At 65.1% G+C, this 55,138-nt stretch carries 57 protein-coding genes (2 of these 57 running past the window's edge); 26 read left to right on the forward strand and 31 right to left on the reverse strand.

The window, feature by feature from the left end; translation table 11 throughout:
* A protein-coding gene (locus YQ44_RS20365) for an MFS transporter (protein WP_071324933.1) crosses the window boundary here: on the forward strand, positions 1–721 show its 3' portion. Its footprint begins 470 nt before the window's first position; 721 of the gene's 1,191 nt are visible here — the last part of the coding sequence; the start codon falls outside the window, past its left edge; it ends in the stop codon at positions 719–721.
* Here YQ44_RS20365 and YQ44_RS20370 read toward each other — a convergent pair.
* The 4 genes from YQ44_RS20370 to YQ44_RS20385 all read right to left on the reverse strand — a co-directional run bounded on the left by YQ44_RS20370 (position 718) and on the right by YQ44_RS20385 (position 4,259).
* Positions 718–1,413: a Crp/Fnr family transcriptional regulator gene (locus YQ44_RS20370; RefSeq protein ID WP_071324934.1), complete on the reverse strand. Its 696-nt coding sequence runs from the start codon at positions 1,411–1,413 to the stop codon at positions 718–720. The two genes, YQ44_RS20365 and YQ44_RS20370, sit on opposite strands and share 4 nt — an antisense overlap.
* 280 nt (positions 1,414–1,693) lie before the next feature.
* Positions 1,694–2,341 carry a response regulator gene (locus YQ44_RS20375; RefSeq protein ID WP_071324935.1) on the reverse strand — a complete coding sequence of 216 codons (648 nt, stop codon included), beginning with the start codon at positions 2,339–2,341 and terminating at the stop codon, positions 1,694–1,696.
* Between the two features lie 38 nt (positions 2,342–2,379).
* A complete protein-coding gene (locus YQ44_RS20380; protein ID WP_071324936.1) occupies positions 2,380–3,612 on the reverse strand; it encodes a GAF domain-containing sensor histidine kinase in 1,233 nt (410 codons plus the stop codon).
* Positions 3,613–3,677: 65 nt separating this feature from the next.
* A complete protein-coding gene (locus YQ44_RS20385) occupies positions 3,678–4,259 on the reverse strand; it encodes a DJ-1/PfpI family protein (protein ID WP_071324937.1) in 582 nt (193 codons plus the stop codon).
* Positions 4,260–4,482: 223 nt separating this feature from the next.
* Between YQ44_RS20385 and YQ44_RS20390 the strand changes: the two genes are divergently transcribed.
* Positions 4,483–4,818: a hypothetical protein gene (locus tag YQ44_RS20390; protein WP_071324938.1), complete on the forward strand. Its 336-nt coding sequence runs from the start codon at positions 4,483–4,485 to the stop codon at positions 4,816–4,818.
* A gap of 140 nt (positions 4,819–4,958) precedes the next feature.
* Entirely contained in the window at positions 4,959–5,258 is a 300-nt protein-coding gene (locus YQ44_RS20395; RefSeq protein WP_071324939.1) for an antibiotic biosynthesis monooxygenase family protein, read from the forward strand.
* Between the two features lie 158 nt (positions 5,259–5,416).
* Here YQ44_RS20395 and pncB read toward each other — a convergent pair whose 3' ends face one another.
* The 3 genes from pncB to YQ44_RS20410 form a co-directional block, all read right to left on the reverse strand.
* Positions 5,417–6,607, reverse strand: a complete 1,191-nt coding sequence (pncB, locus tag YQ44_RS20400; protein ID WP_071324940.1) for a nicotinate phosphoribosyltransferase — start codon at positions 6,605–6,607, stop codon at positions 5,417–5,419.
* Between the two features lie 91 nt (positions 6,608–6,698).
* Positions 6,699–7,562, reverse strand: coding sequence for a cysteine hydrolase (locus tag YQ44_RS20405; RefSeq protein WP_071324941.1), 864 nt, complete (start codon positions 7,560–7,562; stop codon positions 6,699–6,701).
* 126 nt (positions 7,563–7,688) lie between these two features.
* Positions 7,689–7,943, reverse strand: coding sequence for a hypothetical protein (locus YQ44_RS20410; RefSeq protein ID WP_071324942.1), 255 nt, complete (start codon positions 7,941–7,943; stop codon positions 7,689–7,691).
* Between the two features lie 142 nt (positions 7,944–8,085).
* Between YQ44_RS20410 and YQ44_RS20415 the strand changes: the two genes are divergently transcribed.
* Positions 8,086–8,385, forward strand: coding sequence for a hypothetical protein (locus tag YQ44_RS20415; RefSeq protein ID WP_071324943.1), 300 nt, complete (start codon positions 8,086–8,088; stop codon positions 8,383–8,385).
* Between the two features lie 16 nt (positions 8,386–8,401).
* Here YQ44_RS20415 and YQ44_RS20420 read toward each other — a convergent pair whose 3' ends face one another.
* On the reverse strand, positions 8,402–8,950 hold the full coding sequence (locus YQ44_RS20420; RefSeq protein ID WP_071324944.1) for a nuclear transport factor 2 family protein: 549 nt from the start codon (positions 8,948–8,950) through the stop codon (positions 8,402–8,404).
* Between the two features lie 116 nt (positions 8,951–9,066).
* Positions 9,067–9,672, reverse strand: coding sequence for an FMN-dependent NADH-azoreductase (locus tag YQ44_RS20425; RefSeq protein WP_071324945.1), 606 nt, complete (start codon positions 9,670–9,672; stop codon positions 9,067–9,069).
* A gap of 131 nt (positions 9,673–9,803) precedes the next feature.
* Here YQ44_RS20425 and YQ44_RS20430 point away from each other — a divergent pair, with 131 nt between their 5' ends.
* A complete protein-coding gene (locus YQ44_RS20430) occupies positions 9,804–10,718 on the forward strand; it encodes a LysR family transcriptional regulator (protein ID WP_071324946.1) in 915 nt (304 codons plus the stop codon).
* A 50-nt stretch (positions 10,719–10,768) separates the two neighbouring features.
* On the forward strand, positions 10,769–10,996 hold the full coding sequence (locus YQ44_RS20435; protein ID WP_071324947.1) for a hypothetical protein: 228 nt from the start codon (positions 10,769–10,771) through the stop codon (positions 10,994–10,996).
* Between the two features lie 19 nt (positions 10,997–11,015).
* Here the strand turns inward: YQ44_RS20435 and YQ44_RS20440 are convergent, their stop codons facing one another.
* The 6 genes from YQ44_RS20440 to YQ44_RS20465 form a co-directional block, all read right to left on the reverse strand.
* The gene (locus YQ44_RS20440; RefSeq protein ID WP_071324948.1) at positions 11,016–11,333 is read right to left on the reverse strand and encodes a MerR family transcriptional regulator; all 318 of its coding nucleotides are present in this window, start codon (positions 11,331–11,333) and stop codon (positions 11,016–11,018) included.
* Between the two features lie 3 nt (positions 11,334–11,336).
* The gene (locus tag YQ44_RS20445; RefSeq protein ID WP_071324949.1) at positions 11,337–12,257 is read right to left on the reverse strand and encodes a DnaJ C-terminal domain-containing protein; all 921 of its coding nucleotides are present in this window, start codon (positions 12,255–12,257) and stop codon (positions 11,337–11,339) included.
* Between the two features lie 132 nt (positions 12,258–12,389).
* A complete protein-coding gene (locus YQ44_RS20450) occupies positions 12,390–13,073 on the reverse strand; it encodes a beta/gamma crystallin-related protein (RefSeq protein WP_071324950.1) in 684 nt (227 codons plus the stop codon).
* A gap of 160 nt (positions 13,074–13,233) precedes the next feature.
* Positions 13,234–14,232 (reverse strand): beta/gamma crystallin-related protein, encoded by a 999-nt coding sequence (locus YQ44_RS20455; RefSeq protein ID WP_071324951.1) that lies wholly within the window; start codon positions 14,230–14,232, stop codon positions 13,234–13,236.
* A 90-nt stretch (positions 14,233–14,322) separates the two neighbouring features.
* The gene (locus YQ44_RS20460; protein ID WP_071324952.1) at positions 14,323–14,640 is read right to left on the reverse strand and encodes a beta/gamma crystallin-related protein; all 318 of its coding nucleotides are present in this window, start codon (positions 14,638–14,640) and stop codon (positions 14,323–14,325) included.
* Between the two features lie 176 nt (positions 14,641–14,816).
* Positions 14,817–15,488: a beta/gamma crystallin family protein gene (locus YQ44_RS20465; protein ID WP_071324953.1), complete on the reverse strand. Its 672-nt coding sequence runs from the start codon at positions 15,486–15,488 to the stop codon at positions 14,817–14,819.
* Positions 15,489–15,689: 201 nt separating this feature from the next.
* Here YQ44_RS20465 and YQ44_RS20470 point away from each other — a divergent pair, with 201 nt between their 5' ends.
* The 3 genes from YQ44_RS20470 to YQ44_RS20480 all read left to right on the forward strand — a co-directional run bounded on the left by YQ44_RS20470 (position 15,690) and on the right by YQ44_RS20480 (position 20,346).
* Positions 15,690–17,081: an MATE family efflux transporter gene (locus tag YQ44_RS20470; protein ID WP_071324954.1), complete on the forward strand. Its 1,392-nt coding sequence runs from the start codon at positions 15,690–15,692 to the stop codon at positions 17,079–17,081.
* Positions 17,082–17,102: 21 nt separating this feature from the next.
* Entirely contained in the window at positions 17,103–17,942 is an 840-nt protein-coding gene (locus tag YQ44_RS20475) for a PhzF family phenazine biosynthesis protein (RefSeq protein WP_071324955.1), read from the forward strand.
* 193 nt (positions 17,943–18,135) lie between these two features.
* Positions 18,136–20,346 (forward strand): S9 family peptidase, encoded by a 2,211-nt coding sequence (locus tag YQ44_RS20480; RefSeq protein WP_071324956.1) that lies wholly within the window; start codon positions 18,136–18,138, stop codon positions 20,344–20,346.
* 73 nt (positions 20,347–20,419) lie between these two features.
* On the opposite strand, the gene YQ44_RS20485 is transcribed toward YQ44_RS20480, so the two are convergent.
* The 3 genes from YQ44_RS20485 to YQ44_RS20495 form a co-directional block, all read right to left on the reverse strand.
* The gene (locus YQ44_RS20485; RefSeq protein ID WP_071324957.1) at positions 20,420–20,605 is read right to left on the reverse strand and encodes a CsbD family protein; all 186 of its coding nucleotides are present in this window, start codon (positions 20,603–20,605) and stop codon (positions 20,420–20,422) included.
* A gap of 185 nt (positions 20,606–20,790) precedes the next feature.
* Positions 20,791–21,432: a class I SAM-dependent methyltransferase gene (locus YQ44_RS20490; protein WP_071324958.1), complete on the reverse strand. Its 642-nt coding sequence runs from the start codon at positions 21,430–21,432 to the stop codon at positions 20,791–20,793.
* Positions 21,433–21,501: 69 nt separating this feature from the next.
* Positions 21,502–23,586, reverse strand: coding sequence for a M13 family metallopeptidase (locus YQ44_RS20495; RefSeq protein WP_232250952.1), 2,085 nt, complete (start codon positions 23,584–23,586; stop codon positions 21,502–21,504).
* 243 nt (positions 23,587–23,829) lie between these two features.
* On the opposite strand from YQ44_RS20495, the gene YQ44_RS20500 reads away from it, so the two are divergent.
* Positions 23,830–24,126: a flagellar protein FliT gene (locus YQ44_RS20500; protein WP_071324959.1), complete on the forward strand. Its 297-nt coding sequence runs from the start codon at positions 23,830–23,832 to the stop codon at positions 24,124–24,126.
* Positions 24,127–24,589: 463 nt separating this feature from the next.
* Here the strand turns inward: YQ44_RS20500 and YQ44_RS20505 are convergent, their stop codons facing one another.
* Positions 24,590–25,717 carry a type IV pilus assembly protein FimV gene (locus tag YQ44_RS20505; protein ID WP_071324960.1) on the reverse strand — a complete coding sequence of 376 codons (1,128 nt, stop codon included), beginning with the start codon at positions 25,715–25,717 and terminating at the stop codon, positions 24,590–24,592.
* Positions 25,718–25,888: 171 nt separating this feature from the next.
* On the opposite strand from YQ44_RS20505, the gene fumC reads away from it, so the two are divergent.
* From fumC to YQ44_RS20520, 3 genes are all read left to right on the forward strand, one after another.
* Positions 25,889–27,283 carry a class II fumarate hydratase gene (gene fumC / locus YQ44_RS20510; protein ID WP_071324961.1) on the forward strand — a complete coding sequence of 465 codons (1,395 nt, stop codon included), beginning with the start codon at positions 25,889–25,891 and terminating at the stop codon, positions 27,281–27,283.
* Positions 27,284–27,379: 96 nt separating this feature from the next.
* Entirely contained in the window at positions 27,380–27,601 is a 222-nt protein-coding gene (locus tag YQ44_RS20515) for an RNA-binding S4 domain-containing protein (RefSeq protein WP_071324962.1), read from the forward strand.
* A gap of 116 nt (positions 27,602–27,717) precedes the next feature.
* A complete protein-coding gene (locus YQ44_RS20520; RefSeq protein WP_071324963.1) occupies positions 27,718–28,002 on the forward strand; it encodes a hypothetical protein in 285 nt (94 codons plus the stop codon).
* On the opposite strand, the gene bufB is transcribed toward YQ44_RS20520, so the two are convergent.
* The 8 genes from bufB to YQ44_RS20560 all read right to left on the reverse strand — a co-directional run bounded on the left by bufB (position 28,003) and on the right by YQ44_RS20560 (position 35,858).
* Positions 28,003–29,658: an MNIO family bufferin maturase gene (gene bufB, locus YQ44_RS20525; RefSeq protein ID WP_071324964.1), complete on the reverse strand. Its 1,656-nt coding sequence runs from the start codon at positions 29,656–29,658 to the stop codon at positions 28,003–28,005.
* A gap of 20 nt (positions 29,659–29,678) precedes the next feature.
* Positions 29,679–29,984, reverse strand: coding sequence for a BufA1 family periplasmic bufferin-type metallophore (locus YQ44_RS20530; RefSeq protein ID WP_071324965.1), 306 nt, complete (start codon positions 29,982–29,984; stop codon positions 29,679–29,681).
* Positions 29,985–30,258: 274 nt separating this feature from the next.
* The gene (locus tag YQ44_RS20535) at positions 30,259–30,459 is read right to left on the reverse strand and encodes a YjfB family protein (RefSeq protein ID WP_071324966.1); all 201 of its coding nucleotides are present in this window, start codon (positions 30,457–30,459) and stop codon (positions 30,259–30,261) included.
* Positions 30,460–30,528: 69 nt separating this feature from the next.
* A complete protein-coding gene (gene mobB, locus YQ44_RS20540) occupies positions 30,529–31,053 on the reverse strand; it encodes a molybdopterin-guanine dinucleotide biosynthesis protein B (RefSeq protein WP_071324967.1) in 525 nt (174 codons plus the stop codon).
* Positions 31,054–31,259: 206 nt separating this feature from the next.
* Positions 31,260–32,747: a phospholipase C gene (locus YQ44_RS20545; protein WP_071324968.1), complete on the reverse strand. Its 1,488-nt coding sequence runs from the start codon at positions 32,745–32,747 to the stop codon at positions 31,260–31,262.
* 122 nt (positions 32,748–32,869) lie between these two features.
* Positions 32,870–33,604: a general secretion pathway protein GspB gene (locus tag YQ44_RS20550; protein WP_071324969.1), complete on the reverse strand. Its 735-nt coding sequence runs from the start codon at positions 33,602–33,604 to the stop codon at positions 32,870–32,872.
* A 1-nt stretch (position 33,605) separates the two neighbouring features.
* On the reverse strand, positions 33,606–35,270 hold the full coding sequence (locus tag YQ44_RS20555; RefSeq protein WP_071324970.1) for an ExeA family protein: 1,665 nt from the start codon (positions 35,268–35,270) through the stop codon (positions 33,606–33,608).
* Between the two features lie 63 nt (positions 35,271–35,333).
* A complete protein-coding gene (locus tag YQ44_RS20560) occupies positions 35,334–35,858 on the reverse strand; it encodes a hypothetical protein (protein ID WP_071324971.1) in 525 nt (174 codons plus the stop codon).
* Positions 35,859–36,272: 414 nt separating this feature from the next.
* On the opposite strand from YQ44_RS20560, the gene YQ44_RS20565 reads away from it, so the two are divergent.
* On the forward strand, positions 36,273–36,548 hold the full coding sequence (locus tag YQ44_RS20565) for a hypothetical protein (protein ID WP_156894926.1): 276 nt from the start codon (positions 36,273–36,275) through the stop codon (positions 36,546–36,548).
* A gap of 52 nt (positions 36,549–36,600) precedes the next feature.
* On the opposite strand, the gene YQ44_RS20570 is transcribed toward YQ44_RS20565, so the two are convergent.
* On the reverse strand, positions 36,601–36,888 hold the full coding sequence (locus YQ44_RS20570) for a hypothetical protein (protein ID WP_071324973.1): 288 nt from the start codon (positions 36,886–36,888) through the stop codon (positions 36,601–36,603).
* 348 nt (positions 36,889–37,236) lie between these two features.
* On the opposite strand from YQ44_RS20570, the gene YQ44_RS20575 reads away from it, so the two are divergent.
* From YQ44_RS20575 to YQ44_RS20630, 12 genes are all read left to right on the forward strand, one after another.
* Positions 37,237–38,109 carry a BadF/BadG/BcrA/BcrD ATPase family protein gene (locus YQ44_RS20575; protein ID WP_071324974.1) on the forward strand — a complete coding sequence of 291 codons (873 nt, stop codon included), beginning with the start codon at positions 37,237–37,239 and terminating at the stop codon, positions 38,107–38,109.
* Position 38,110: 1 nt separating this feature from the next.
* The gene (locus YQ44_RS20580) at positions 38,111–38,845 is read left to right on the forward strand and encodes a GntR family transcriptional regulator (protein ID WP_070282815.1); all 735 of its coding nucleotides are present in this window, start codon (positions 38,111–38,113) and stop codon (positions 38,843–38,845) included.
* On the forward strand, positions 38,842–39,954 hold the full coding sequence (gene nagA, locus YQ44_RS20585; RefSeq protein WP_071324975.1) for an N-acetylglucosamine-6-phosphate deacetylase: 1,113 nt from the start codon (positions 38,842–38,844) through the stop codon (positions 39,952–39,954). Before YQ44_RS20580 ends, nagA begins: the two co-directional genes overlap by 4 nt.
* Positions 39,944–40,957, forward strand: a complete 1,014-nt coding sequence (locus tag YQ44_RS20590; protein WP_035825448.1) for an SIS domain-containing protein — start codon at positions 39,944–39,946, stop codon at positions 40,955–40,957. Before nagA ends, YQ44_RS20590 begins: the two co-directional genes overlap by 11 nt.
* A gap of 129 nt (positions 40,958–41,086) precedes the next feature.
* A complete protein-coding gene (locus tag YQ44_RS20595) occupies positions 41,087–42,346 on the forward strand; it encodes an ABC transporter substrate-binding protein (RefSeq protein WP_071324976.1) in 1,260 nt (419 codons plus the stop codon).
* Positions 42,347–42,353: 7 nt separating this feature from the next.
* Positions 42,354–43,223: a carbohydrate ABC transporter permease gene (locus YQ44_RS20600; RefSeq protein ID WP_071324977.1), complete on the forward strand. Its 870-nt coding sequence runs from the start codon at positions 42,354–42,356 to the stop codon at positions 43,221–43,223.
* Between the two features lie 13 nt (positions 43,224–43,236).
* On the forward strand, positions 43,237–44,073 hold the full coding sequence (locus YQ44_RS20605; RefSeq protein ID WP_071324978.1) for a carbohydrate ABC transporter permease: 837 nt from the start codon (positions 43,237–43,239) through the stop codon (positions 44,071–44,073).
* On the forward strand, positions 44,070–45,110 hold the full coding sequence (locus YQ44_RS20610; protein WP_071324979.1) for a glycoside hydrolase family 3 N-terminal domain-containing protein: 1,041 nt from the start codon (positions 44,070–44,072) through the stop codon (positions 45,108–45,110). Before YQ44_RS20605 ends, YQ44_RS20610 begins: the two co-directional genes overlap by 4 nt.
* Before the next feature lie 33 nt (positions 45,111–45,143).
* Positions 45,144–46,487, forward strand: coding sequence for an MFS transporter (locus YQ44_RS20615; RefSeq protein ID WP_071324980.1), 1,344 nt, complete (start codon positions 45,144–45,146; stop codon positions 46,485–46,487).
* 14 nt (positions 46,488–46,501) lie between these two features.
* A complete protein-coding gene (locus YQ44_RS20620; RefSeq protein WP_071324981.1) occupies positions 46,502–47,635 on the forward strand; it encodes an ABC transporter ATP-binding protein in 1,134 nt (377 codons plus the stop codon).
* Positions 47,636–47,794: 159 nt separating this feature from the next.
* The gene (locus YQ44_RS20625) at positions 47,795–49,099 is read left to right on the forward strand and encodes a hypothetical protein (RefSeq protein WP_071324982.1); all 1,305 of its coding nucleotides are present in this window, start codon (positions 47,795–47,797) and stop codon (positions 49,097–49,099) included.
* 60 nt (positions 49,100–49,159) lie between these two features.
* Positions 49,160–50,377, forward strand: coding sequence for a DUF5009 domain-containing protein (locus YQ44_RS20630; RefSeq protein WP_198043778.1), 1,218 nt, complete (start codon positions 49,160–49,162; stop codon positions 50,375–50,377).
* 2 nt (positions 50,378–50,379) lie between these two features.
* Here the strand turns inward: YQ44_RS20630 and YQ44_RS20635 are convergent, their stop codons facing one another.
* The 3 genes from YQ44_RS20635 to YQ44_RS20645 all read right to left on the reverse strand — a co-directional run.
* The gene (locus YQ44_RS20635) at positions 50,380–51,492 is read right to left on the reverse strand and encodes an acyltransferase family protein (RefSeq protein WP_071324984.1); all 1,113 of its coding nucleotides are present in this window, start codon (positions 51,490–51,492) and stop codon (positions 50,380–50,382) included.
* The gene (locus tag YQ44_RS20640) at positions 51,489–52,799 is read right to left on the reverse strand and encodes a glycoside hydrolase family 18 protein (protein ID WP_198043780.1); all 1,311 of its coding nucleotides are present in this window, start codon (positions 52,797–52,799) and stop codon (positions 51,489–51,491) included. Before YQ44_RS20640 ends, YQ44_RS20635 begins: the two co-directional genes overlap by 4 nt.
* A gap of 124 nt (positions 52,800–52,923) precedes the next feature.
* A protein-coding gene (locus YQ44_RS20645; protein WP_198043782.1) for a TonB-dependent receptor crosses the window boundary here: on the reverse strand, positions 52,924–55,138 show its 3' portion. It continues 404 nt past the right edge of the window; 2,215 of the gene's 2,619 nt are visible here — the last part of the coding sequence; its start codon lies beyond the right edge, outside the window; it ends in the stop codon at positions 52,924–52,926.

Below are 55,138 nucleotides of genomic sequence, written 5' to 3' on the forward strand. Positions count from 1 at the left end.
CCTGTCCGGCGTGGTGGCCGATATCGCCGACTGGCGCGCCGTGTACCTCGTCTCGGCCGGCATCGCGTGCGCCCTGCTGTTGCTGCTGTGGCGCATGCTGCCGCCGCCCACGCCGCAAGGCAGGAAGCTGGCGTATGGCGCCCTGCTCGCCTCGATGCTGGGCATGTTGATCCACAACAAGGTATTGCGCGTGCGCGGCGTGCTGGCCATGCTGATGTTTGCCGTGTTCAATATTTTCTGGAGCGCGCTGGTGCTGCCCCTGACGGCCCAGGGCTATACGCATGCGGCCATCGGCGCCTTCGGCCTGGTCGGCGTGATCGGCGCGCTGGGCGCGGCGCGGGCGGGAGCGCTGGCCGACCGCGGGCGCGCGCAGTGGACGACGGGCGCGGCCCTGCTGTTGCTGCTGGCGGCGTGGTTGCCGCTGAGCTTTGCCGGCGCGGCCCTGTGGCCCCTGGTCGTCGGCATCATCGCGCTGGACCTGGCGGGCCAGGCCATCCACGTGACGAACCAGAGCCTGATCTTCAAGGACGACAGCGACGCGCACAGCCGCCTGGTGGCGTGCTACATGCTGTTCTATGCGGTGGGAAGCGGGGTGGGGGCGATTGCCGCCACCAGCGTGTATGCGCTGGCGGGCTGGCATGGCGTGTCCGCGCTGGGCGCGGCGGTCAGCTTGCTCGCCCTGCTGTTCTGGCGGCTGACCTTGCCTGGTGAAGCAGTTTAGTTCAGCAGCGCCGTGGCGGCGCCATGGCGATACGTCTTCAGCGCATCGGGCTGGATCTGGATCAGCGAACCGCTGACTTTAATCAGGTGCAAGTCCGTCAACTGGTGCAGCACGCGCGACAGCGTGGCCGGCGCCAGGTTCAGGAACGAGGCCAATAAACTCTTCTTCAAGTCCAGCTTGACCTCGTTCGAACGCTGCTGGTCCGATGCCTGCAACAGGTATTCGACGACGCGCTGGGTGGCGTTCTGCACGGAGCAGCGCTCCACGTTGCGGATAAAGCCCATCAGGTGATGCGACAGGCTGTTCATCATCTGGCGCGCGATGCGCGGCGACTGGTCCAGCAGGCGCAACAGCGCGTGCGGCGGGATGCGCAGCAGCAGGCAGTGCTCGAGCGCCTCGGCGCAGAATGGATACGGCTCGTCGAGGAAGATCATGGCTTCGCCGAAGCTCTGGCCGGGACGGATCAGTTCCAGCACCTTGTCCGTGCCTTCCAGCGAAAACACGCTCAGCTTGACGAGCCCGAAGACCACCACATAGGCGCCTTCGGCCACTTCGCCCTTGCGGAACAAAACTTTGCCTTTTTCCACTTCCACGCGCACCACATCCTGGCGCAATTGCTCGAGCTGTGAAGGGGAAATATGACGGAACAGAGCCTGGCTCGATAGCAAGCCATCGACGTTGACCTTATGCATGACACTCTCTTATTAGATTAGCGAATGACTAAGAGTGTAATGCGCTGGCACGGTCAAGGCCATACGTCAAAGGAACTAGGGTTGTCTAGGCAGGAACGCCATGCAGGTCAAACAATCGCGCATTCCTTGTGCACTATTTGCGCATTTTTTGATTTTTAGAGTACCTGGCAGAACCGTAGCGAGCGGCAGCGAGTTGCGACAGAGACGCGGAACGGTGCTTGGGCACAGTGAGCATCGGAGGCCGCAAATCGCCACGCGCGGTCGGCTTATGCAGGTACTCTTATTTACCCAGTTCGCGCTCGACCGCATACACGGCGATCTGCACGCGGCTGCTGAGCTTAAGCTTCTTGAGGATGTTTTGCACGTGGATTTTCACCGTGCTTTCCGCCACGTCCAGCTGGCGCGCGATTTCCTTGTTGCTCTGGCCGCGCGCCAGGCAGGCCATGGCTTCGCGCTCGCGCGGCGTCAATTTGTCATAGTCGGCTTCGGGCGCATTCTGCCCGGCGCGGAACTGCGACACGAGCTTGGCCGTCATGGCGTCGGCGATCACGGATTCGCCGGCCGCGGCGCGCAGGATGGCCAGTCCCAGCTGCTCGGCTTCGATATTTTTCAGCAGGTAGCCGCGCGCGCCCGCGCGCAGGGCCGCGCCCAGGTCGGCCGCATTTTCCGACACGGTCAGCATCAGCACCACCATCTGCGGCAATTCCTGCAAGATCAGCTGCAGCGCTTCCACGCCGGACACGCCGGGCATGTTCAAGTCCATCAGCACCACGTCGGGCCGCAGCTCGGCCGCCAGGCGCACGCCGTCGAGCCCGTTCGACGCCTCGCCCACCACCTGGAATTGAGGATTGCGCTGCAGCAGCAGCTTGACGCCGCTGCGCAGCAAGGTATGGTCGTCGACCAGCAGGATTTTGATTGGAGCGTTCACGTGTTTGTTTCTTTTGCCTGAGAGGGATGATTCATCTGTTACGCGGCCTGGCGCCGGGCTGCCGGCAGCGCCAGCGAGATCGTCGTGCCGCCGCCGGGCGTGCTGTCGATGGCAAATTGCGCCCCGAGCCGCTCCGCCCTTTCCTGCATGATACGCAAGCCGATCTGCAATTCCGTTTTCTTGTCGCGCAGGTGGGCCGCAAAGCCTTCGCCATCGTCGCGCACCTGCAGCGTGAAATCGCGCCCGTTGTCGACGCCCAGCGTCACGTGGCGGGCTTGCGCATGCTTGCGGATATTCGACAGCGCTTCCTGCACGATGAACAGGATCTGCAGCTGCTGCTCGGGCGCCAGCGGCGCGCCATTGCCGCGCATGTCCAGCGTGCCGGCGACACCCGTCTGCAGCTCGAACTTGGCCAGCACTTCCGTGAGCTTGCCTTCGAGGTCGCTGCCATGCCAGCGCGTGCGGAAGTTGACGAGCAATTCGCGCACATCCTGGTAGCTTTGCTCGACCCCCATGCGCATCAGCGGCAGCACTTCGGCCGCCTCGTCGAGCTGGCCGCGGCGCACGGAATCGTCGAGCATCTGCACTTGCAGGCTGATGAAATTGAGGCTTTGCGCGATGCTGTCGTGCAAGCCTTCGGCCAGCAGGCTGCGTTCGCGCGCCACGGCGAATTCCTTTTCGCGCGCGATCAGGCGCTGGTTTTCGATGGCGATGCCCAGGCTCTGGCCCAGGGTTTCCAGCCAGCCCTGCTGCTGCGCATGGACCGCTTGCGGCCGCGCAAAGTGCAGCGAAAAACTGCCCACCACCTGCTCGCGCGCGAGGATGGGGAAGACGGCGATGGCGATGAAGCCTTCTTCCTGGCAACGGTAGCGCTGCAGCGCATCGACCTGGCGGAAATCGCGGATCTGGATCACGCCCTGCGCCACGGCCGCGCCGCACAGGCAATCGTTGTTGCGGATGCAGTGTTCCTCTTCCACCATGGCCTCGGAAATGCCCTCATGCACGATGATGTGCACGGTATCCTGTTGCGGATCGAGGATGCGCACGGTGCCGCCTTCGGCCTGCGCGAACTGCATCACGTGGCGCAGGAAGCCACGGCACAGCGCATCGATGGCATGCTGACCCGCCAGCAGGGTGGAAATCTCGTGCAGGGTGGCCAGCTGGCGTTCCTGCGCGGCGCTCAGGCCCGATGCGGCTTGCGCCAGGCGGCGCTGGCGCCAGCGTGAGGCGGGAAGTTGTTTACGGGAAGAATGACTGCGCGGCGCTTGCATGAAAAACTCGAATCTGAAAAGTGAAACGCCCGGCAGGCGCGACTGCGGCACGCCGGGCCAAAAGGTTACAAATGGATCTCGGTGCCCAGCAGCTTGACGAACTGCGCCAGCCAGGCCGGATGCGCGGGCCAGGCGGGGGCCGTGACGAACTGGCCATCCGTGACGGCGTCGGTGACGGCGATGTCGGCGTACGTGCCGCCCGCCAGCTTCACTTCCGGCGCGCAGGCGGGATAGGCGGAGATGCGCTTGCCGCGGATGACATCGGCGGCGGCCAGCAATTGCGCGCCGTGGCAGACGGCGGCGACCGGCTTGCCCGCGTCGGCGAAATGGCGCACGGCGGCGATGACTTTCTCGTTCAGGCGCAGGTATTCGGGGGCGCGGCCGCCGGCGATCATCACGGCGTCATAGTGGGCCGGGTCGATCTCGTCGAAGCTGGCATTCAGGGTGAACAGGTGGCCCGGCTTTTCCGTGTAGGTCTGGTCGCCCTCGAAATCGTGGATGGCCGTCTTGATGGTCTCGCCGCTCTTCTTGCCGGGACAGACGGCATGCACGGTATGGCCCAGCATCAGCAGGGCCTGGAACGGCACCATCGTTTCATAATCTTCTGCAAAATCGCCGGTCAAAAACAGAATTTTCTTCGCTGCCATTTAGTTCTCCTATGAAAGATTGATCGCGCGTCCCGCTGGTGCGCCGCACGGGGTGTCGATACGCCCGGATACATTGCACCGCAACACGTATCTTAGCGCGACTTGGCAGCCATACTGGATATTTATCAAACTTTTGCGCCTTGATCGAAGATTTTATAGGCTCAGCAAGAATTATTTGCAGGCTCGCGTGTCAAAATCAGACGACTCCCGTTGAAAGCCCGGCATGAACGCCATCCACCCGACCACGCTGATCCGCATCTACGACCATTTCGCCGATGCGCAGCAAGCCTACAGCGCCCTGCTGGCAAACGGTTTCCCCACCCACGCGGTGCAGCTGGACACGGTCGGCGACGAAGCGGGCACCGTCCAGGGCAAGGCCGCGTGGAGCGGCATGTTCCGCCTCGTCGTCACCGTGCGCCATGCGGAGGAAAGGCAGCGGGCGCACGCCATCGTGCAGCCGTGGGGCGGCAGCGACATCGAACAGCGCACGGCCAGCCATGCGGGACGCCGGCGGGCCGGCGATGGCAAGAGCGAAAGGACGGAGGAACAGCAGAGGTAACAGCGGGGCTGACGACAGCAGCGATGACGGGGAACAGCGGCGATGACGGCGGGCAAACGGCAGCGCGCCGCGCCGCCCGCCCCCGGCACGGCCAAAATATGGCAAGATCGGCTTCCTTCATCACTACAGCGGAACTTGCCATGATTTTTGAAATTGCCCACATCCAGATCAAATCGGCCACGCATGACGGCTTCGAGGCGGCTGTCGCCAAGGCCGTGCCCCTGTTCCAGCGCGCGCGCGGCTGCGAATCGATGCGCCTGGAACGCTCGATTGAAAACGGCGATGCCTACCGCCTGGTGGTGGGCTGGACGACCCTGGAAGACCATACCGTGCATTTCCGCGGCAGCGACGACTTCCAGGCCTGGCGCGCGCTCGTCGGCGAATTCTTCGCCGCCCCGCCGCAGGTCGAGCACATGAGCACGGTGGTCACGGGATTCTAGTCGCTAGCCCCTGAAAAGGCGGGCGGGCGCCTGACAGCCGCGTTGCGGACGGCAGGCGGCCGAAAAACGGCCCCGGCTCACGCACGGGGCCGCCAAGGCAAGGGCACGGAAGGACATCGCAAACGGCCGTGCGAGCAGCGCTGGCTGATGCCAGGCGCTTACACGGCAGGATGGTGAAACACTTGCCGCAGATACGCGAGGAAGGTTTCATCCTTGCACAGGGTCTTGCCCGGCGAATCCGACAGTTTCGCCACGGACTGGCCGTTGCAACGCACCAGTTTCATGACGATGTTGAGCGGCGTCAAGCCGACGTCGTTGGTGAGATTGGTGCCGATGCCAAACCCCGTCATGATGCGGTCGGCGAAGTGCTGGTACAGGGCGAAGGCCTTGTCCAGGTCCAGGCCGTCGGAAAACACGAGGCGCTTGGTATTGGCGTCGATGCGCAGGGCCGCGTAATGGGCCAGCGCCTTTTCGCCCCACTCGACAGGGTCGCCCGAATCATGGCGCAAGCCGTCGAACAGCTTGGCGAAATACAGGTCGAAGTCGGCCAAAAACGCATCCATGCCGACCACGTCCGTCAGCGCGATGCCGAGGTCGCCCCGGTATTCCTGCACCCAGTCCTCGAGTGCCGCTTTTTGAAAGTCGCGCAGGCGCACGCCGAACGACTGGAACGACTGCATGTATTCATGCGCCATGGTGCCGATCGGCACGATGCCGAGCTTTTTCGCCAGATACACATTCGACGTGCCCTTGAAATACTCGGGCACTTCGCGCGCCAGGCGCTGCACCACTTCGTCGTGCCAGGCGCCGGAAAAACGCCGGCGCACGCCGAAATCGGAAAACTCGAAGGGATGCTTGCGCCGTGGCAGCTTGCCGAATTCCTTCACGGCCGCCACTTTCAAGCCCAGGCGGTGGCGCCCTTCGCGCATGGCGGCGTCGAGGTCGAAGCGGCGGAAATACAGCTCGTTGACGATGTACAGCACGAAAATCTCAAAGCCCATCACATGCACTTGCGGCCCGGCCGCATGCACGAGCAGGGTATCGCCATCGGTGCTCACCTCGATGAACTTGCGCTGGAAGCGGAAGACCGTCAAAAAGTCGACGAAATCGCTCTTCATGAAGCGCAGGGTGCGCAAATAGGCCAGTTCGTCATCAGCAAACGACATCGAGCACAGGTGGTCGAGCTGCTCTTCCAGCTCGCCCTTCAGCTCGGCCAGCGGGAAGGCCGTGTGATTGCGGCAGACAAATTCGTATTCGGTATGGGTATTCGGATGACCGTGCAGCAAGGCTTGCCACATTGTAAATTTATACAGATCGGTTTCCAGCAAACTGCGCACTATCGGGGTCATGTGTGTTTTCTCCAACTTCCTGAAGCCAGAATAGTACGCCACCGCCGGCATTTCGGCAGCGTGCGCTGAGGAAACGGATGCGAATCCGCGCTCAGGCGCCCGCATTGGCCAGCAGTTCAGGCAAGACCTCGGCCGCCGTGGCCAGCCGCGCGCCGCGCTCGCGCATGGCGGCAAGGAAGTCGCGCTGCTGCGTTTCAAAGCCCGTGACGGGACTCATGCAATCGGTCAGCAGCGCCAGCCGCGCCAGTGCCGGCCGGCCCTGCTGCGCCTCCAGGTAGTCGGCGATGTGCTCGGTGCTGGCTTTCACGCAATGGCTGCCCGCCTCGCCGACTATATAAAGTTGCTGCGCCGGCAGCAGGGTGTCGAGGAAGGCCCGGTTGAGCTGGGTGGCCGCATCCTGCGCGTCGGGCACCTCGGCCATGACGGCCGAGTAATGCTCGGTCCACGGATTCGAGCCCTTGCTCAGCTTGGCGACCACCTGCAGGTGATCCACTTCCCACGCGTTGTAGGCGGCGCGCACGGCAGCATGGACATTCTGCCCCCAGCTGCCGATCTCGCAGTGCACGGGCCACACCATCAATTGATAGCGCCCCGCCTGCTCCAGCGCATCGAGGTAGGCCAGCGCGCGCGGCAAGGCGCCGCTGGCGGCCGGCAGGAACAGGCGGTCGCGCACATGCTGCGCGCTGATCTGCGTAAATGGCGCGACCGGGCCGCCATCGCCCGTGCGCCAGAACGCGGGGTGGGCGATGTCGTAGCGGTGGTGGGCATCGAGGGTGATGCTGATCTGCGTCAAGCCCGCCCCGCCCTCGCGGATCAGCTGTGCCACGCGCAGCATGTCCGCATGGGCGCCGGGCACGGCCAGCGCCGGTGCGGCGTCCTGCGGCAGCCAGGCGGCGGGCAAGTCGCAAAAATCGTTTTGCGGGTCGATGACAAGCAGGTGCAGCTGGCGTTTCATGGCGGTCCTCTGGCGTGATGATATCTCGCATGATACGGGCAACCGCGCCGGCGCGCCTGCCCCGCCGGCGCCAGGATGCTGCCCATGCGCCATAACGTGCGCCTGGACAAGCCAACTCAGGGATGGTCAGGGATGGAAGACATAACGGCGCCGGCGCCGCTCGACCAGCTTGATCGCCACTTCTCCCGCTTCGGCCACGGCGTCCGCTTCCGTTGTAAACTGGTGGTCGGCCGACACCCTGCGCTTTTTCACCAGGTTCACCCGGTGCATGGGGTTGCGCGAAGGGGCATAGATGGCGACATAGGCGCCCCATAGCTTGCAGCCCCGCAAGGGTTCCGCCGTGTAATTCACCTCATAAAAATCAACATACTTTATCGGCACGATGTACGCTCCAAAAATGACATGGCCGGACAGCTTGTCTCTACGGACTGACACGGTAAAAAGGTGGAAACCATGCGCTCGCGCCTGCTCGGGATAGCCGATGCGGCTCCCTGTTTTTATCACGCGGCACAGGAGAAAATGAATGAACGACTACATCATCTTCATGCATGACGACACGGAAGCACCGATGGACGTGGCCACGTCCGCCTGGGAAGATTACTTCGCCATGCTCAGGGCCAGCGGCCGTTTCTGCGGCGGCAGCTCCATCGGGGCCGGTGTCTGCGTGCACCGCTCGGGCCAGGCCAGAGCGGTCACGCCACACTTGTCAGGCTATATACGTGTGCAAGCTGAAAGTATAGACGATGCAAAAAAATTATTGGTGGGCAACCCCGTACTGAACGGGGGTGGCACGGTGGAAATCCGCGAACTGCCGCGCGACTGACGCGGCATGGCTGCCCCTACTTCCCTGCCTCGGCGGCGGCATGCATGGACCAGACGACGCTGAGGATTTTCCACTGGCCGTCGCGCTTGACCATTTGCCACGCTTCGACGCCATAGTTGGACAATTTATCGCCGACGAGGAATTCATAGTCGAAGTTGACCCACGCCACATGGCGGTCCTGGGTGATCTTGACGTTGTAGAATTTTTCTTCCGTGCGCAGCGGTTCGCGCTTGATGAAATTGGCGAAAGCAACGTAGCCGGCCGCCCCGACGCCGTCGAAGTGGACATCCGTCGTGTCGCGCATTTTCTTGATGAAACCGTCGTCGGCCGGCGAGGCGAACAGGATGTTCGTATGCAGCATCAGCGACGACAGCAGCTTGACATCCTTGGCGATCAGCGCGGCCTGGAAGTCGGCGATGACTTTTTCGATGGCGCGGATATCCTCGGGGGTGGAAGCGACGCGCCCAACGTGGGGCGGCGCCGCCGCAGGCGCAGCTTGCGCCTGCGCAAACCCCGCCAGCAGCAGGGAACATCCGAACAGTACTGCACTTGCCAATTTGTGCATGGGGAACTTTCATGGCGAACCGCTCGCCGGGCTGGCACGGGGCGCGCCGCCGGCAAGCTTATGCCAAGCATGGCAAATTGGCAATCCCCCTGGCGACCTAGTGCATGCGGCCTGCCTCAGGCGGCCAGGGCGGCGATCGAGGCGCGGCTCTTGGCGATCGCGCTGGCGACGGCTTGCTCGCCCATGGCCACGCCTTCGGCTTGCACGAACTCGATATCGGTGATGCCGATGAAGCCCAGCGCCGTGCGCAGATAGGTGCTCAGGTAGTCATACGCGGCGCCAGGGCCTTCGCTGTAGACGCCGCCGCTGGACGTGAAGATCACCGCCTTCTTGCCCGTCGCCAGGCCGACCGGCCCCGTCGCCGTGTACTGGAAGGTGCGGCCCGCGCGCGCCACGTGGTCGATCCACGCCTTCAGGGTCGATGGCACGGAAAAATTGTACATGGGCGCGGCCAGCACCAGCACGTCGGCGGCCAGCAATTCGTCGACCAGGATGTCGGACACTTGCACGGTGGCCGCCGCCTGCGCGCTGCGCTGCTCGGGCGGCGTGAAGAAGGCGCCCATCATCTCTTCCGTCAGGTGCGGCACCGGTTGCGCGGCCAGGTCGCGCTCGACGATGGCATTGCCCTGCGCGGCCAGTTGCGCGACGAATTCGCCCGACAATTGACGCGACAGGGAACCGCTGCTGCGCACGCTGCTATTGATGTGTAATACCTTGGCCATGAATCGCTCCTTCGAAAACGGATAATGAATGCCGCATCGCGGCGCTTGCCTACATCATAGTTCGGGTCTACCATCGATAAAACCGTGTAAATATAAATGATTAGCATCGAATTTTTAGATATGGAGTCACCATGAGAGAACCGGGCCAGCCTTCGCTCGACCAGTTGCGCGTGTTTGTCGCCGTCATCGACGCGGGCGGCTTCGCCCATGCGGCGCGCCAGCTGCACCGTACGCAATCGGTGGTCAGCTACACCATCGCCAACCTGGAGGAACAGCTGAATGTGGTGCTGCTCGACCGCGGCAAGCGCAAGCCCACCCTGACGGACGCGGGCAAGGCCCTGCTGGCCGACGCGCGCGCCGTGGCGCTGAAGGTCGACGCCATGCGCGCGCGCGCCAAGGCCCTGGCCGGCGGCCTGGAAGCGGAAGTGTCGGTGGTGGTCGACGTGATGTTCCCCACCTGCGTGCTGGTGCGCGTGCTCGAAGCGTTCCAGGCGCAGTTCCCCACGGTCGCCCTGCGCCTGCGCATCGAGGCCATGGGCGCCGTGGCGCAGCTGGTGATGGATGGCAGCTGCCACCTGGGCCTGGGCGGCTGGATGACGGCCACGGCCAGCGTCTTCGAGCGCCTGGCCGTGGGCCATGTGCGCCTGATCCCCGTGGCCGCGCCCAGCCACGCGCTGGCGCAGCTGGAAGGTCCGATTCCTTCCGCCGTGGCGCGCGAGCATGTGCAGCTGGTGCTCAGCGACCGCAGCGCGCTGACGGAAGGCCAGGATTTCGGCGTGCTGGGACTGCGCAACTGGCGCCTGGGCGACCTCGGCTCCAAGCACGCGCTGCTGCGCGCGGGCCTGGGCTGGGGCAACATGCCCGAAGCGATGGTGCGCGAAGACCTGGCGGCCGGGCGCCTGGTGCATCTGGCGCTGGCCGTCGACAAGGGCGAGAATTATCCGATTTACCTGATCCAGCGCGCCGACACGCCGCCGGGCCAGGCCGGCAAGTGGCTCACGGAGCGCTTTGCGGAACAGTTGCCGCTGCTGGAGCAGGTCTTTTAGAAGCGCGCAGGGACGGGTATCATGCCCCCATACATACACAAGGACTCACCATGGCCGGCATCGACGACTTCGTCAACAAACAACAACCTGGCGCGCGTTTCGTCATCACGGCGCAGATGCTGCGCATGACGCCGCAGCAGTTCGACAGCGTGGCGCAGGAATGGATGGAGGATGGCGGCCCCGGTTTCGACGTCGCCGGCATCCCGCACCGCGTCGTCATCGAGGGGCAGTTCTACATCTCCAGGATCACCGTGGCGCGCCACGCCGATCCTGAATAAGCGCTGGACAGGACATGGCTCAGGCCTGGTCGGCGCCCAGCACATGCAGGCGGCGCCGCAAACGCGCCACTTCCTCCGACAGATCGACCACCAGCGCGGCCAGTTCCGCATTCGCGTCGAACACGGATTCGATTTCGTGCAGACGGCGCGCGCGCACCAGGTCCAGGCTGGTGAAGCGCCAGGCCGTCAGCTGCCCCGGCGGCGGGCCATTTTGCAGCAGCACGCCCGTCTGCACATGCTGCACCACCCAGTCCGGCTCCACGGCGCAGGCGCGCGCCAGTTCTTCCAGGCTCAGGGCGCGGTCTTCGAGCAGCTCGCCAATTACATTGTTTGCCATGATTTACCCTCCCAGCTTCTGGCGCGGATTGAAAGCCATCTCGCGCGCCATGGTTGCATACAGTTCCCGCGCCTTGTCGTCGTTCGCCGGCGGCAGCACCACTTCCAGCAGCAGGTACAGATCGCCCGGCTGGGCGGCGGGAATGCCGCGCCCCTTCAGGCGCAGCTTGCGCCCCGTCTGCGAATTGGGCGGCACGGTGACGGCCACCGTGCCGGACGGCGTGGGCACGGCAATTTCGCCGCCCAGCGCCGCCTCCCATGGCGTGACGGGCACCGTTTCGAACACGTCGCGCCCTTCCACCTTGTAGCGGGCGTCGGGCTGGAAGCGGATCTCCAGGTACAGGTCGCCGGCCGGCGCGCCGCCGCTGCCAGGATGGCCCTGGCCCTTCATGCGCAGCTGCTGGCCTTCCGTGACGCCTTTCGGTATCGTCACTTCCAGGGTGCGCTCGCGCGTCACCACGTGGCCCTGGGCATCCGCCTCGGGCACGCGCATGACGATGTGGCGCTTGGCGCCCTGGTAGCTGTCCTGCAAATCGATGGTGATGGCGGCGTGGCTGTCCTCGCCCTGCATCTGGAAGGTGCTGTTGGCGCGGCGCCGCCCGCCCACGTGGGCGAACAGGTCGGCAAAGAAGTCGCTGTCGTCGGCGCCTGACGATTCGTAGCCAGAGCCCCAGTCCGGCGGTGGCCGGAAAGGCTGGCCCTGCGCCCCCTGGTTGCGGCCCAACTCATCGTAGGCGGCGCGCTTCTCCGCGTCGCCCAGCACGCCGTACGCTTCGTTCAGGGCCTTGGTGCGCTGGTCGGCGTCCGGCTCCTTGCTGACGTCGGGATGGTATTTGCGCACCAGCTTGCGGTACGCCTTCTTGATGTCGGCCTCGGTCGCCGTCTTCTCGACGCCAAGCTCCTTGTAGTAGTCCTTGTATTCCACCGTGCCTGCTCCCCATGGTTGAACCGCCTGTGGGAAGAGTACACGAATTGGCCGCAAGACAGCGTGCGCACAATACAACAGCGCCCGCGGGACCTGGGTCGCGCGGGCGCTGCAAGCGAAGACCGCAGACGCCTAGCGCACGCGGCGCAGCGAGGAAATGCGGCGGTCGAGGCCACCGTGCAGGCGGCCGTAGCTGCCCGGCCCCATCACCACGCAGCGGCCGCGGAAGTTGGCGTCGACGCAGAATTCCCAGCGGCCGTAATTGACGACGATCGATTCGGCGCGGTCATTGAAGCCATAGCGGCTCAAGTCGTGCACTTCGCGGTCCAGGCGCACGGGCCGGCCGCGCATGCCGGCATCGGGAAACAGCAGCACGGCGCCATTCGCCTCGGGACGGTGGCCGCCGCCATGGCCGTGGCCAGGGTACGGGCGTTCCGGCTCCGGATACGGGCGGTTCGGCCGCGGTGGATACGGACGGTGGTGGTCGCCGCCATGGCCCGGACGGCCCGCTTCGCGCACCGAAGAGATGGCGTCGTTCATGCCGGGCATGCTGCTGTAGCGGCCAGGTCCCAGGGTGCGGCAGTTGCCGCGGTAATTGGCGTCCTTGCACACTTCCCAGGTACCCGAGCGCACGATGATGCTGGAGGTCTTGTCGTTAAAGCCCATGCGCGACAGGTCGCCCGCGTCGGAACGCAGGGTGACGGGGCGGCCACGGAAACCGGCATCCTCGAACAGGGTGATTTCGCCCGCCGATGCGGCCAGCGGGGCAAGGAAAGTGGCGGCGCACAACAGCGCGGGACGGATAGATCGAACCATGACAACTCCAATACAGATTACATTTTCGCCAGTGTAGACCAGGCGGCAGGCGGCGAGTGTAACAAAGGGCAAGCAAATGTCAGCACACGGCTGGGAATGTAAAAACCGCCTGGCGGAATGCTTCCGGCAGGCGGTTCGGGCATACGCCGCGCAATCGCGCCTAGCGCACGCGGCGCAGCGACGATATCTTGTTGTCCAGCGCATTGAGCCCGCCATACTCGCCCGGCCCGATGACTTCGCAGCGGCCGCGGAAGTTGGCGTCGCTGCACACTTCCCACTGGCCGTCGTTGACGACGATGGAACCGGCGCGGTCGTTGAAGTTGTAGCGCACCAGGTCTTCCGCGCTGCGGTCCAGCGCCAGCGGCTCGCCGCGCATGCCCGCATCAGGGAACAGCAGGATGGCGCCGCGCTGCGGGTACTGCTGCTGCGGATACTGCGAATATGGCTGCTCGTAGCGCGGCCGCTGGTACGGATTCTCGTACTGCTGCTGGCGGCGCGCTTCGCGCTCGTCGACCATGCGTGCCGACGACACTCTTCCATCGAGCCCGCGTCCCAGGTCGTCGTGGCGGCCAGGGCCGAACACGCGGCAGGTGCCGTTGTAGTTCGAATCGCTGCACAACTGCCAGTAGCCGTTGTAGATGACGATGCTGCTGGTGCGGTCATTGAAGCCGATGTCGACGAAATCGTCGGTGTCGCGGTTCAGGCGCGCCGAGCCGCCATTCTGGCCCGCGCCCGAATACACTTCCAGGGTCGAACCGCGGCCATAGCCGCCATGTCCGCCATTGCCACGGTCGGGATCGCGTCCCGGGCGCCCCGGATTGTAGTCATTGCCGCGCACCGTTTCGCGCACCGAGGTGATGGCGTCGTTCATGCCCGGCAACGAGCGGTATTCGCCTGGCCCCAAGGTACGGCAATTGCCGCGAAATCCGGAGTCCGTGCACACTTCCCAGGTACCTGAACGTACCATGATGCTCGACGCCTTGTCATTGAAACCCTGGGGTGTCAGATTGTCCGACGTTTCGCGCAGGGTCACGGAGCGGCCACGGAAATTATCGTCCTCGAACAGAGTGATTTCACCCGCATGGGCGGCGGCATGCGCCCCCAGGGAGAGCAGCAAGGTCGCGGCGCTTGCCAGCGCGTGTTTGAAAGGGCCCTTCATGATTCACTCCATTCTTCATTCTTTATTGATGATACACCTGGCCATTGCGCCAGGATGCCATTGTAACAAGTGCCAGTCCGCGCGAAAAACTCAGTACGGCCGACGCAGCGAGGAAATGCGCTTGTCGAGCGCCGCGTTCAACACTTCATACCTGCCTGCCCCCATGCGCTCGCAAGTGCCGTAGAACTGCGAATCCGTGCACACTTCCCAGCTATCCGAGTCGACCTTGATGCTCGAAACGGCGTCATTGAAATTGACGCGCCACAGGTCATCTGTCGTGTCGCGCAAGACCACCACGCGCCCCTTGAAATTATCGTCGGTGTACAGGCTGATTTCGCCGGCCTGCGCCACGAGGTGGACAAACACCGAACTGGCACACAGCGGGGCAAAGGCGAACGGACGATGCATGGAGCGGTCTCCGGCGGCGAAAGGTGGATGATCTGCATGACAACTGATGTCAGTGTAGCCACCCACAGAAAAAACGGTGTAACAAAGTATGCGAAAAGCACAATAATTTGTTACCAAAAGCAATAACCGGCCTCCGCAGGGGCCGGTTATTGCGCATTTCCGTTACCGGGCGTGATTCAGCGCACTTCGCGCACCGAGGAAATGCGGTTGCTCAGGCGTTCCAGGCTCGCGTATTCGCCGGGCGCGAGCGTGCGGCAGCGGCCACGGAAACCGGCGTCCTCGCACACTTCCCAATAGCCCGAGCGCACGCGCACGCTTTGCACGGTGTCGTTGAAATCGCGCTCGCGCAAGTCGGCCGAGCCATTGCGCACGGTCAGGCTGCGGCCGGCGAAATCGTCGCGCGTATAGAAGGTCAGTTCGCCGCCCAGGGCCCGCCCCGGCAGATGGCCGTGCTCGCGCTCCCGGTCGCGTTCCCAGCGGCGGTCCCGATCCCAGTCACGATCCCGGTCGCGCCCCGGATGGCCATCCCAGCCGCCGCGCACCTCGCGCAGCGACGTGATCTTGTTGGCGCGGCCATCGAGCGACGGATACTCGCCCGCCTCGAGCAGGAAGCACGCGCCGCGGAAATCGGCTTCCTCGCACGCTTCCCAGCGGCCCGAGCGCACGCGGATGCTTTGCGTCGTATCGTTGAAACGGACGTCTTCCAGGTCGGCGACGGCGTCGCGCACGGTCTGCGAGCGGCCGTGGAAGTCGTCGCGCGAATACAGGGTCAGTTCGGCGGCGCCGGCGAATTCTGCCGTCATGGCGGCGCCCAGCAGCAGGGCGTACCTCAGGGTGTTCTTCAACATGGTCATGCTCCATAGTCAGGGTGATGCGGTTTGACTATTTGGTCATCTTGCCAAATAGAGCACGCAGTCTAGCCGCGACTGGCCGTCTTAGCTGTAACAAATGATTACCGCGCGGCGCGCCCTTCCCCGCCGGCCGCGTGGCAAAAGGACAAGCGCGGCGAACTTCAGTAGAATCTTGTGTTTAGTCAAGCTCGCGTCCCCATGCCCCACACTACCTCGTTCACCCTGCCCGCCGTCCGTACCGAAGTCTCGTCGCTGTGGAAGCTGGCCTGGCCCATCCTGATCGGCCAGCTGGCCACCGTCGGCATGGGCGCGGCCGACGTCGCCATGACGGGCCACACGAATCCCGAGGAGCTGGCCGCCGTCTCGCTGGGCGCGGCCATCTGGTCCATCGTGCTGGTGACGGTGAGCGGCATCATGATGGCGATCAATACGCTGGTGGCGCATGAAATCGGCGCCGCGCGCCACGACAGGGTGCCGCACATCGTGCGCCAGTCGCTGTGGAAGGCGCTGCTCGTCGGCCTGGTGGCCTGTTTGCTGACGAACATGGCGGCGCTGGTGTTCGACCACCTGATGCTGGAACCGGCCGTGGCGGCCAAGGCCAAGCTGTTCGTGCACATCATCAGCTGCGCGCTGCCGCCGTTCGCCGCCTACCGCGCGCTGTACGGCTACAGCACCAGCATCAACCAGACCAAGCCCGTGATGGTCATCGCGCTGGCCGCGCTGGGGCTGAACATCCTCGTCAACTACCTGCTGATCTACGGCCACTGGGGCATGCCGAAGATGGGCGGCGTCGGCTGCGCCGTGGCCACCACGTGCTGCGTGTGGATGATGCTGCTGGCCATGCTGGCCTGGATCAAGATCGCGCCCGCCTACCGTGCCACGTATCCGTTCACGCACTGGGAATGGCCGCAGCTGTCGTCGATCGGTCCCATGCTGCGCCTGGGCCTGCCCATCGGCGTGACCTACTTTGCCGAGGTGAGCGCGTTTGGCGTCATCAGCCTGCTGGTGGCGCGCTTCGGCGTGATCCAGGTGTCGGCGCACCAGATCGCCCTCAATTTCTCGTCCGTCGTCTTCATGGTGCCGCTCACCTTCGGCATCGCGCTGGTGACGCGCGTGGGCCACGCCGTGGGCGAAGCCAATCTGCGCAAGGCCCGCTTCATTTCGTGGGTGGGCGTGGCCATGTCGCTGACGGCGGCCATCGTTTCGGCATCGGTCATCACCGTCTTCCGCCACCAGATCGCGCAAGCCTACACGTCCGACCCGCAGGTGCAGGCGCTGTGCGCGCAGCTGCTGCTGTTCGCCGCCCTGTTCCAGCTGTCCGACGCCACGCAGGTGGCCACCTCGTGCGCGATCCGCGGCTACAAGGTGACGCGCCAGCCGATGCTGATCCAGCTGCTGGCCTTCTGGGGCTTCTCGCTGCCGATCGGCTACGTGCTGGGACTGGCGCCGGCCGGCTTCATCTGGTCGCCGGCCGAGCCGATGGCCGCCGCCGGCTTCTGGATCGGCCTCGTCACGGGCCTGACGGTGGCCGCCGTGCTGCTGACCTGGTACTTGAACCGCCTGTCGCTGCGCCGCCTGCGCGAAGCCTGACACCCCGACGAGGAAACCGCCATGCCGCAACAACGCCCCTTCAGGCAAGTCGATGTCTTCAGCAGCGTGCCGTTCATGGGCAATCCGCTGGCGGTGGTGCTCGACGCGAATGGCCTGGACGACGCGCAGATGCAGGCCATCGCGCGCTGGACGGGCCTGTCGGAAACCACCTTCGTGCTGGCGCCGCGCAATCCCGCCGCCGATTACCGCGTGCGGATCTTTTCGCCCGAGACGGAGTTCCCGTTCGCCGGCCATCCGACCCTGGGCACGGCGCACGCCCTGCTCGATGCGGGCCTGCAGCCCAAGGGCGCGCGCATCGTGCAGGAATGCGGCGTCGGCCTGGTGCAGGTGGAGCGCGGCGCCGGCGGCGTGCTGGCGTTCCAGGCGCCGCCATGCGCCATGCGCGCGCTCGACCCCACGCTGCTGCCGCTGCTGCAGGCGGCGCTGGACGGCGCCCCGGCTCCTTCCGTCTGCGTCGCCGAGATGGGCATCCGCTGGCTGTGCGTGCCGCTGGCCAGCGCCGCCGCCTGCCTGGCCGTACGCGCCGACATCACGGCACTGACGGCATTGCTGGCCGCCTCCCGGGCCGACGGCCTAGCGCTGTACGGCCCGCACGACGCGGGCGGAGCGGCAGATTACGAAGTGCGCGCGCTGCTCAGCGAGCACGGCGCGCTGGTGGAAGACCCCGTCACGGGCAGCGCCAACGCCTGCATCGCGCAGCTGCTGGCAGGCGCCGACTACACGGTGCGCCAGGGCACCTGCCTGCAACGCGACGGCCGCGTGTCCGTCCGTTTCCGCGATGGCCAGGCGTGGATAGGCGGCGCCTGCCTGACCGTGGTCGCAGGGTCGATATTGGCCTGAACCAGGCAAAGCGCCATCGAATGGGCGGCTATCGGATATTTCCAACGAAGGAAATACGGCCAGCACGCCCATATTCCGTGGCCAGTGCTATCGCATAAACAGGCACGCTCTGGTATCGTCTTACGCTTAGGCAACGCTCACGCGCGCCTGTTTGCATGCAGTGCCATTCATTCCTCCAACTACCGAGACATCCATGCGTTTTATTCTTTGTTTTCTGGCCGCGATGGCCAGCGTTCCCGCATCGGCAGACAAGCTGACCCTGGAACGCATCCACGCCGACCCGGCGCTGGCCGGCCCCGGCGTGCGCAACCTGAAGGTCTCGCCCGACGGCGAGCGCGTCACGTTCCTGCGCGGCCGCGCAGACAACCAGTTCCAGCTCGACCTGTGGGAATTCAAGCTGAAAGACAAGAGCACGCACCGCCTGGTCGATTCCAAGGCGCTGGTGCCGAATGAAACCATCTCGCCCGAAGAGCAGGCGCGCCGCGAGCGCGAACGCACGGCCAGCCTGAACGGCATTCTCAGCTACAGCTGGTCGCCCGATGGCAAGCAGCTGCTGGTGCCGCTGGCAGGCAATCTGTACCTGGTCGACGCGGCCCATCCCGAGAAAGCGCGCCTGGTCGCCAAGGGCAATGTGCTCGACCCGAAAATCTCGCCGAAAGGCCGCTATGTGTCGTTCGTGCGCGACCAGAACATCTATGTCATCGACCTGAAGTCCGGCAAGGAACGCCAGCTGACGACCGACGGCAAGGGCACGATCCGCAACGGCGAAGCCGAATTCGTGGCGCAGGAAGAAATGGGCCAGCGCACCGGCTACTACTGGGCCCCCGACGATTCCGCCATCGCCTACAAACGCTATGACGAAGCGCCCGTGCCCGTGGTGCGCCGCTTCGAAATCTTCGCCGACCGCACCGACGTCGTGGAGCAGCGCTACCCTGCCGCCGGCGACCCGAACGTGCTGGTGCAGCTGCTGATCGTCTCGCCGGAAACGGGCGTGCAGCGCCAGGTGAATCTGGGCACGAACCCGGACATCTACCTGGTGCGCGCCGACTGGAGCGCGGACAGCAAGTCGCTCGTGTTCCAGCGCCAGTCGCGCGACCAGAAGACGCTGGACCTGGTCGCCGTCGACGCGGCCACCCTGGCGCAGCGCACGCTGCTGACGGAAACGGCGAAGACCTGGGTCAGCATCCATGACGACCTGCACTTCCTGGACAACGGCAAATTCCTGTGGTCGTCCGAGCGCACGGGCCGCAATCACCTGTACCTGTACGACATGAGCGGCAAGCTGCTGCACCCGGTGACCTCGGGCGAATGGGGCATCGACAGCGTGCTGGCCGTGAATGAAAAAACCGGCAAAGTCTATGTGTCGTCGAACCGCGACGCGGTGATCGACAAGCAGACCTACGCGCTGGCCCTGGACGGCAGCACGGCCGACAAGCCGCAGCGCGTGACGAAAGCCGACGGCTGGCACGACACGAAGTTCTCGCACAATGGCGAAGTCTTCGTCGACACCTATTCCGACCCGGCCACGCCGCCGCAGGTGAGCATCCGCCGCCCGGACGGCGCCATGGTGGGCTGGCTGGAGGAGAACGCGCTCAACGCCAGCCACCCGTACGCGAAATACAAGGCCGACCACCTGCCGACCGAATACGGCACCCTGAAAGCCAACGACGGCCAGACCCTGTACTACTCGCTGCTCAAGCCATCGAACTTCGACGCCACGAAACGCTACCCGGTCTTCCTGTCGACGTATGGCGGCCCGCACTCGCAGCACGTGGCGCGCCGCTGGGGCAACAACTTCGACCAGTACATGGCGCAGCAGGGCTTTGTCGTCTTCCGTCTCGATAACCGCGGCTCGTCGCGTCGCGAACGCGCGTTCACGGACGCCATTTATCACAACCTGGGCGAAGCGGAAGTGGCGGACCAGCTGGTGGGCATCGACTGGCTGGGCAAGCAAAGCTTCGTCGACCCGAAACGCATCGGCGTGTTCGGCTGGAGCTATGGCGGTTTCATGACCCTGCGCCTGCTGTCGGCCGCCTCCGACAAGATCGCCATGGGCGTCTCGGTGGCGCCCGTCACCGACTGGGCCCTGTATGACACCCACTACACGGAACAATTCCTCGGCATGCCGAAGGAAAACGTGGATGGCTACAAGAAGAGCACCGTGTTTGCCCACCTCGATGGCCTGAAGTCGCCGCTGCTGCTGGTGCACGGCATGGCCGACGACAATGTGCTGTTCTCGAACAGCACGCGCCTGATCGACGCGCTGGTGAACCGCGGCGTGCAGTTCGACCTGATGACGTATCCGGGCGCCAAGCACGGCATCTCGTCGCGCGCCGGCCAGCGCCACGTGTACAAGAAGATCGAAACCTTCTTCAAGCAAAACCTGGCCAATCCGGCGCAATAGGTTTCAGCCGCAGCAAATAAAAACCGCCGCCTGTCTCGCGACAGGCGGCGGTTTTTTTATGCCGGAGCAAAAGTTATGGCTTGCGCGTGACGGTTTCCACCGCCTCTTTCACATCGCCCACCTTCTTCTGCACTTTGCCTTCGACCTGGTTTGCCAGGCCCTTGGCTTGCTGTTCTTCGCTGCCGACGACCTTGCCAGCGGCTTCCTGGATTTTACCGCCGACTTCCTTCAGTTTACCTTCGACTTGATCTTTGTTCATGATGGATCCTCACTGTAGTTGGTACCTCTGTGGTCCGGCGCCCGAGGCGCCGGTACTGCGGCTCACACGCTGCTGGAAGCGGCTTGCGCTGCTTGCTGCGTGTCGATGTGTCCATACTACCCTCGAGGTTGCAAAAACTATGTACGGTTCCTAACACATGCCCAAAATCAGTCAATTGAGCGAAATCAGCCCGCTTTGCGCCACACGGTGGCCAGCCACGGCTGCTGCGCGCGCGGCAAGCCCGGCGGACGGTAGTACTGCTCGACCAGGCTGAAACCGGCCGCCTGCACATACGCTGCCCACGCCTCTTCGTCATGGTAGCTGCCGTAGCGGGCGCCGTTCCAGCCTTCCTGGTTTTGCCCGCGCGGATTCGAGCTGAACAGCACGCCCCCCGGTTTCAGGCATGCATGCAGGGCGCGCAGCACGCCAGGCAAGGCGGCGCTGGGCACGTGGAACAGCACGGCATTGGCGAACACGCCGTCGAAGTGCGCGGCCGGCAGGTCGAGGTCGACGAAATCCTGCTGCCACACGGTGCAGCCGCTGTAGGCGCGCGCCATCTCGACGAAGCGGGGGCAGCCATCGACGCCCGTGGCATGGTGACCCAGGGCCGTGAACGCCTTCAGGTCGCGGCCAGGGCCGCAGCCGAGGTCGAGAATCGCCAGGGGCGCGGGCTGGCCGATGGCGTCCAGCAGCGCATGGATGTTCTGGCTGACGTCGTGGTCGCGCGTGCCTTCGAAAAACTGCTCGGCGCTGGCATCGTAATGGGCCAGGGTACGGCCGGTGATGGCGTGGATAGGGTCTTGCTGCTCTTGCGGGGTCGGCTTCATGGCGCTCCTGTCATCGATGGGCGCATTTTACGCTGCCGGCCGCTTCGCCGGCCGGCAGCACCAGCCCACTTACCAGACGCGCACGCGCTGCTCGGGCGCCAGGTACAGCTGCTGCCCCGGCTGCACGTCGAAGACCGGATACCAGGCGTCGAGGTTGCGCACGGTGGCGGCGCGGTATTGCGCCGGCGCGTGGCCATCGGTGAGGATTTGCTGGCGCGCCGCCGCCTCGCGCGCCTTGCTGCGCCAGCTGACGCCATAGCCCGTGAAGAACGCCCGTTCCGCTCCCGGCTGCGCCGCCTTGCCCTGCTGCGACAGGGTGAACGCGTCATAGGCGGCCGCCACGCCGGCCAGGTCGGCCAGGTTTTCGCTGAGGGTCAGCTGGCCATTCACGGCCAGGTCGGGAAATGGCCGGTAAGCCGAGAACTGCGCCGCCAGCTGTCCGGCAGCCGTCTTGAAATGCGCGAGGTCGGCCGGCGTCCACCAGTCGCGCAACTTGCCCTGGGCATCGAACTGCGCGCCCTGGTCGTCGAAGCTGTGGCTGATCTCGTGGCCGATGGTGGCGCCGATGCCGCCGTAGTTGGCCGCATCGGATGCCTGCGGATCGAAGAACGGCGGCTGCAGGATGGCGGCCGGGAAGTTCAGCGCATTTTGCAGCGGCAGGTTGACGGCGTTGACCAGCTGCGCCGGCATGGCCCAGGCCTTGCGGTCGACGGGCTGGCCCAGCTTGGCCAATTGCTGCTGGTAATGGAACTGTTCCGCGCGCTGCGCATTGCCCAGCGCATCGCCGCGCACGACGCGCAAGCCCGCATAGCTGGCCCAGCGCTCCGGGTAGCCGACGCCCACATACAGGGTCTTGAGCTTTTCCTGCGCCTGCGCCCTGGTTTCCGGCGCCATCCAGTCCAGCTTGTCGATGCGGCGCGAGAAGGCGGCGACGATATTGGCCACCATGTCCTGCACGCGCGCCTTCGATTCGGGCGGGAAATAGCGCTCCACGTACAGCTTGCCGACGGCGTCGCTGAGGGCGCCGTTCGTCGCGGCCAGCGCGCGCTTGCTGCGCGGCGACTGCTGCGGCGTGCCGCTCAGCGCACTGCCATAAAAGGCGAAACGCTGGTCGGCGGCGGCCTTGGGCAAGGTCGCGCCAAAGTGGTTGATCGCGTGGAAGGCAAGGAAATCCTTCCAGGTGGCCAGCGGCACGCTCGCCACCAGCGCGGCGCTGCCCGTCATGGCCGACGGATGCCAGACGATGAAGTCCTTCTGCGCCCCCAGGCCGGCCGCCTGGAAGAAGGCTTTCCAGTCCAGTCCCGGCGCCTTGCTGGCGAAATCCCCGGCGCGCCAGGCATTGTTGCCCTTGGCAACGTCGGCCGACTCTTCGCGGCTGGCGTGACTCGCGGCAATTTGTTGTTCCAACGCAAACACGCGCGCCGCGCGACCCTGCGCATCGCCGTAGCCTGCCAGTTGCAGCATGGCGGCGATATGCGCCTGGTAGCTGCCGCGCAAGCCCTGCATGCGCGCGCTGTCGGTCGCATAATAGGCGCGGTCGGGCATGCCCAGGCCCCCTTGCAGCAGGTAAGCCACGTTGCGCGTCGGGTCGTTCAAGTCTTGTGCCACCCACAGGCCGAACAGGTTTTCCGTATAAAAATTGGTGGAATTGAGCGGGTCGACATCGGCGCGCAAGCTCTCGCCCAGCGCCCGCGCCAGGCCCGCCTGGTCGCGCACGGCGTCGATCTTTTTCAGCAGCGGCTTGAGCGGCGCCCAGCCTTTCGCCTCGATGGCGGCCTCGTCCATATAGGAGCGGTAGAAATCGCTGACCTGGCGCGCTTCCGCGCTGCCGCCCTGGCCTGCCTGCAAGCCTTCGACGAGGGCGATGATGCGCTGGTTGGTTTCATCGGCGAGGATGGCGAACGAGCCCCAGCTGGCGCGGTCGTCCGGAATGGCCGTGGCGCGCATCCAGTCGCCATTGACGTAGTCATAAAAGTCGTCGCCGGGCAAGACGGCCGTGGGCGCCGCCTTCGCGGTGGCAGGACTGGCGGCCGCCTCCTGTCCATGCGCGTGGACGGCGCCGCCAGCCAGGGCGATGCCGGACAGGGCCAGCGCCATGGCGCGCTTGCGCCAGGAACCGGGAAAAGAGGGAACGGCAGCAGTGACAACGCGCATGGTGATCCTTTCAGGCAAAGTGACGACAGTAGTGTGCAAAATCATAACGCGTTTCGACGCGCCAGAACACCCTGCCCTGTCACCGCGACGCCAGCAGGCATGCGGCCTGGCGGGCGATGGCGGCCTCCCCCTGCCCTCTTTGGAAATTATTTTCACTTTTTTTCAAAAAAACCCTCAAGTTCCCGTTCAGGCCGCCGTTAATCTAGACAAGCGGTAATCCATTCACTAGTTACGGGTGTGCTCATGACCTCCAACGACGTTCTCTCGATGTATGAAAATATTGCAGGACTGACCAATCAAATGGTCGTGGCCGCACGTTCGAGCGACTGGGATGGCTTGAATACCCTGGAAAACCAGTGCGCCAGCGCAGCCAGCACGGCCATGACGGGCAGCGTGCCTGCCCTCGCCGGCACTTCGCGCATGCGCAAGATCGACTTGCTGAAGCAAATCCTGGCCAACGACCGCGAAATCCGCACCATCACGGAACCATGGATGACGCAGCTGGCCAGCGTGATGCCGGCATCGCGCGCGCACATGTAAGGCAGGAGCGACATCCCGATATCGAAAAAGCACCTGCGGGTGCTTTTTTTACGTCCGTACGCATGGGTGACATGGTCACTGGCGCGCCGCGCTACTGTCGCGGCCGCGCCAAGTCGGGGGAAATACAGGGGAGGGGAATATGGAAGGCGAACCCCAGGTATCTCCTGGCGTCGCCTCGCTGCCGGTTGCATCCGGCGTCCGCGAGCACATCGTTGGCATCGCAGACCGCTTCCAGGCCCAGGCGTTTATGCAACGCTACACCTGTTTGTCGCGCCACACTATCGTTGGTGGCTGCGCCAGGCTGGGACTGTTTTGTCGTAGAGCAAGTCCACTGAATTAATTATATCGCCATCTTTGAAAAATAAGCAACGCGATTGGCATGCGTTTGCATGTCTTTTTTAAATATCTTTTTTTATATCAAGTCTGAGCGCGCCATTCGGGGCAATCCGGCGTCGCTCCGTTCCTAGCGGGAAAATGGTTCCGGCTCCGGCTCGGCCGCCTGCGCCTCATCCGCGGCCTCCGTCAGGACGGGCACGTCCTTCTTGCGGCCGAATGGCTTGCGCAGCAAGACCCAGTACTTCGAAGGCGTCCCCGGCCCCGCCGCTTGCTTGCGCTTGCGCACGACATACACGATGACGGCCGTCAGCAGCAGGAATGCCAGCGTCCCCAGGCCCAGCCACAGCAAGCCATGGCCGCCCGCCTGCTTCTCGGCCACGGGCGCCGCCAGCGGTTTGGGCTTGGCATGCGCAACAACAGGCGCAGCGGGAGCGGCGGCCGCTACGGCGGCACCAGGCTGGGCCAGCGCCTGCTGCAGCGCGCCGATCTTGCCCTCCAGCTCGCCCAGCCTGGCATTGAGGGCCGTATTCTTCTCGTCCAGCGCCACGCACGCTTCGGCCTGCCCCGCATCGGCCTGCGGCGCGCAGGCGGCCACGGGCGCGACAGGACGGCGCAACGGCCGCCGCCGCACGGCAGCGGCGGCGCGCACGGCCGGCGCCTCCACCGCTTTCCTCGGTGCGGCGGGCGGCGCAACGAAGACCGTGGCGGGACGCAGCATGCCTTCGGCACGCGCGCGCGCCGCCAGCGCGGCGGCATCGGGCGGCGTGCCCGGCATGGCACGCGGCAGCGGCATGGGCGCCGCCGGCATGGCTTCCGGCGGCGCAGCCACCCTGGCCGGCGCGCTGGCGACGGGCGGCGACGGCGTCAGCCACAGCGTTGCCAGGCGCACGATGGCGCCGCCGCCATTGCCCAGCAACAGATACAGGTGCAGATGGCCGGACTGGATCGCCTTCGCTGTAGTGACGCGCACATAGCGGCGCCCGCCCCGCTCGAAGGGATTGATGGTCAAACCCTGCAGGGCCGGGTCCATGCCGATGCCGCCGCCCCGGTACACATCGGGCGAGGCCAGGCGCACGGCCACGCCCTGCGCTTCGTCGGGCGCCAGGGCCGTCAGTTCGATCTCGGCCAGCAGCGGCTGGCCCACGTGCGACAGCACCGCCATCTCGCCCAGTTCCGCCGCCATGACAGGCGGCAAGACCAGGCTGGCGGCGGCGCATGCGATCAGGGACCAACGGGGAAAGATGCTGCTTTGCATGGACTGATCGCTTTGATAACAAGATAAATAAACGGAACTCGCCCATCTTTAACGGCAGGAAATCGCAAAAATATAGACGGGCGCGAGCAAAATGATGCAATACAGCATCATCCTGTGCCTTTTTGGCGTCTGGAGTACACTCGATCCACCTCCATCGATGAAAGGGATGCCATGAGTAGCAGAATCGAACGCGACAGTTTCGGCCCGATCGACGTACCCGCCGACCGGCTTTGGGGAGCGCAAACGCAGCGCTCGCTCGAACACTTCCATATCTCCACGGAAAAGATGCCGCCCGAACTGATCGCCGCCCTGGCCACCGTCAAGCGCGCGGCCGCCCACGTCAACCTGGACTTGGGGCTATTGGACGGCAAGAAAGCCGTCGCCATCACGCAGGCGGCCGATGAAGTGCTGGCCGGCAAGCATGACGCCGAGTTCCCGCTGGCCGTCTGGCAGACAGGGTCTGGCACGCAAAGCAATATGAACATGAATGAAGTGCTGGCCAACCGCGGCTCCGAGCTGATCGGCGGCTTGCGCGGCGCCGAGCGCCTGCTGCACCCGAATGACGACGTCAACCTGGGCCAGTCCTCGAACGACATCTTCCCCACCGCCATCCATGTGGCCGCCGCGCTGGCCGTCGCCCACACGGTCTTGCCGCCGCTGCGCCAGCTGCGCGCCACGCTGGACGCCAAGGCGACGGAATTTGCCGACATCGTCAAGATCGGCCGCACCCATTTGCAGGATGCGACGCCGTTAACCCTGGGACAGGAATTCTCGGGCTATGTGGCGCAGCTGGACTTTGCCGAACACATCATCACGGCCTCGCTGCCGCCGCTGCTGCAGCTGGCCGCCGGCGGCACGGCCGTGGGCACGGGCTTGAATGCCCACGTGGAATTTGCCGGCCGCATCGCCGCGGAACTGGCGCGCCTGACGGGCCAGCCGTTTGCCACGGCCGACAACAAGTTTGCCGCGCTGGCCGCCCACGATGCCCTGGTCGCCGCCCATGGCGCGCTGAAAACCCTGGCCACGGCCCTGATGAAGATCGCCAACGATGTGCGCTGGATGGCCTCCGGCCCCCGCTCGGGCCTGGGCGAGATCACGATACCCGAAAACGAGCCGGGCAGCTCCATCATGCCGGGCAAGGTCAACCCGACCCAGTGCGAGGCGCTGACCATGCTGTGCTGCCAGGTGTTCGGCAACGACGTCGCCATCACTGTGGGCGGCGCCTCGGGCAATTTCGAGCTGAATGTCTTCAAGCCCTTGATCGCGCACAACTTCCTGCAAAGCGCGCGCCTGCTGGGCGACGGCATGCGCAGCTTCGACGCGCATTGCGCGCACGGCATCGCGCCGAACCGCGAGCGCATCGCCGAGCTGATGGAGCGCTCATTGATGCTGGTCACGGCGCTGGCGCCGCACATCGGCTACGACAAGGCGGCGCAAATCGCTAAACAGGCCCAGCATGAAGGCACGACCTTGAAGGAAGCGGCGCTGGCCCTCGGTTTTGTGACCGAGGAGCAATTCAGCGAGTGGATCGTGCCCTTGGCCATGACGCGCCCCAACAAAAGCTGAGGCCCAGCCCTGCATTGCTGGCGGCTTCAGGTAAACTATGGATTAGTTGAGGTTGTCATCAAGTGTTTAAAACACATCATTGCAATAAGGGATACAATGCAAAAAGTAAGCTTTGATTTAACATCCGAGTTCGTCGAGCTGAACCAGCTGCTCAAGCTGGTCGGCTTGTGCGACAGCGGTGGCGCAGGCAAGGTCATGGTCGATAGCGGCGTGGTGAAGGTCGATGGCAAGAAGGAATTGCGCAAGACCGCCAAGATCCGCAGCGGCCAGGTCGTCAGCGTGGGCGATATCCGCATCACGGTCGTCGGCCCTGCCTGATCCCGGCATGGGGCGCGCGAGCGGCCCCATGCTTCCGCCTACGCCTGCCCGGCTGCCTACGTCAAGCTGCAACTTCGCTATTGCCATATCTTTATCGATTGCGGAAGGGGAGCGCCATGGACCATCCCGAACAAGGCACGCGCAGCCAGGAACGCCTGATCGGCGACTTGCGCCAGGTCATCGAGAACGCGGAAGAATTGCTGCGCAATACAGACAAATACACAAGCAGCCTGTACCAGAACGCGCGCGCCAAGCTGGAATTGGCTCTCGTGGCTGCTACTGCCGAACTTGCCCGTTTCGAGGAAGAGCAAGTGACGCGCATGATGGACGCCACCCTGGCCGCGAACGCCCTGTACCGTGACCAGACGGGCGAAGCGCGCCTGCTGCGCGCCTTCGATTAATCAGCGCCAAGCGGACGCCATGTCCGTCAGCACCGCATGCGCCAGCCACAGGCGCAGCTGCGCGCCCAGGTCGAACGCCTCGTCCAGCCCGAAGGCGGCGTCGAGCGCGGCGCCGAACGTCAGCCCCTGCTGCAATGCCAACAAGGCCGCATGCGCGGCCCCATCCAGCGCCAGCACCTGCGCCTTCCAGCGTGGACGGCAGACGAGCGCATGGCTGGCCATCTGCATTTCCTGCGGGAACACGCCTTCCCCCTCTCCTGCCTGATGCGCCTGCCACAGGGCCGGCACTTGCCAGCGCGACGCCAGCAAGGTGCAGGCCGGATGCAGGGCAAAACGGCGCGACTCCAGCTGTTCCGGCCCCAGGTCCGCCAGCGCCTGTGCCGGCACGCCCTGCGCGTCCGGCGCGTAATGGGCCAGGTGCAGCGCCCACTCGAGGCGCGCCATGTCCGGCAGGTAAGGCAAGTGGGCCACATGGGGGAAGCTGGCAAGGAAGTCCGCGAAACGGGCGCCAAACTGGTGCAGATCGGGACTGTCGGATGGATGTTGCCGGCCATAGGCGCGCGCCAGGCCGCCAAAGAACTCCTCGCCCACCAGCGCCAGCACGACGGGATATGCATGGCCCAGGGCGCGGCGCCAGGTGGCAGTGAGATTGCCACGGTACAAGGCCAAACGCCCTGCCGCTGCCTCGCCCTGGCATTGCTGCAATACGGCCGGGCTGCGCGCCGCATCGAACAGGGCCGCGGCAAACGCTTGCTGGCTGCCGGCCAGCGCGTCCGGCGAAACGGGCGCCAGCGGTGATGCCGGCGCCTGTCCTTGCCATGGCGCCGGCGGCCGCTGCCGCGCCAGCATGGCTTCGGCCTTGGCCGCCTCGCCCAGCAGGACATCGAGCGCGGGCAGGTCCGTGTCCCATTCGATCAAGGTCGGCACGGCGCCGAAGCGCTGCAAGGCGGCCGCATACAGATCCCAGACCGGCCCGGCAACGGGCGCGCCATGGTGGTCGATCACGGCTTGCGGCGTCACCAGGTGGCCGGCCAGATGCAGCTCGCCCACGCTGCCAGGCGCGATCGCCTGCATGGCCATCAAGGCATCTTCGCCGTGGTTGCACTGGTTCACATACAGGTTATTGATATCGAGCAGCAAGCCGCAGCCAGTGCGGCGCGCCAGTGCGGCCAGGAATTGCGCCTCGCTCATGGCATCGTCGCGAAAACGCACATACGTCGAGACATTCTCCAGCAAGATCGGCCTTTTCAGCACATCCTGCACGCGCCCTACCCGCTCGCACAGCAAGTCCAGGGCCGCCTTGCTCAAGGCCAGCGGCAGCAGGTCATTGAGTTGCTGCTGCGCCACGGCACCCCAGCACAGGTGTTCCGACACGAGGGCCGGCTCGATGCGTTCCACCACGGCGCGCACGCGCTGCAGGTGCGCGTCGGAAAAGCCGCGCGCCGAACCGAGGCCCAGGCCCACGCCATGCAGGCTGACGGCGTAGTCCTGGCGCAAGGCGTGCAGCACATGACTATCCCAACCCGACGGCTGCAGATAATTTTCGGTATGCACTTCCAGCCAGCCGACGCGGGGCCGGCGCTCGAGGAAGTCGCGGTAGTGGGCAACGCGCAAGCCGACGCCCACGCCGGCAAGAGCATGGGCGGGCTGCGTCATGGCGCTGCTGCCTGGAAAACTTATGACTGCTCGGCTGGCGCGGCCGGCTTCACTGCCTTGATCGGCTTCATCGAGCCGCCCGCCTGTTCGCACGTGCCCTTGGCAACATACGCCCATTCCGTGGGCAGGTTATCGGCCGGGGCCTGGCCTGCGCACGAGTGCGCGCCATCGGAAGAGGCGCAGTCATTCTGCCCCGCCTTTGCCACGCCGTAGCATTTTTCCTTGTCGCCACTGGTGGCGGGCGCATCATGCGCGGCCACGCTGGCGGTGGTGCCGGCGCAGATGCCTGCCAGGGCGGCGGCGATGAGGGCTTGACGTGTATTCATGGGAAATCCTCTTGCGTGGGTCAAAGTAATCGAAAAGTCAGGGCACGCCCCAGGCTGCGCAATCGGCAACGCGGAGGCTATGCACGTCATTTTACTGAATCGGCCGCGCCATGGCGAACAATGGTAATTTTATCAATGCAAGATGAGGCCAGCAGGGAGGAAAAACAAGGAAGGATGGTGTTTACATCAAAAAAACACATGACAACGCCCACGCGCCACCGTCGGCAACGGTAGCGTGGACAAGACGGGCGCCGCGATGGCGCCGGGACGACGCTCAGGCCGTCGTATTGATGCGGTTACCGAGGTGCGCTGGCAAGTTCGCTGCCGATTGCACTGGCGGCAAGGCTTGCAGCAAGGCAGTCGCGGTCGAGCTTTGAATATCCTGGGCTTTTTTCAGGACAGTCAGGCCGACGGCTTGGCGCGTACCGGTCTCCGCCATCGTGGTTGACAGTTGAGCAATGCTTCCGACGTCCATACGTTTCTCCAATGAGGTTCTACCAGTATTAACGGATAGCGATGGGAAACCTTTAGCTGATCGTGAACCTTATTTTTGCAGCCGCTGCAATATCCACGCGAGCACCAGTTCGCGCGCATTCAAGTCCAGCCACTGCACGCCGGCGCGCAAGTCGGCCGGCGCGGGGCTGTCCGACGCCACGGCGATCACATGCGGGTCATGCGGATACAGAGGCGCCTGCCCCACTTCCGGGCGGAATATCTCCAGCTTGGCGATCGGGTCCGTCTTGAAGCCTTCCACCAGGGTCAGGTCTGCCGGTCCCATGCGGGCCAGCTGCTGCGCCAGGCTCGGCTCAGGCGCGCCGCGCAACTCATGCACGATGGCAAAGCGGTATGGCGACGCCACCAGCACTTCCGCCGCGCCCGCCATGCGCAGGCGGGCGCTGTCCTTTTGCGGCGGTTCCAGCGCCAGGTCGTGGTGGCTGTGCTTGACCAGATTGACGCGCAAGCCGCGCGCCGCCATTTCCTTCACCACAAATTCCAGCAGGGTCGTCTTGCCGCTACCGGAACGGCCGATCACACCGAGTACCGGGTGCGCGGGCATCGCATCGTGCATGGGGGTGTCCTTGATTGAGTATGGCTCATTATACGCAGCGCCACCGGCGCGATGGTCCGGCATCGGTGCCAGGCATTGCACAGGTCAAGCAAAGCCGTATTGCCCAATCAATTACTCAGTCAATTACTCAATCAATCAGCTCTTCTTCCTCCCCGTTCAGGCGCCAGCCCTGCCATCGTCACCGGCCCCGTGCCGGCGGGCCGCCCCTAGCCGCGCCGCCCGCCTCCCTGCTTGCCAGGCGATGCCCCCTGCGGCGTGCCGCCATCGGTGCCCTGCCGCCTGCGCCGGCCCGCCGGCTGCGTCGCCGGCTTGCCATGCGCCGCCAGCGCATTCCTGGCCGTGCGCGCCAATTGCCGATGGGCAGCAATCGCCCCCGCCTCCGTATCGGACAGGAGCGGCGCGGCGGGACCGGCGGGGCCGGCAGAAGCCGCGCCTCCCGCGCCATTCGCCGCGGGCCGGCCTGCCGGCGCGGGCGCGGCGAAATCCTGCCGCCGCACGTCGTCTTCCCATTGCGCGCGCTGCGCCAGCACCGTGGCCGGCACGGCGGGCGGCGGCCGCGCCTGCGCCAGGCCCAGCACTTCGCCCAGGCCGCTGGCGGCCGCCACGCGCGCGCCCATGTCGGGCAAGCCGCCAGCGTCGCTGCGGCAAAAGCGCTGCAGGATGGTCTTGATGATGGACGTGTGGTCGAACACCTGGTGGCAGACGCTGCCGGGCGCGATCAGCGGCGACACCAACAGCATGGGCACGCGCACGCCGTACTGGCGAAACGCGGGATCGTCGTCGACGGCGACGGGCGGCGGTACATGGTCGAAGAAGCCGCCGTGCTCGTCGTAACTGAGGATCAGCAAGGTACGCGCCCAGGCGGGCCCGTGCGCCAGCGCCTGGTACACCTGCGCCACCAGCGCCTGCCCGGCGCGGATATCGGCCGGCGGATGGTCGTCGTTGGCAAAGAAATGCGGGTCGATCCAGCTGACGGCCGGCAAGGCGCCCGCCAGCGCATCGCCGATGAAGCCATAGCGGCGCTGGCTGGAGCCGAACGGTTCGTAAAATTCGGACGAACGGTAATGGTCGTCCGTCAGGGCCAGGCTCCACGGCTTCCAGGCCGAGTAAAACTTCCAGCTGACGAGGGCGCGCTCGAGGTGGCGCACGAATGATTTGTTCGCATACAGGGGCACGCGCTTGCTGTCCTTGCTGCCGGCCGCCCTGCCGCTGACGGCATACAGGCGGTTGGGCCAGGTCGCGCCCGGCACCGAGCTGTAGCAGCGGTCGCAGACGCAAAACTGGCGCGCGAGGAAGTCGTACATGGGCAGGTCGGCCCCGTTGTAGTAGCCCATCACCAGGTCGATGTCGGGGTCGCCCGGATGCGTGTGCACATAGTCGTCGACGAAGCCGCCGTTATTGTTCTGCAATTGCTGCGCCACCGACATGCCCGTGTGCGACGGATCCTGCGATGCATCGAAAGCCGTGCGCCGCAGGCGGTGCACGCGATACGTGACGCCCGCGTGCACATTCGCATGGCTGGCCCGCAAGCCGTCGATATCGTCGCGCCCGCCTTCCAGGCTCAGGTAGCCGAGCATGTGGTCGAAGGAACGGTTTTCCATCATCAGCACGACGATATGTTCGATGCGCGTCAGGTTTCCCAGCGGATGGACGCCACCATCGTCAGCACCGTCATCAACAGCAGCAGCACTCATCGAAACTCCCGGAACTCCCCGGCCACGCACACAGGCGCGGCGACTCTGGTTCGACCGGCCCCGGCCGGCAGGGTTCGGCCAGCGATGCCTGCGTTTGATCTACAACAAGAAATGCGTGGCGATCAATACGGTACGCGGTAGCGGTAGCCCTTGAAGCTGAAAATGGCCGCCTTGGGCTGCAGCTTTTCCAGCACCAGGCCAGGCGCCAGTTCCTCGCCCTCGTGGCGCAGTACCTTGTCGATCAGCAACAAGCGGTCGGCCGGATTCTTCGAATAGATATAGCCGCCGATGGCGATGGCGGGAATCTGCCGCTGTATCGGCTCGGGCAAGTCGCGCATGCCAGGCACGGCCTCGTCCGATGCAGGCGCTGGCGTGGCCACGGCCACAGGCGCCGGCGCCGCGACGGGAGGTGGAGCTGCCGCGGCGACGGGCGCAGGCGGCGCCTCGGCCCTGGCCGGCGCTTCCCGCTTCGGCTCGGCCATGGGTGCGGCCACGACAGCGGCACGCGGCAGCGGCGCGGCAGCGGCGGGCGACGGCACCGGTTCGGATACGGCCACAGGCGCGGGGGCGGCAACGGGCGCCACGGCCGCGACGGACAGCGGCGCCGCAAGCGGCGCAGGCGCGGTGGCAACGGCTGGCGCCGGTGTCGGCGCGACTGCCTGCCACGGCCGCCACCACAGCAGTGCGGCAGCCACGGCCACCGTCACGCCGCCCAGCGCCAGCCAGGCGGGCAGGCGCCGGGAACGCACACCTGCCGCGGCGGCCTGCAGCTGCACTTGCGGCGCGTGGATCGTGGGCAACTCGCCCAGCTGGCGCTCGGCCTGCGATTTTTTCAGTGCTTCGAGTATGTAGGACATCTTATTTTCCCGCCACCATCGCCGTCGCGGCAGGCGCTGCCACGGCAGGAGCCGCGGCGGACAGGCGCGGCTCCGAGTTGTCGCCCAGTTGCATCAGGCGCATGAAAGTTTTCGGTCCCGCCAGGCCATCGGCCTTCAGGTTCTGGCTTTGCTGGAAGTCGCGCAGCAGGCGCTGCATCTCGGCGTCGAGCGGCACGCTGGCGGCCGGCGCGGGCAAGCCGTGCAATTGCGCCAGGCGTTGCGCCAGCCAGTCCACGTCGGCGCCGCGGGCGCCCATCGGCACCTCGTCGCGCCAGTTGCGCGGGGCGCGCCAGAACGTCGTGAAGCTGCCGTCGCTGCGCTGCGCCAGCTGGGCCAGCGGAAGGCTCTGCTGCTTGCCGTCGAGCGACACGGTTGCCGTCTCGCCGCGCAGCTGGGTCAGCAGCGCCAGTTGCTCCACGCCGGCGGCATCGCGCAGCGCCAGCATGGCGGGACGGTCCAGCACGCGCAGTTCGGCGATGCCGCCCCGGCTGTGCAGGCAGCGCAAGCCGGCCCTGGCGCCCGCCTGGCAGGCGTCGCCGGCCGGCAAGTGCTCGCCCCACAGGGCGGCCAGCTGGCGCAGCACGGCATTGCGGTCAGGCACGCTGGCAGGCGCGGGCGTGGGCGTGGATGCAACCGTCACGGCGGACGCGGCCGGCGGCGCTGCGGCCACGGCCGGTGCGACCACAGCCGGTGCGGCCACGGCCGGCGCCGGTGCGCCGGCGCGCGGCATGAAATGCCAGGCCAGCGCGGCCGTCACCAGCGCACCGGCCAGCACGCCGCCCGCCACCTGCGGCCAGCGCAAGCCAGCCGGACGCGTCGGCGCGCCGGCAGCCGCTTCGGCAAACACTTCATCGGCGGCGCGGCGCAGGATCTGGCGCGTCACTTGCGGCTGGTTTTCCACGTAGGCGCCCAGCAGCGCGCGGTCGCACAGCAGGTTGATGCGGCGCGGCACGCCATGGCTCAAGGCATGGATCTGCGCCATCAGGCGCGGCGCGAACGGCGTCTGCGCCGTGTTGCCGGCCACGGCCAGGCGGTGGTGAATATAGCTGGCCGTCTCGCCGGCCGTCAGCGAGCCGAGGTGGTAGCGGGCGATCACGCGCTGGGCCAGTTGCTCGAGCTCGGGCCGGGCCAGCATGGCGCGCAATTCCGGCTGGCCGATGAGGATGATCTGCAGCAGCTTGCGCTCGCTCGTTTCCAGGTTCGTCAGCAGACGCAGTTGCTCGAGCACGGCGGCGGACAGGTTTTGCGCTTCGTCAATGATCAGCACATTGTTCTTGCCCTGCGCATGGCTGGCCAGCAGATGTGCATTGATGGCGTCGACATAGCCTTTCACGCTGGACACGCCAGGCGCCAGGGCAATGCGGAATTCCTCGCAGATCGAGTGCAGCAATTCCTCGACGGACAGCTTCGGATTGAAGATGTAGGCGAGCTGGCAATTGTCGGGGATCTGCTCCATGAAGCAGCGGCAGACGGTGGTCTTGCCGGCGCCGATTTCGCCCGTCAGCAGCACGAAGCCGCCGCCGCTGCCGACGCCGTACAGCAGGTGCGCGAGCGCCTCGCGGTGGCGTTCGCTCATGAACAGGTAGCGGGGATCGGGAGCGATCGAAAACGGTGACTGCTTGAGCTGGAAATAATGCGTGTACATGGAGACCCTGCGGATGGAACGATCAATATGCGTACGGCAAGCAAGCGCGGCAAGCGGCGACGCTCACCGGGTGTGCGCGGGCGGCAATGGCTTGTATTTGGCGCAATAGACTTTTGCCTTGCTGCGGAAGTACACGATTTTACTGCCAGGCACGGAGCCGCGGACGGGAAATGCGGAATTATCGAGTTTATTAAAACGCAAGCCCGACGCGCCGCGGATGGCCGGCTCCAGCTTTTCCGGCGTCGTGTCCGCCACCACGCCCATGAAGACGAGGGGGCTGGTGTCGTCGCTGACGATCACGTCGGTAATGGGCGCGCCCCACAGGCTGGCGTCCGTGCGGAACCAGTAGGCGCCCCCTTCATGCTTGTAGGCGGGACCGAAGGCCGTCAGCAGATACGCATAGAAAGCCTTGTTGTCGATCTGGTCGATGCACAGCACGGCATTGCCCACCACCTGGCCAAACGTGGACGGCGGCGGTTTCTGCTGCGCCAGCACGCGGGACGCGGGCGCGCCAACGGCCAGCACGGCGCACGCCGCCAGCAGGGCTGGCCAGCGCCATGGACGCGACGGCAAACGGCGCGCGCGCATGCTTAACGCTTGCGCTCTTCTTTCTTGACCTTCTTGGCTTCCTTCTTCTCTTTCATGCTCTTGGCCGGTTCCTTCTTGCTTTCTTTCTTGCTGTCCTGTGCCTTGCTCATTATCTACTCCATGCCTGGGCGGGGATGCCGCAACCATTATGACACCGCCCCATGAAAATGCCACGTCATTTCCCCCATGCAATAGACCGGCCCCGGCAAGCGCGCGCACTGCATGCGCTTATTTGCAAAAAGACGTAGGCATTTTCATTTTATTATGTTTTAATACACGCAATTTATAAAAAGATATCATTCGGTGCGGTACGAGCGGCACCGGAGGCAAGCATACAAACTGGGGACAGGACATGGGCCGGCATGCGGCGCGCCCATGAGGTTCAACGCACAGCCCTCGGCAGAAATACACAATATGATGAGAACAATGATCGTGCTGGGCGCAGCCCTGTCGCTATGGGCCGCTGGCAACGCGCATGCGGCGGATGCGCCGCCAGGCCGCTACGCCGCCTACCCGGCGATACCGGCCGCGCTGACCGCGCGCCTGGCCTATTTCCAGCCGCACGCGGATCTGCGCGTGCCCACCCCGTATGAACCGAGCACGCATTCGCTGCTGCTGGTCGCCATCGGACTGCTGGGCTTGCGCATGCAGGCGCGCACACGCAACGAAAAATTCCAGCCGCTGACGTAAAAACAGCCGCGCAAGGCGGCTGATCCGGCAAGCGCAGGCGCTTGTCTCTTGTTTAGTGCAGGCACAGACGGCGGCGCGTCTTTTCGATCAGCGCCGCATCGTACGGATACAGGTTCTCGATAAAGAACAATTCCGTTTCCGCCTCATCTTCCAGGCACATCTCCAGCATCACCGGGCCATCGCTTTCGCGTCCCAGGAAATCCTTCGGCCAGCGGTTCTTGCGGTGCGTGCGCATCATTTCCATGCCCAGCGCGGCCAGCGGCGCCGACACGCCAGCGGCCAGCGCCTCTTGCTGCCAGTCGTCCCAATACGCGCTCTTTGCTGCCTTGTCGTTCATCATGCTCTTCCAACTCAGGTGTAAAAGGCGGACTCTACTCTTGATGGCGGCCCTTGCCAAGCATGCGCGCAAGCAATATAAGCGGGCCGGACGCAGACCAGCGGGAGAAAATTGGCATTAAACAAGGCCAATTTCAATACCATTCGCAACACACAAAAAACCCTGTATTAACAATGACTTGGCAATGGCATCTCAGGCATGATGTGGCGTTCCCCGCAGCATTTATTAATACCACTTAAATACCTGTTGACAAGCCATCGAGGCAACAATATAGTGCCTTCAGCTTTTTCGCCGCCCGACAAATAAAAAAACGAGACAGGCGTCATCAACCATAAGCCGGACTGCATACACATGATCGAATACATAATCGGCGTCGACGGCGGGGGCAGCGGTACCCGTGTACGCCTGGCGCGCCTGGACGGCCAGGAACTGGCGCAGGGGCAAAGCGGCCCTTCCGGCCTGGGACTGGGCATCGACCGCGCCTGGGCCTCCGTGGCGCACGCCGTCACCCTGGCCTTCCGCGCCGCCGGCCTGGAACAGCCTTCCTTGCAACGCATGGCCATCGGCCTGGGCCTGGCCGGCGTGCACAACAAGCAGTGGGCCGCCAGCTTCGTCGACCACAATCCCGGCTATGCCGCCGTGGCGCTCGAATCGGACGCCTTGACCACCCTGCTGGGCGCGCATGCGGGCCAGCCGGGCGCCATCGTCGCCATCGGCACCGGCAGCGTGGGCGAAGTGCTGCACGCGGACGGCAGCCGCCATGAAGTGGGCGGCTGGGGCTTCCCCTCGGGCGATGAGGCGGGCGGCGCCTGGATCGGCATGCGCGCCATCAACCACGCGCAGCAGGTGGTCGATGGCCGCGTGCCCGGCAGCGCCTTCGCCACGGCCGTCATCGACGCCTGCGGCGGCCAGCGCGACGCCATGCAGGTGTGGCTGGCGGCCGCCAGCCAGACCACTTTCGCGCAGCTGGCGCGGCTGGTGCTCGAACACGCGGCCAGCAATGCCGTGGCCCATGGCATCCTGGTCGACGCGGGCCGGCAGATCGCCCTCATCGCCAGGGCGCTCGATCCGGCCGGCACCTTGCCGGTGGCCCTGTGCGGCGGCCTGGCGGCGCCCCTGTCGGCCTACCTGCCGGCGGAACTGTTGAAACTGGTCGTGCCGGCACAGGGCGACTCGGCCGCAGGCGGCCTGCGCCTGATACGCACGCACTTGCGGGAGCAATGACATGCTAGCCAAACTGTCGGCCTTCAAACCCAATCCGGCCAGCGACACGCCGCTCTACATGCAGTTGGCGAACATGCTGTCGGACGGCATCGCCAGCGGCGACTGGCGCGCCAACCAGGCCCTGCCCTCCGAGCGCGTGCTGTCGGACATCCTCGAAATCTCGCGCGTCACGGCGCGCAAGGCCATCGACATGCTGTGCGACCGGGGCATGCTGACGCGCAAGCGCGGTTCAGGTACCTACATCACGCCCAAGCTGGAGCAGCCGCTGTCGCGCCTGACCAGCTTTTCGGAAGAATTGCGCCAGCGCGGGTTTACGGCCGGCTCGCGCTGGCTGCAGCGCGACATCGGCGCGGCGGCGCCGCTGGAACTGCTGTCGCTGGGCCTGTCGCCGCACATGCCGGTGGCGCGCCTGCGCCGCTTGCGCACGGCCGACGAAGTGGTGATGGCGATCGAAACGACCACCATCCCCGCGCTGTACATGCCGGACCCGCAGCAGGTGACCGATTCGCTGTACGGCTACCTGGAGTCGCGCGGCACCATCCCGATGCGCGCGCTGCAGCATATCCGCGCCGTCAACGCCACGGCGGAACAGGCCAAGCTGGCCAATATCAAGACGGGTGAAGCCATGCTGCACATCACCCGTGTCAGTTATCTCGACAACGGCGCAGCGGTGGAACTGACCCACTCGTATTGCCGCAGTGATTATTATGAATTCGTAGCGGAGTCGCGCAGATGAGCAGCACTATCAAAGGCAATATCCTTACCCCAGGTGGCTGGATCCACGGCGCCATCGCCTTCGGCGAGCGCGTGGACAGCATCGAAGGCAGTTCCATCCACCCGTCGCAGAACAGCGACGACTACATCCTGCCCGGCTTCATCGACCTGCACGTGCATGGCGGCGCCGGCAAGGACATCATGGAAGGCGGCGAAGCCGTCTACACCATCGCGGCCATCCATGCGCGCCACGGCACCACCAGCCTGCTGGCCACCACCATGACGGCGCCGCCGGAAGACATCGACATGGCGCTGACGGCCATCGGCGCCGCCGCCAAGGACCGCCGCCCGAACACGGCGCGCGTGCTGGGCGCCCACCTGGAAGGCCCGTACATCAATTCCGGCAAGCTCGGCGCGCAGCCGAACTACGCGCGCGCCGCCACGCTGGCCGAAATCGAGCGCCTGCAAACGCTGGCCAAGCTGCGCGTCATCACCGTGGCGCCGGAAATCGCCGGCCACCTGGAACTGGTGCGCGCATTGGCCGACGCCGGCGTGCGCGTGCAGATCGGCCACACGCTCGGCTCCTATGAAGACGGCGTGGCCGCGCTGGAACACGGCGCCATGGGCTTCACGCACCTGTTCAACGCCATGAGCGGCCTGCACCACCGCGAGCCGGGCATGGTCGGCGCCGCCCTGGCGCACGCCGAATACGCCGAACTGATCCCCGACCTGCTGCACGTGCATCCGGGCGCCATCAAGGTGGCCCTGCGCGCCATCCCGCGCCTGTACTGCGTCACCGATTCGACCGCCGCCACCGGCATGCCGGACGGCGAATACATGCTGGGCCGCCACGCCGTGCAGAAATGCATGGGCGGCGTGCGCCTGCCCGACGGCACGCTGGCGGGCAGCACCCTGACCCTGGACCAGGCGCTGCGCAACCTGGTGGGACTGGGGCTGGACCTGGCCGACGCGTCCAAGCGCGTGTCGACCAACGCCGCCGATTACCTGGGCCTGGAAGAACGCGGCCGGCTGGCCCCCGGTACTTACGCCGATCTGGTGGTACTCGATCGCGATCTCAAACTCAAAGCTGTGTATATAGAAGGAGAAATCTGTGACCTCAATGATGCTTAAAGAAGCCATTTCCGCCGCCGAATGCGTCGCCCTGCAACTGGCCAGCGACACGGAACGCTACGCGGAACTGGGCCGCAAATTGAGGAGCACCTCGTTCTCGACCGCGCTGACCATCGCGCGCGGCAGCTCCGACCACGCCTGCAACTACGTCGCCTACCTGATCATGGCACGCCTGGGCCGCGTCGTGGCGTCCCTGCCGATGTCGCTGGTAACCCTGAACAAGTCGCCGCTGGTGACGCGCGACACGCTGGCCATCTCGATCTCGCAATCGGGCCAGAGCCCGGACGTGGTCGAACCGATCCGCTACTTCCGCGACGGCGGCGCCACCACCGTGGCCCTGGTCAACGATATCGAGTCGCCGCTGGCGCACGCCGCCGAATGGGCCATGCCCCTGCGCGCCGGCAAGGAACAGAGCGTCGCCGCGACGAAAAGCTTCATCACCAGCCTGGTCGCCGGCGCGCGCATGGTCGCCCAGTGGCAGAACGACCCTGAACTGCAGGCGGGCCTGGAAGCGCTGCCCGAAGCGCTGCTCGAGGCGACCCGCGTCGACTGGTCGCCCGCCATCGACGTGCTGGCGCCGGCGCGCAACATCATGGTCGTGGGACGCGGCATCAGCTTCCCCGTGGCGCTGGAAGCGGCGCTGAAATTCAAGGAAACCTCGGCCCTGCAGGCGGAAGCCTTCAGCGGCGCCGAGATCAAGCACGGCCCGATGGCCCTGATCGAAGACGGCTATCCGCTGCTGATTTTCGCCACGCGCGGCCCGACGCAAGCCGGCCTGCTGCAACTGGCCACGGAAATGCGCGGCCGCGGCGCCAAGGTCCTGCTGGCGGCGCCGGCCGACGTCGCCGAACGCGACCTGACCCTGCCCGTGGCGGCCACGCCGGATCTCGACCCGATCGTCGCCATCCAGTCCTTCTACGTGATGGCGGCGAAACTGTCGGCCGCGCGCGGCATGGACCCGGACGCGCCGCGTCACCTGAGCAAGGTCACCAAAACGAACTAGCAGGCAGTACCCGGCAGCGGCCCCCGGCACGGGGCGGCCGCCGGCAGCAGCACGAATATAAGCGACGGCAAGGGCATGTACCCGCGCCGCGGACTCATAGACATTGGAGCCTTGCGCTCCAGGATAAACATGACGATCAAGAGACTGTTGGCGGTTGTTGCCTGTGCGGGCCTGCTCGCGCCGCAGGCATGGGCTGTCGAGAAAATCGAATTCTGGACCTTCAGCATGAAGCCCAAGTTCACGCCGTATTTCAATGCGGTGGTGGCGCGCTATGAGGCGCAGAATCCCGACGTCAAGATCGAATGGATCGACTTCCCGTGGGACGTTATCCAGACCAAGCTGGTCACGCGCATCGTGGCCGGCACGCCGCCCGCGCTGGTCAGCCTGAACGTGCCCTGGGCCGATGAATATGCGCGCGACGGCCTGCTCACGCCCGTCGACGCGCTGCTCGGCGAGGCGCGCGCCAGCTACATTCCCAGCGCCCTGGCAGACCTGCGCTTCAAGGGCCGCACCTACGGCTTCCCCATGTACAGCAATGTCGCGGTGATCGCCTTCAATACCGCCATCTTCAAACAGGCAGGCCTCACGCGCGGCCCCGCCAGCCTCGACGAGCAGCTGGCGTTTGCGCGCCAGATCGCGCAGCGCACGGGCAAGGCCGGCATCGCCCCGGCGCTGTCGAAGATCGACGGCCTGTTCATGCAGCAGGGCCTGGCCGTCATCACCGACAACCGCGCCGTCTTCAATTCGCCGCAGCACGTGGCGCTGGTGCAGAAGCTGGCCGACACCTACAAGGTGGGCGGCCTGCTGAAGGAAAGCCTGTTCGCCGAAGACAATTTCCCGGCCGTAATCGACGCCTACAAGGGCGGGCGCCTGGGCATGCTGCTGGCGCCGCCCACGGCCATGCAGCGCATCCGCGGCGACGCGAAAGACATCTACGCCATCACCGACGTGGCGCCGGCGCCGCTGGGTCCCACCGGCATCGCCGACGGCGGCTGGCTGGTGCACTTCGCCATTCCGAAAGGCGTGCCGGTGCGCCTGCTGCCCTCGGTGGGCAAGTTCGCGCGCTTCCTGACGAACGACGACAACCAGCTGGCCTTCGCGCGCCAGGCCAGCGTCTTTCCCACCACCGTCAGGGCGGCCGCCGATCCGTTCTTCCTCGCCACGCCGCAGAACGCGGGCGCCGCCGAAAAGGCGGTGGCCGCCGGCGCCATGTCGATGAACCATTCGCGCACCCTGTACGTGGCCGGCATCGACGACTACGACGAATTGCGCCGCTCGCTGGTGAAAGCCGTCGAGGCGGGCGTGACGGGCAAGCAGGATGTGAAGCAGGCGCTGGACCAGGCCGTCGCCATCTGGAACCGCAAGCTGGCCACCCTGCCGCGCCACTAAGGACACCATGAAACTCGCCCACCGCCACACCCTGCAAGCCTGGCTGTTCCTCGCCCCGGCCCTGCTGCTGCTGGCCGCATTTTCCTTCTGGCCCGTCGGCTACGGCTCCGTGCTGGCGTTCACCGACTACAGCCTGATACGCGAGACGCGCTTCGTCGGCCTCGATAATTTCCGCTACATCTTCAACAACGAGATGTTCGTCTCCGGCCTGAAGAATTCGCTGATGTTCCTGCTGATGGTGCCCTTCGTGCAGGTGGGCGCCATCACGCTGGCCGTGCTGGTCAACAACCGCCTGCCCGGCATCCGCCTGTTCCGCGCCGCCTTCTACGTGCCGGTGGTGACCACCGTTTCCGTGGTCGGCATCATGTGGGGCTTCATGTTCCACGAACAGGGCGCGCTGAACTACGTGATGATGACGCTAAGGCTGGTGAACGCGCCCGTGGGCTGGCTGTCGAACGACAGCCTGGCCCTGTTTGCCGTGATGTTCGTCACCCTGTGGCGCGGCCTGGGCTGGTACATGGTGATGTACCTGGCGGCCCTGCAGTCGATCCCGTCGGACATGCAGGAAGCGGCCATGCTCGATGGCGCCAGCCGCTGGCAGCGCTTCTGGAAGATCACCGTGCCGATGCTGCGCCCGACCATCATGCTGTGCTCCATCCTGTCCGTGCTGGCGGCCCTGAAGGCGTACCAGGAAGTCGACGTGCTGACCCAGGGCGGTCCGATGAATTCCACCTTCACGGCGCTGTACTACGCCTACGACCAGGGCCTGAAACACTTGAAACTGCCGCGCGCGCTGGCGGCCAGCTTCATCGTCTCGCTATTTTGCATCGGCATCGCCCTGCTGTGCCTGCGCTACCTCAAACCGAAGCACCGCTGACAGGGGACTGACCATGAAAACCCGTTCCCGCCCCCTGAAAACCCGCCTGCAGATACTGGGCCACTATGCCGTGCTGTGCGCGATCGCCGTCGTCTGCGTCTTCCCGTTCTGGTGGACGCTGGTGACGGCCATCTCCACGGAAGGCAATATCTTCGCCTTCCCGCCCACCTTCTGGCCGAAGGCGCCATCGCTGGAGAACTTCGTCGAAGTGTTCAACGCGATTCCCATCTGGTCGTTCTTCAAGAACTCGGTGCTGATCGCCGTGTTGACCGTGTTCTGGAAACTGCTGCTGTGCTCATTGGCCGCGTATCCGCTGGCGCGCCTGAAATTCCGCGGCCGCAAGCTCGTGTTCGGCCTGATCCTCGCCACCCTGGTGCTGCCGTCCGAAGTGAACTTCCTCGTCAACTTCATCACCATCACGCAAATGAGCCTGGTCGATACCTACACGGGCGTGATCCTGCCCAACGTGGTGACAGCCGTGGCCATTTTGCTGCTCAAGCAGGCGTTCGAGGAAGTGCCGCAGGACCTGATCGACGCGGCACGCGTGGATGGCGCCTCCGAGTGGGTCATCTTCAGCCGCATCATGCTGCCGCTGATCACGCCGTGGCTGGCCACCGTCGGCATCCTGACGGCCGTCGAATCGTGGAACGAATACATCTGGCCGTCCATCGTCATGAGCAAGCCCGATGAATTCCCGCTGTCGGTCGGCGTGCTGTATTTGCGCGGCACTTTCGGCAGCAGCACGCGCGTGATCGCGGCCGGCACCCTGATCACCATCGTGCCGACCCTGCTGGCATTCCTGTTTACCCAGCGCTTCTTCATGCGCGGCATGGACGGCGCCGTCAAATGAGCGCCGCCATCGCCACCGACCTGCGCCTGCTCGCCGGGCAGCTGCTGATGACTGGCATCGCCGGCAGCGAGCTCGATGCGGCCACGGCGCAGTGGCTGCTGCAGAACGGCTTGCGCGCCGTCTGCCTGCGCGCGGACAACATCGTCGACAAGGCGCAGCTGGCGCGCCTGACGACGGACTTGCGGCGCGTGCTGGGACCGCGGGCCCTGATCGCCATCGACACGGCAGCCTATCCGGCCTGGTTGCCCCAGCCCCCGAGCGCCATGGCCCTGAGCACCGTTGGCGATGCGGAACTGGCCAACGGCACGGGCGCGGCGACGGCGCGCGGCCTGCGCGCGCTCGGCGTCAACTGGCTCTTCGCGCCCCTGCTCAAGCTGGACGCGGCCGGCAACGACGCGCCGGCGGCGGCGCACGCATTTGGCGGCGACCCGGCGCAAGCCACGGCCATGACCCTGGCCTGGATGGCGGGCTGCCAATCCGAGGGCGTCGCCTGCTGCGCCAGGCTGTACCTGCCGCAGCAGGCGGCCGGTACAGCCCTGCCCAGCGTCGACAAGACCCGCTCGCAACTGGAGGAGCACGACTTCGTGCCCTTCCGCCAGGCTGCCGCGCATGCGGCCTCGATGATGAGCGCGCACGTGTCCTACCCCGCCCTCGATGCGCAGCTGCCCGTCAGCCTGTCGCACGCGGTGATGCACGGCCTGCTGCGCAAGCAGTGGGGCTACGGCGGGGTGCTGATCACGCCCGGCATCGACGCGCACGGCGTCGACGTCAGTGCGCGCGCGCTGGCCGCTGGCGCCGACATGGCCCTGCTGCCCGATGCGGCGCGCCTGCCGGCCGCCCTCGACGCCGTCGGCGCCGCGCTGGCGTCCGGCGCGCTGCCGCTGCAGTCGGCCGGCGTGCGCCTGCAGCGCCTGGCGGCCATGGCCGAACGCTATCCGGCCGGCGCCGGACTGTATGCGCAGGAGGCGGCCGACCGCATCGTCATGGCCGAGGCCAGGCGCTGCTGCCAGAGCACGGCGCCCTTGCCCCCGAATTAAACCGCACTTTCAAGACGACCCGAGGAAGCATCCATGAACGACAAGAGCAGCAACAGCATCAGCAGCAGCGGCGCCCGCAGCCCGATTTCCTGGGTTCCCACGCTGTACTTCGCCCAGGGCCTGCCGTTTTACGCGGTGGCCCTGGTGGCCGGCCTGATGTTCAAGAGCCTGGGCGTGCCGAACGACCAGATCGCCCGCTGGACGGGCCTGATCGGCTTTGCCTGGGTCTTCAAGTCGCTGTGGAGTCCCTTCCTCGAACTGGCGTCGAGCAAGAAGGCCATGGTGGTGCTGTTCCAGTTCCTCGGCGGCCTGAGCCTGGGCCTGATCGCGCTGGCCCTGCAAACGCCGCTGTGGTTCGCCGCCTGCGTGGCCGTGCTGTTCGTCGCCGCGCTGGCGTCCTCGACGCACGACATCGTCTGCGACGGCCTGTATATCGCCAGCCTGTCCGACAAGCAGCAGGCCGCCTACGCGGGCTGGCAGGGCGCCTTCTTCAATGCGGGCAAGTTCATCTCGCTGGGCGGCCTGGTGATCCTGGCCGGCTACCTGGAAAAAAATATCGGCGTCAAGCCTGCCTGGTCGGTGATCTTCCTCATCATCGGCGCCATGATGCTGTCGCTGGCCGCCTACCATCTGTGGTCGCTGCCGCAGGTGCGCAACGTGGCCGTGGCCGACAAGAGCGTGGCCGGCATCAGCCGCACCCTGTGGGACGTGCTGGTGGACTTCCTGAAAAAGCCCGGCATCTGGGGCATGATCGCCTTCATCATCCTGTTCCGCGCCGGCGAGGCGCAAGTGCAGACCATCGGCCCGCTGTTCCTGCGCGAAGCGCGCGAACTGGGCGGCCTGGGCCTGTCGACGACGGAAGTGGGCGCCGTGTACGGCACGGCCGGCACCGTCGCCTTCCTGCTGGGCAGCATCGGCGGCGGCTACTTCACTTCCTGGCTGGGATTGAAACGCGCCATGCTGTTCCTGATCCTGGCCATGAATTTACCGAACCTGGTGTTCTATTACCTGAGCCACAGCATGCCGACCGACCTGGCGCTGATCACGGCCGCCCTCAGCGTGGAGATGTTCGGCTATGGCTTCGGCTTCGTCGGCCTGATCCTGTTCATGATGCAGGTGGTCTCCGTGGGCAAATACCAGACGGCCCACTATGCGTTCGCCACCGGCGTGATGCAGCTGGGCTTCGTGCTGTTCAAGATGATCAGCGGCGACATCCAGACGGCGCTCGGCTACAAGACCTTTTTCCTGTGGGTGCTGGTGTCGGCCGTGCCGGTCCTGATCCTGTCGCGCTTCATGCGCATCGGTCCGAAAGACCCCGCCGACCAGCCCGACCTGAGCAAGGCCGATTCCCCGCCGGCACCGGCCAACGCCAGCTAGGATAGAACCACTTCATGGCACATATCGTTTTAAAGAATATCGTCAAGCTGTACGACGACAAGCACCCCGTCATCCACGGCATCGACCTCGATATCGGCGACGGCGAATTCGTCGTCTTCGTGGGGCCGTCCGGTTGCGGCAAGTCCACCCTGCTGCGCATGATCGCCGGCCTGGAAGACATCACGGACGGCGAGCTGCACATCGGCGGCAAGCTGGCCAACGATATCGCCCCGGCCGAGCGGGGCCTGGCCATGGTCTTCCAGAGCTACGCCCTGTATCCGCACATGACCGTGTTCGAGAACATGGCGTTCGCCCTGAGCCTGGCCGGCCACAAGAAAGCGGACGTGCGCGCCGCCGTCGAACGCGCGGCCGACATCCTGCAGATCACGCCTCTGCTCAAGCGCAAGCCCAAGGACCTGTCGGGCGGCCAGCGCCAGCGCGTGGCCATCGGCCGCGCCATCGTGCGCAAGCCGCAAGTGTTCCTGTTCGACGAGCCGCTGTCGAACCTGGACGCCTCGCTGCGCGTGCAGATGCGCGTGGAAATCTCGCGCCTGCACCAGGAGCTGAAGACCACCATGATCTATGTCACGCATGACCAGGTCGAGGCGATGACCCTGGGCGAGCGCATCGTCGTCTTCAATGGCGGGCGCATCGAGCAGGTGGGCAGCCCGCACGCGCTGTACAACAATCCCGGCAACCTGTTCGTGGCCGGCTTCCTCGGCGCGCCGAAGATGAACTTCATCGCCTGCGTAGCCGTCGCCAGCGGTCCCGGCACGGTGGCCGTGCGCCTGCCCGGCGGCGCCGTGATCGAGGTCGAGGCCAGCGGCGAGGCCGTGGCGCCGGGCGACCCGCTGACCCTGGGCGTGCGCGCCGAGCATGTCAGCCTGCGCAGCAATGGCAATGCGGGCGACAACGTGGTCGATGCGGCCGTCAGCCACGTCGAATACCTGGGCGACGTGGCCATCGTCTACGCCAGCATGCCGGGCGTGGCCGAGATGCTGGCCGTCAAGCTGCCGGCCGAGGATGGCTTGCGCCAGGCGGGCGATGCCATGCGCCTGCACCTGCCGCCGCAGCGCTGCCTGCTGTTCGATGCCGCAGGGCAAGCACTGGCGCGCACGTTTGCCGCACCAGCCCAGCCGTTTATGTGACAATAGCCGCTGTTTATCATGCCGCCGCCCTTGGCCTTATGCGGGCGGAATGGCAGAATGTGCGTTTTTTAAGATTCCCTGCCCCTTTGCGATGCCGCCGCGCGATGCTGCGGCAGCCAGTGCCGGAGCGTATTTTTGTTATTGATTGAAGGATTGACCATGTCCCAATTCCGTCTTGCCCGTCTTAGCCTGATCCTGGCCGCCATCGGCCTGAACGCCCTGCCAGCCCTGTCGCACGCGCAGGATACCAAGCCTGCAGCCGCTGCAGCCGCGCCGGCCGACAGCGTGCGTCCTGAAATCTTCAAGCTGCTCGACCCGGCTGTCGTCAAGGTGTCGATGGATGCGAAAAATTACGCCGACGTGCAAAGCCGCATCGACCAGGCCGCCGCCATCCCGGCCCTGACGCCGTACGAGACGTTCGTGCTGAACCGCCTGCGCGTGGCGCTGGCCTCGGCCACCAACAATGCGCCCATGGCCATGACGGCACTCGAAGCGGTGATCGAATCGGGCAAGCTGGAAAAGAATGTGCAGGGCGATTTCATCCAGGCGCTGGCCAACTACCATTACAACGCCAAGGATTACCCGAACGCCATCAAGTGGTTCACCCGTTACCAAACGGAAACAGGTGACGTGGCCACCGTGCGCCCTTACATCATCCGCGCCTACTACTTCAGCAATGACTTCGCGCGCGCCAAGCAGGAATTGCTGGCCGACGTGACCGCCAAGCAGCAGGCGGGCAAGACGCCGACGATCGAAGAGCTGCAATTGCTGGCCAACACGGGCTCGAAAAGCAAGGACCCGGCCACCTACCTGATCGCCATGGAAAACCTGGTGCGCTACTACCCGTCGGATGACTACTGGACCGACCTGCTGGGCCGCGTGCAGAGCAAGGCTGGCTATTCCGACCGTTTCGCGCTCGATATCCTGCGCCTGCAATTCAAGGCCGTGGGCACCATGCCGCCGCAAGACTATAGCGACATGGCGGAAATCGCCCTGCAGAACGCCTTCCCGACGGAAGCGAAAAAAGTCCTCGACGCCGGCTACGCCAAGGGCGTGCTGGGCACGGGCGCGAATGCCGCCAAGCACAAGAAACTGCGCGACCAGGCCAACAAGGCTGCCGCCGACGACGTGAAGAACATCGCCAGCGGCGAAGCGTCGGCCATGAAGAGCAAGGATGGCACGGGCTTGATCAACCTCGGCTACGCCTATGTGACGATGGACCAGTTCGACAAAGGCATCGACCTGATCGAAAAGGGCATCGCCAAGGGCGGTCTGAAGCGTCCTGACGACGCCAAGCTGCGCCTCGGCTACTCCTTGGCCATGGCTGGCAAGAAAGAGGAAGCGATCAAGGTGCTCGATACGGTCAAGGGCGGCGACGGCGTCGGCGACCTGGCCCGCTACTGGATCCTGTGGCTGAACCGTCCTGCCACGGCAGCGGCGGCGCCGGCAGCAGCGGCACAGTAATTCTTGCCAGAATAATTTCTGCAAGAGCGGTTCCCGGTCAGCGCCGGGGCCGCTTTTTTTTTGACCTCTTTCTCCTCCTCCATGCCGCCAGCCACCGCAGCCACCGCCACCGAACGCCTGATCAGCCTGGACGCCTTCCGCGGCTTCGTGATCGTCGCCATGATCTGGGTCAACTACCTGGCCGGCATGCCCGGCATCGCCCACTGGCTCGAACACGCGGGACCGCGCGCCGACGGCATCACCATGCCGGACCTGGTCTTCCCCGGCTTCCTGTTCATGGTGGGCATGGCGATCCCGCTGGCCTTGCAGCGCCATTGCGGCCACGTCACGCCAGCCCTGCTGGGACGCCTGTTGTGGCGCTCAGGCAGCCTGATGCTGGCTGGCGTGGTGCTGGCGAACGCCTACCGCTACGATGCGCGGGCGGCGCTGCTGCCGCAGGCCATGTATTTCCTGCTGTTCTATGCGGCCATGATACTGCTGTGGCGCCAGGGCGCGGGCAAGCTGGAGCTGGCGGCGGGCGGCGCACTCATGCTGTTCCTGCTGGCAACGTTCCGGGGAGAATTGAACAGCGAGTTTTCCAGCACCTGGCTGCAACCGTCGTGGTGGGGCATCCTCGGCATGATAGGCTGGGCGTATCTGCTGTGCAGCTTGCTGTACCTGGCGTGCCGGGGCAGCGGCACGGCGCTGATGGGCGTGTTGGCCCTGCTGATCGCACTGTACATGGGCGGCACGGCCGGCAGCCTCGCTTTCCTGCCGGCCAGTATCAACGCCATCGTCAACGTGCCGCAGGTGCTCGGTTCGACGGCCGCCAATGTGCTGGCCGGCACCCTCGTGGGCCAGCTGTTCCTGCGCGGCTCCCCCTTGGGCCATGCACAGAGGATACGTTTCATGGCGTGGTTCGCGCTGGGACTGTTTGCCGCCGGCATGCTGCTGCGGCCATATCACCACATCAACAAGATCGCGGCGACGGAGTCCTACACGCTCGTGTGCAGCGCCCTCATCCTGGCCCTGTTCCTCGTGTTTTATGTCGTCATCGACGTGTGGCGCTGGCGCGCCTGGGCGGTCGTGCTGCTGCCCGCCGGCACCAATGCCCTGTTCGCCTACATCGTGCCCGACCTGTGGCAGCAGCTGGCGGCCGTGCTGCACCTGCCGCGCTTCTGGTGGCCCTATCTGGCGGCGGGCGGCGCGGCCGGCCTGTGGAATGCCGCCGCCGTCACCGCCCTGATGCTGCTCTTCACGGCCCTGGCCAGCCGTCACGGCCTGAAGCTGAAGTTCTAGCGCTAGACCTTGATGTAGATCTTGCGCTTGTCCATGCCGTAGGCGATCAGCCAGCACAGCAGCATGAAGCTGACGGCAAACAGCAGCGACCCCAGGCGTGCCGGCGCCCAGCCCGTAAAGCCGTGCTGGTACAGCCACTGGTACAGGTTGCCGCCGCCGATGCGCACGGTAAACGCGATGATCACCAGCACTTCCGACAGCAGGTAGATGAACAGCGTGTTCTTGCCGAACACTTCAAAGAAGTAGGTCCAGCCCGTCATTTGACGCACGTCAATGATGAACATCAACAGCGCCAGCAGCAGCAAGTCCAGGCCGATGCCCAGCATGACGTAGGAGCTGGTCCACAGCTTCTTGTTAATCGGGAACACCTGATTCCAGCACAGGGCCACGGCCACGCAAATGACGCCAGCCACGGCCAGCTGCAGCAGGCTGGAACGCAATTGCGCCGGCGCCGCCTGGCGCAGGAAACTGCCCGCCAGGTAGCCGGCGATGACGTTGACGATCGATGGCAGGGTGCCAAGGATACCTTCGGGATCGAAGGCGATGCCTTCGCCGTGGTACAGGTGGCTGTCCCCCAGCAGCAATAAATCCAGCTTGGCCGGCGCATTGCCGTGCAGGCTGTAGTCGCCCCAGGTGGCCAGGATGGCCCAGTAGCCGAGCAAGGCGGCAGCGCTGAAGAGCAACGCACCGCGCGTCTTCCAGTAATGGAGGATCAGGGCGGCGGCCAGGTAGCACACGGCGATGCGCTGCAGCACGCCGGGAATGCGCGTGTGCGACAACGGCGACCAGGCAAACTGGCCCGCATCGTCGATCCTGAAGAAGGGGAACCAGTATAGCAAAAAGCCCAGCCCGAAGATCAGCGCGCTGCGCTTGCACAGCTTGGCCAGCACGGCGCCATGGCCCAGGTGTTCATACTTGCCCAGCGCAAAGGCCAGCGCATTGCCGACGACAAACAAAAAGCTGGGAAACACCAGGTCCGTCAGCGTAAACCCATGCCATTCGGCATGCAGGAAAGGGGCATACACGCTGCCCCAGTCGCCAGGCGTATTGACGACAATCATCAGGGCGACGGTCAGGCCGCGCAGGACGTCGAGGGCGAGATAGCGCTGGCTCATGGCTGAGGCGACAAAATAGGCGCCAGGGCCGTGCCCAGCGTGTGCTGCGCGTCACCGCTCAACTCCCAGAACATGCCGCCGCGCAAACCCTTGGCGCGGATGTAGCGCACCTTTTCGCCCACCGATTGCGCATCCTCATAACTGATGAAAACGCCGCTGTCGCGGTGGTATAGAAATGGTACCTTCGAGGCGGCATTCCAGTGGCGCTGGAAGCCGCGCGCACCCTTGCCGTCGGCCAGGTAGCCCTGGTCGACCAGGTGGCGGTAGGTAAATGTCGGCGTGCCGTCGTTGCCGCTGGCAGCGCCCTGGCAAGCCTGGTACAGGCCGTCACCGCGGGGGCCGGCGGCGCACTGCTTCCAGCCATAGCCATAGAAGGGCACGCCCAGCACCAGTTGCGCCGCCGGCACGCCGGCGCGCAGGAAGCGCGCGACGGTCGCATCCACATGCAGATTCTTGTCGCGCAGCGGGTCGGCCGGGTCGGCGTACAGGGGCGCCAGCTGGCCATTCTCGGCATCCCACACGCCGCGATAGTCATACGTCATCAGGTTGATCCAGTCGAGCTGCGCCGCCAGGCGCGCCATCCAGCCGGGCGCAGCTTCGCTGTCGTCGGTCAGGCTGGCATGCGCGCCGGCGGCGATGGTGATCAGGTAGTGGCGGCCTGCGGCCTGTTTGCCGGCCTGGTCGAATGCGCTGCGCAGCTCGCCAACCAGGCGCACATAGTTCTCCTTGTCGTCGCTGCGGTGGCAGACCCTGCCTTCGATGCAGGGAATGCCGCCCGTGGCAGGATGCTCCCAGTCGATATCGATACCGTCGAGGCCGTGCCGGCGCACCAGTTCCAGCGCGGAAGCGATAAAGGCCTGGCGCGCGGCCGGCGTGGCGGCCACGTCCGAAAAGCGGTTCGACCAGATCCAGCCGCCCACGGACAGCAAGACGCGCAGCCGCGGATGATTTTTCTTGAGCGCATTGAGTTTGCGCAAGTTGTCGGCATCGGCTTGCGGCGCCGGCAGCACGATGCTGCCATTCGCCGGCCTAGCAGGCTGGCCGTCGGCTGCCAGACAGGCCTGGACACCGCCACCATCGGGCGCGGGGTTGCCATGCTCGCCGTCCCAGCAGATATCGGCAAATGCATACTGGATCAGGCTGACATTGCCAGCGCGAATATTGTGTTCGTTAACTGGAAAATCGGCCGATTTCCAGCCGGGATAGTATGCCACCACTTCCGGCGCGAAGGCCGGTGCGGCGGGAGCGGCGGCGGCGGCCAGCGGCAGCGCGCAGGCGAAGCAGGCCAGCATGGTATGGAATGTCATCGTATTCATCTCGCTACAGAAAGAAAAGCATCTTGCAATAAAAAAATGGCGGAGCCAGCTGCGCTCCGCCATGCGTCATGCCATCCCGGGTGTCCGCCGGGAGGCAACGACTAAGTCCAACGTCTTACATCTTGCCTTGCAATGCCAGGTAGATCTGACGGCCGTTCTTGTAGAACGCGCCTGGCATGTCATCCGAACCCTGGGTCTTGATAACCGAGCGCGACAGTGGATTGTTGAGGTCCTTGCCGTCCAGCGTGATGGCCAGGTTTTCCGTCAGCTGGTAGGCGATCGATGCCGACAGGCTGCCGATGCCGGCCTGGTACGCGGCGCTGCGACGCGAGGTGCCGTTCAGGAATTCCGAACGGTAGCTGTACGTCAGACGTGCGCTGAACTTGTTGTTTTCGAAGAAGGCACCCAGGTTATAGGCGCTTTTCGAAGTACCGATCATGGTGCAGTCGCCGGTATCGCCGCATGGCGAACCCTTGACCTTGCCCGTTTCCTTGCCATCGGTGTAGGTGTAGTTGGCGTTCACACCGAAGCCTGCTGGCAACGCTTGCACGTAGGACAGTTCCAGACCCTTGACTTCCGCCGTGGTATTGGTTGGCGTGCCAATTTCATACTGGGTGAACTTGTTCTGCAACTGGTTGTAGAACGTCGTCACACCCTTGCCGTAGGTCACATAACCGTCGAGCGACGAGTAGAAGATGCCAGCCGAGACCATCGATTTCGGTGCAAAGTACCATTCCACGCCCACGTCGGCGTTGTTCGAACGGATAGGACGCAGGTTAGGATTGCCGGCATTGCCGTCGAGCTGGTTGTCGCGCAGATCCAGGCCAGCCATCATGCCCAGTTCAGGACGAGCCATGGTACGGCTGATGCCGAAACGGCCCACGATATCTTTCGTCACGTCGAGGCGGAAGTTGGCGCTAGGCAGGAAATCATTGTACGTATTGGTGTAGTTCTTGATTTCGTACTGGGCAGCCGGATTCAGCTCGTAGCGGTTGACGTCTTCCTTGGTGTGCACATAACGCACGCCGAAGTTACCCGACAGGCCTTCCGTGCCGAAGTTCGCCATCGCGTACACCGACTGGGTCGGTTCCTTGATGTTGAACTCGGACTGGCGCAGGTTGCCTTCATACGTGGCATTCGCTTTCAGCCACTTGTTGACGCTTGCTTGCGAGAACGTCCAGTAACCGGCGCCATTCACGCCCAGGTCCTTGAAGTTGCTTGGGAACGAGGTCAGGCCATCCATGGGCAGGTTGGCGGTCACGCCCAGCGATGGCTTGGCGACGATGCCGATGGCCGTCAGGTCACGCTTGTGTTCCGCGACACGGGCGCCGAATTCCACGGACGAGATCGCTGGCAGGTCCAGCTTCAGGATACCGTCGATCTGGCCATAGGTTTCCTTGTCGTTCGCGGTCACGTGCGAGCCGTAGGTGTAAGGCGTTGCCTGACGGCCGCCGATCGAGAACTTGTCCGCGCCCGGGGTATCGTAGATCACGCCGTGCTTGGCGCCGTTCTGGGTATAGCCGCCGCCCGTCCAAGGCATCCAAACGCCCAGCGCGCCGCTTTCCGTATTGCCGACACCCTTGGTCGTGCCGACTTTACCCGAGAAGGTCAGGCGGTCGTTGACGCGGTACTTGGCATCGATGTTGAAGAAGTCGGACTTGCTTTCCGCCACAGGACGGCTGAACTCTTCCTGCACTGCGCTCGAGTAGCCGGCGCAGACGGCGCCGCAATTGGCTGGCACCGTGGTGTGCAGGCCGGTGACGATACCGCCCTTGTAGGTACCGCTGACGTTGCCAACAGGATAGCCGCCCTTGCTGCCCGTTTCCAGGCCCACGGTCTGGATGAAGTTGTGGTTGATGTTCGGTGCGTCGAGTTCGGAGTGGAACAGGCTGAAGTCCAGGGTCAGCGCGCTCGATGGCTTGATCTGCACGTCGATCAGGCCGCCCTTGCGGGTGCGTTCCTGTTCAAACCAGGCGGTGCCGCCCATGTAGTTGACGCGGCCACCGGCCGAGCCTGGCAAGGCGCCAGCCACTGCCGAATCCGCGGCAACGCCGTCATACCAGACGCCGTTTTCCTGGCCGACACGGCTCAGCTTACGCTTCTGGTAGAAACCCTGCACCATCACGCCCATGGTACTGGCATCGTTCTTCCAGTTAATCATGCCGCTGACTTGCGGATCTTTCTTGCCCGAGTTGGACGAGTACACGGCGCCCAGGCTGACCTGACCCGTAATTTGTTTCTTGAAGTCCAGCGGTTTGCGCGATTCGATATCGATCACGCCCTGTGCGCCGCCTTCCAGCAGGTTCGCTTGCGAACCTTTGTGCACGGTG

Origin of the sequence: Janthinobacterium sp. 1_2014MBL_MicDiv, assembly GCF_001865675.1 — a bacterium.
Lineage (GTDB): Bacteria > Pseudomonadota > Gammaproteobacteria > Burkholderiales > Burkholderiaceae_D > Janthinobacterium.

What these genes read in the sequence shown, in the direction of transcription:
- YQ44_RS20590 (WP_035825448.1), top strand. Translation starts at nt 39,944, where the DNA reads ATGATGCTTAAAGAAGCCATTTCCGCCGCCGAATGCGTCGCCCTGCAA.
- YQ44_RS20555 (WP_071324970.1), bottom strand. Translation starts at nt 35,270, where the DNA reads ATGTACACGCATTATTTCCAGCTCAAGCAGTCACCGTTTTCGATCGCT.
- YQ44_RS20450 (WP_071324950.1), bottom strand. Translation starts at nt 13,073, where the DNA reads ATGGTTCGATCTATCCGTCCCGCGCTGTTGTGCGCCGCCACTTTCCTT.
- YQ44_RS20625 (WP_071324982.1), top strand. Translation starts at nt 47,795, where the DNA reads ATGTCCCAATTCCGTCTTGCCCGTCTTAGCCTGATCCTGGCCGCCATC.
- YQ44_RS20570 (WP_071324973.1), bottom strand. Translation starts at nt 36,888, where the DNA reads ATGATGAACGACAAGGCAGCAAAGAGCGCGTATTGGGACGACTGGCAG.
- YQ44_RS20595 (WP_071324976.1), top strand. Translation starts at nt 41,087, where the DNA reads ATGACGATCAAGAGACTGTTGGCGGTTGTTGCCTGTGCGGGCCTGCTC.
- mobB (WP_071324967.1), bottom strand. Translation starts at nt 31,053, where the DNA reads ATGCACGATGCGATGCCCGCGCACCCGGTACTCGGTGTGATCGGCCGT.
- YQ44_RS20435 (WP_071324947.1), top strand. Translation starts at nt 10,769, where the DNA reads ATGGCCGGCATCGACGACTTCGTCAACAAACAACAACCTGGCGCGCGT.
- YQ44_RS20605 (WP_071324978.1), top strand. Translation starts at nt 43,237, where the DNA reads ATGAAAACCCGTTCCCGCCCCCTGAAAACCCGCCTGCAGATACTGGGC.
- YQ44_RS20405 (WP_071324941.1), bottom strand. Translation starts at nt 7,562, where the DNA reads ATGAAACGCCAGCTGCACCTGCTTGTCATCGACCCGCAAAACGATTTT.
- YQ44_RS20490 (WP_071324958.1), bottom strand. Translation starts at nt 21,432, where the DNA reads ATGAAGCCGACCCCGCAAGAGCAGCAAGACCCTATCCACGCCATCACC.
- bufB (WP_071324964.1), bottom strand. Translation starts at nt 29,658, where the DNA reads ATGACGCAGCCCGCCCATGCTCTTGCCGGCGTGGGCGTCGGCTTGCGC.
- YQ44_RS20390 (WP_071324938.1), top strand. Translation starts at nt 4,483, where the DNA reads ATGAACGCCATCCACCCGACCACGCTGATCCGCATCTACGACCATTTC.
- YQ44_RS20515 (WP_071324962.1), top strand. Translation starts at nt 27,380, where the DNA reads ATGCAAAAAGTAAGCTTTGATTTAACATCCGAGTTCGTCGAGCTGAAC.
- YQ44_RS20580 (WP_070282815.1), top strand. Translation starts at nt 38,111, where the DNA reads ATGCTAGCCAAACTGTCGGCCTTCAAACCCAATCCGGCCAGCGACACG.
- YQ44_RS20560 (WP_071324971.1), bottom strand. Translation starts at nt 35,858, where the DNA reads ATGCGCGCGCGCCGTTTGCCGTCGCGTCCATGGCGCTGGCCAGCCCTG.
- YQ44_RS20440 (WP_071324948.1), bottom strand. Translation starts at nt 11,333, where the DNA reads ATGGCAAACAATGTAATTGGCGAGCTGCTCGAAGACCGCGCCCTGAGC.
- YQ44_RS20370 (WP_071324934.1), bottom strand. Translation starts at nt 1,413, where the DNA reads ATGCATAAGGTCAACGTCGATGGCTTGCTATCGAGCCAGGCTCTGTTC.
- YQ44_RS20455 (WP_071324951.1), bottom strand. Translation starts at nt 14,232, where the DNA reads ATGAAGGGCCCTTTCAAACACGCGCTGGCAAGCGCCGCGACCTTGCTG.
- YQ44_RS20530 (WP_071324965.1), bottom strand. Translation starts at nt 29,984, where the DNA reads ATGAATACACGTCAAGCCCTCATCGCCGCCGCCCTGGCAGGCATCTGC.
- YQ44_RS20500 (WP_071324959.1), top strand. Translation starts at nt 23,830, where the DNA reads ATGACCTCCAACGACGTTCTCTCGATGTATGAAAATATTGCAGGACTG.
- YQ44_RS20430 (WP_071324946.1), top strand. Translation starts at nt 9,804, where the DNA reads ATGAGAGAACCGGGCCAGCCTTCGCTCGACCAGTTGCGCGTGTTTGTC.
- YQ44_RS20520 (WP_071324963.1), top strand. Translation starts at nt 27,718, where the DNA reads ATGGACCATCCCGAACAAGGCACGCGCAGCCAGGAACGCCTGATCGGC.
- YQ44_RS20545 (WP_071324968.1), bottom strand. Translation starts at nt 32,747, where the DNA reads ATGAGTGCTGCTGCTGTTGATGACGGTGCTGACGATGGTGGCGTCCAT.
- YQ44_RS20615 (WP_071324980.1), top strand. Translation starts at nt 45,144, where the DNA reads ATGAACGACAAGAGCAGCAACAGCATCAGCAGCAGCGGCGCCCGCAGC.
- YQ44_RS20620 (WP_071324981.1), top strand. Translation starts at nt 46,502, where the DNA reads ATGGCACATATCGTTTTAAAGAATATCGTCAAGCTGTACGACGACAAG.
- pncB (WP_071324940.1), bottom strand. Translation starts at nt 6,607, where the DNA reads ATGACCCCGATAGTGCGCAGTTTGCTGGAAACCGATCTGTATAAATTT.
- YQ44_RS20385 (WP_071324937.1), bottom strand. Translation starts at nt 4,259, where the DNA reads ATGGCAGCGAAGAAAATTCTGTTTTTGACCGGCGATTTTGCAGAAGAT.
- nagA (WP_071324975.1), top strand. Translation starts at nt 38,842, where the DNA reads ATGAGCAGCACTATCAAAGGCAATATCCTTACCCCAGGTGGCTGGATC.
- YQ44_RS20600 (WP_071324977.1), top strand. Translation starts at nt 42,354, where the DNA reads ATGAAACTCGCCCACCGCCACACCCTGCAAGCCTGGCTGTTCCTCGCC.
- YQ44_RS20535 (WP_071324966.1), bottom strand. Translation starts at nt 30,459, where the DNA reads ATGGACGTCGGAAGCATTGCTCAACTGTCAACCACGATGGCGGAGACC.
- YQ44_RS20380 (WP_071324936.1), bottom strand. Translation starts at nt 3,612, where the DNA reads ATGCAAGCGCCGCGCAGTCATTCTTCCCGTAAACAACTTCCCGCCTCA.
- YQ44_RS20480 (WP_071324956.1), top strand. Translation starts at nt 18,136, where the DNA reads ATGCGTTTTATTCTTTGTTTTCTGGCCGCGATGGCCAGCGTTCCCGCA.
- YQ44_RS20485 (WP_071324957.1), bottom strand. Translation starts at nt 20,605, where the DNA reads ATGAACAAAGATCAAGTCGAAGGTAAACTGAAGGAAGTCGGCGGTAAA.
- fumC (WP_071324961.1), top strand. Translation starts at nt 25,889, where the DNA reads ATGAGTAGCAGAATCGAACGCGACAGTTTCGGCCCGATCGACGTACCC.
- YQ44_RS20550 (WP_071324969.1), bottom strand. Translation starts at nt 33,604, where the DNA reads ATGTCCTACATACTCGAAGCACTGAAAAAATCGCAGGCCGAGCGCCAG.
- YQ44_RS20495 (WP_232250952.1), bottom strand. Translation starts at nt 23,586, where the DNA reads ATGCGCGTTGTCACTGCTGCCGTTCCCTCTTTTCCCGGTTCCTGGCGC.
- YQ44_RS20565 (WP_156894926.1), top strand. Translation starts at nt 36,273, where the DNA reads ATGATGAGAACAATGATCGTGCTGGGCGCAGCCCTGTCGCTATGGGCC.
- YQ44_RS20460 (WP_071324952.1), bottom strand. Translation starts at nt 14,640, where the DNA reads ATGCATCGTCCGTTCGCCTTTGCCCCGCTGTGTGCCAGTTCGGTGTTT.
- YQ44_RS20420 (WP_071324944.1), bottom strand. Translation starts at nt 8,950, where the DNA reads ATGCACAAATTGGCAAGTGCAGTACTGTTCGGATGTTCCCTGCTGCTG.
- YQ44_RS20505 (WP_071324960.1), bottom strand. Translation starts at nt 25,717, where the DNA reads ATGCAAAGCAGCATCTTTCCCCGTTGGTCCCTGATCGCATGCGCCGCC.
- YQ44_RS20470 (WP_071324954.1), top strand. Translation starts at nt 15,690, where the DNA reads ATGCCCCACACTACCTCGTTCACCCTGCCCGCCGTCCGTACCGAAGTC.
- YQ44_RS20635 (WP_071324984.1), bottom strand. Translation starts at nt 51,492, where the DNA reads ATGAGCCAGCGCTATCTCGCCCTCGACGTCCTGCGCGGCCTGACCGTC.
- YQ44_RS20640 (WP_198043780.1), bottom strand. Translation starts at nt 52,799, where the DNA reads ATGACATTCCATACCATGCTGGCCTGCTTCGCCTGCGCGCTGCCGCTG.
- YQ44_RS20415 (WP_071324943.1), top strand. Translation starts at nt 8,086, where the DNA reads ATGAACGACTACATCATCTTCATGCATGACGACACGGAAGCACCGATG.
- YQ44_RS20465 (WP_071324953.1), bottom strand. Translation starts at nt 15,488, where the DNA reads ATGTTGAAGAACACCCTGAGGTACGCCCTGCTGCTGGGCGCCGCCATG.
- YQ44_RS20475 (WP_071324955.1), top strand. Translation starts at nt 17,103, where the DNA reads ATGCCGCAACAACGCCCCTTCAGGCAAGTCGATGTCTTCAGCAGCGTG.
- YQ44_RS20575 (WP_071324974.1), top strand. Translation starts at nt 37,237, where the DNA reads ATGATCGAATACATAATCGGCGTCGACGGCGGGGGCAGCGGTACCCGT.
- YQ44_RS20395 (WP_071324939.1), top strand. Translation starts at nt 4,959, where the DNA reads ATGATTTTTGAAATTGCCCACATCCAGATCAAATCGGCCACGCATGAC.
- YQ44_RS20610 (WP_071324979.1), top strand. Translation starts at nt 44,070, where the DNA reads ATGAGCGCCGCCATCGCCACCGACCTGCGCCTGCTCGCCGGGCAGCTG.
- YQ44_RS20425 (WP_071324945.1), bottom strand. Translation starts at nt 9,672, where the DNA reads ATGGCCAAGGTATTACACATCAATAGCAGCGTGCGCAGCAGCGGTTCC.